The following is a 40,442-nucleotide window of genomic DNA, read 5'->3' as shown; positions in this document are numbered from 1 at the left end:
GTCCGCTTCCACGACGCCCTCCAGACCCTGAACACCGAAGGCGTCACCACCCTCCTCGAAATCGGACCCGACGGCGTACTCTCCGCAATGGCCGACGACACCCACGCCATCCCCACCCTCCGCAAAGACACCGAAGAACCCCGCGCCCTCCTCACCGCCCTCGCCACCCTCCACACCCACAACACCCCCATCAACTGGACCACCCACCTCAACCACACCCCAACACCCCACACCCCCCTCCCCACCTACGCCTTCCAACACGAGCGCTACTGGCTGGAAACGGCTACGGCCACCGGCGCCGACGCCGCCGGCCCGGGGCTGCTGCCGACCGGGCATCCGCTGCTCGGAGCGGCGGTCGCCGTCGCCGGGGCGGACGAGGCGCTGTTCACCGGCCGTCTGTCGCCGCGCACCCATCCCTGGCTCGCCGGGCACACCGCGCACGGCACCCCTGTGCTGCCCGTCGCGGCGCTCGTGGAGCTGGCGGTGCGGGCCGGGGACGAGTTCGGCGCGACCGTCCTCGACCGTCTGGTCCTCGACGCCCCCGTGGTGCTGCCGCCGGAGGGGGCGCTCCAGCTCCAGGTGGCCGTGGGCGTCCCGGACGCGGCGGGCAGGCGGCGGGTCGCCGTGCACAGCCGCCCCGACGGCGCGGACGCGCCGTGGACGGCGCACGCGCACGGCGAGCTGAGCGAGGCCACCGGGGCGCCCTTCCGGCCCGTGGCCTGGCCGCCGGGCGCCGACGCCACGCCCCTCGGCCTCGACGAGGCGTACGCGCGTCTGGAGGCGGCCGGGCTGGCGTACGGGCCACTCCTCCGCGGGCTCGTCGCGGCCTGGCGGCGGGGCGACGAACTCCTCGCGGAGGTACGGCTCCCGGACGGGGTGGCGGGTGACGGCTTCGGGCTGCATCCCGTCCTGCTCGACGCGGCCGTGCGGGCCGCGCTCCTGGACGGCGCCGACGGCGCGGGGACCGCCCCGGTCCCCGCCGAGTGGCGGGACGTCCGGCTGTGGGCCGTCGGAGCCACGGAACTCCGGGTCCGGATCGCCCCGGCGGACAGCGAAGGGGACGGCACGGAGGGCGATTCGGGGGTACGGGTCGAACTCGCCGACCCGGGCGGCCGGCCGGTCGCCGTCGTCGGGTCGCTCACCACCCGGCCGGTGCGAGCGGCCGAACTGGACCGCCGGGAGGCGGAGTTGCGGCACGAGGCGCTGTTCCACACCGTGTGGACTCCGCTCGTGCCGTCCGGCGCGGACGGGGAGCCGGAGGACGACTGGCCGGTGCTGGGCGAGGGCGACCCACGCCTGACCCCGGCCGAGGTCGCCGGGGTCATCGCGGCCGGACGGCGCGTGCCGTTCGCGGTGGTGCACGGGAACCCGGCCGGACCGGCCGGACCGGACGGCCCGGCCGCCGCCGGGACGCACGCCGCCACGGAACGGATCCTTGAACTCGTACGGGAATGGCTCGCGGACGAGCGTCTGGAGACCGTCCCGCTCGTCGTCCTCACCACCGGGGCGGTCGCCACCGCCGACGGCGAGGACGTCACCGACCTGCCCGGCGCCGCCGTCTGGGGCCTCATCCGGTCCGCCCAGTCCGAGAACCCGGACCGCGTCCTCCTCGTCGACGCCGAGGACGGCACGGACGTCACCGCACTCCTGCCCCGCGTCCTCGCCACCGGCGAACCCCAGACCGCGATCCGCGCCGGCCGCATCCTCGTCCCCCGCCTGGCCCGCCCGGCCGGCCCCGCCGCACCCGTCCGCTGGAACCCGGACGGCACGGTTCTCATCACCGGCGGAACCGGCAGCCTGGGTGCGCTGTTCGCCCGGCACCTCGTCACCGGCCACGGCGTGCGGCACCTGCTCCTCACCAGCCGCCGCGGCCTCGACGCGCCCGGCGCGGCGGCCCTGACGGCCGAACTGACGGCGCTGGGCGCGCGAGTGTCCGTCGTGGCCTGCGACGCCGCCGACGCCGACGCCCTCGCCGCGCTCCTCGCGTCGGTGCCGGCCGCGCACCGGCTGACCGGCGTGGTGCACACGGCGGGCGTCCTGGACGACGGGCTGGTCGGGACCCTCACCCCGGAACGGCTGCACGCGGTGCTGCGGCCCAAGGTCGACGCCGCCTGGAACCTGCACCGGCTCACCCGGCACCTGGAGCTGGACGTCTTCGTCCTGTTCTCCTCGATCGCCGCCGTGGTGGGCGGGCCCGGCCAGTCCAACTACGCCGCCGCCAACCAGTTCCTGGACGCGCTGGCGCAGCACCGGGCGGCCCTGGGGCTGCCCGCCGTCTCCCTCGCGTGGGGTCTGTGGGAGCAGAGCGGCGGCATGAGCGGGCACCTCGGCGAGGCCGACCTGCGCCGGATCGCGCGCAGTGGCTTCCGGCCGGTCGCCCAGGACCGGGGGCCGGCCCTGTTCGACCTGGGGCTCGGGCTCGGGCGGGCGGCGGTCGTCGCCTCGCCGGTGGACGTGTCCGCGCTGCGCGCCCAGGAGGGACGGGTGCCGGCGGTCCTCGGCGGGCTCGTGCGCCGGCCGTCGCGGCGGGTGGTCCCGGCCGCCGGGCAGACGCCGGACTCACTCGCCGGGCTGCTGGCCCGGCTCGACGGCGCGGAGCGGGAGCAGGCCGTCCTTGAGGCGGTGCTCGGGCAGATCGCGGCCGTCCTCGGGCACGCGGACACCTCGCGGATCGAGGCGGACCGGCCGCTGCCCGCGCTGGGCTTCGACTCGCTGACGTCCGTGGAGCTCCGCAACCGGCTCGGCGCGCTGACCGGCGTCCGGCTGCCCGCGACCGTGGTGTTCGACCACCCGACGGCCGCCGGTCTCGCCGCGTTCGTGTCGACGCGGGTGTCCGGCGGTCCGGCCCCGGACGGGGCCGCGGACCCGGCGCTGCCGGACTTCGCCGCCGACGTGCGGCTGGCCGACGACATCCGGCCCGCCCAGGAGGTCGTACGGGTCTGCGCGGACCCGCGGGAGATCCTGCTGACCGGGGCGACGGGGTTCCTCGGCGCCTTCCTTCTTCGGGACCTGCTGCGGACGACGCGGGCGCGGGTGCACTGCCTGGTGCGGGGCGCCGATCCCGAGGAGGCGCTGGCCCGGCTGCGGGCCAACCTGGAGTGGTACCGACTCCTGGACGGGATCGACGAAGAGCGGGTGTCGGTCGTGCTCGGCGACCTGGAGCAGGAGCGGCTGGGGCTGTCCGAGGAGAGGTTCGACGAGTTGGCCCGTACGGTCGACGTCGTCTACCACAACGGGGCGCGGGTGCACTGGCTCCAGCCGTACGCGGCGCTGAGGGCGGCGAACGTCGCCGGGACCGAGGAGGTCCTGCGGCTGGCGGCGCGTCACCGGACGGTGCCGGTGCACCACGTCTCCACGGTGGGCGTCTTCGACGGGGTGCGGGAGCCGGGGGTGCCGTTGAAGGTGACCGATCCGACCGGCCCCGCCGAGGCCCTGCCCAGCGGTTATCTGCAGAGCAAGTGGGTGGCCGAGCAGCTCGTGGGAGCCGCGCGGGAGCGGGGGCTTCCGGTGTCCGTGTACCGGGTGGACGTGATCTCCGGGGACACCGTGAACGGGGCATGCCAGACACGGGACTTCGTCTGGTTGACCCTCAAGGGCATCCTGCAGTCGGGGGCGGCCCCGACCGGGGTCGGCGGGCGGTTCCACCTGCTGCCGGTCGACTACGTCAGCGCCGCGATCACCCGTCTCTCGCGGAGCGACGCCGGGGGCGGGGCCGGCGGCGGGGCCGGGACAGGGACCGGGGGCACCTTCCACCTCTTCAACCGGAGCGCGCTGAGCCTGGACGAGTGCGTGCGGTTCCTGCGCGATCTCGGGTACGTGCTGGGTGAGCGGGACCCGGAGGAGTGGAGCGCGGGGGTGCGGGCGGACCGGGACAACGCACTGCGGCCGCTGCTGCACGCCTTCGAGATGATGACCTCCGACACGGACGCCTTCTATCCGCCGATCGACGTGTCGGGGACCGAGGAGGCGCTCGCGGGCAGCGGGATCGACTGCCCGCCGCTGACCGCCGAACTCTTCGCGCGGTACGTGGAGTTCTTCGTCGAAGCGAGGCACTTCCCGGCGGCTCCGCGCCGGGATCCGGTCACGGCCTGACCGGGCGGACGGGCGGCACCGGGGCCGGGGCGCGCGAGGCGCCCCGGCCCCGGTGGTCGTTCAGCCGGCGGCCCGGACGGCGGGTGCGGGGGTCCGACAGGGGAAGGCCCGGCGGTAGTCACTGGGTGAGACGCCGATGTGGATGTTGAAGTGCCTGCGCAGGTTGGTGGCGGTGCCGAGGCCGCTGAACTCGCTGATCTTCTCGATGGGCAGGTCGGTGGATTCGAGGAGGCTCTGGGCGCGGGCGAGCCGCTGGTTGAGGAGCCATTGCAGCGGGGTCGTGCCGGTGACCGACTGAAGGCGCCGGAAGAAGGTGCGGGGGCTCATGCCGGCGCGCCGTGCCAGCTCCTCGACGGACAGTGGCTGGTCGAGGTTCTGGGTGGCCCACTGGAGGACCGGGCTGAGGCTGTCGTTGTCGGAGACGGGCACGCTCAGGTCGATGAACTGGCTCTGGCCGCCCGGCCGGTGGGCGGGGACGACCATGCGGCGGGCCAGCTGGTTGGCAACGTGGGCGCCCAGGTCGCTGCGGACGATGTGCAGACACAGGTCGAGGCCGGCGCTGAGGCCGGCGCTGGTGAGGACGTCGCCGTCGTCGACGTAGAGGACGGTGTCGTCGACCTCGACCTCGGGGAAGCGCTTGGCGAGCGTCGCGGTGTGCATCCAATGGGCGGTGGCCCGGCGGCCGTTCAGGATTCCGGCCTCGGCGAGCGCGAAGGCGCCGTTGCACAGGGACACCATGCGGGCGCCGCGGTCGGCCGCGGTGCGCATGGCGTCGAGGAGGACGGGGGGCAGGGGGCTGCGCTCGTGGACGACGTCGTCCGGTACGGACGGGACGATCACGGTGTCCGCGTCGGCGAGGTCCGCCAGGCCGTGAGGCGTGGTGAGCGCGAAGCCGTACCCCTGTCCGGGCGTCCCGGGCCGGTCGGCGCACAGCCGCAGGTCGTACCAGTCGGTGGAGAGGTCTGGTTGGGGAGTCCCGAACACCGAACATGCGATGCCCAGTTCGTAGACATCCCCGACAGGGATGTTGGTGTTGTCGATCACTGCGATGGCAACCGTTCCCACACTCATGCGCCCAGCCTACGACAGCGGCAGGAATTTTTCGCCCGACGTCACTCCTGCCACTGTCGGCGGCAGGGGGCCGGTGGGACCGTGGAGATCAACCTGATGCGAACCACGTCTGCGGAGCACGTCTCCGCGCCGGTTACCCAAGGAGTAGGGACCCCTGATGGACAGCGGACAGGTCGACCACAACCCGTCGCCCGCCGAACGGACCGGCGACCCGGGGCCCGATCCCCGGAGATGGAAGGCCCTGGCCCTCCTGTGCGCGGCCTACTTCATGGTGATCGTCGATTCACAGATCGTGATCCTGGCACTGCCCGACATCGAGACCGAGCTCGGCTTCTCCGAGGGCGGCGTCCAGTGGGTGCTGAGCGCCTACCTCCTCAGCTTCGGCGGCCTGCTGCTCTTCGGCGGCCGGACCGCGGACCTGCTGGGCGGCCGGCGGATGTTCATGGTCGGCACCGTGCTCTTCCTGGTGACGTCCGTGGTCTGCGGCCTCGCCTGGAGCAGTGAGGTGCTGGTCGTCACCCGCATCGTCCAGGGCGTCGCCGCCGCCATCATGGCGCCGACGGCGATGGCCGTGCTGATGACGATGTTCGGCGAGGGCTCCGAGCGGAACCGGGCCCTGGGCATCTGGACCGGCATCGGCGCCTTCGGCGCCACCGCGGCCCTGCTGATCGGCGGCCCGATCACCGAGGGCCTCGGCTGGGAGTGGATCTTCTTCATCAACATCCCGATCGCCCTGGTGGTCCTGGCGCTCGGTCCGCGTCTGCTGCGCGAGACGCCGATCAGCCAGGGACGACGCTCCTTCGACCCGGCCGGCGCCGTGGCCGCCACCGCCGCCATCGCCCTGCTGATCTACGCGATCGTCGAGGCGCCCGCGGTCGGCTGGGGCTCCCCCCGGACCCTCGGCCTGCTCGTCGCGTCCCTCGTCCTCATCGGCATCTTCTGCGCCATCGAGCAGCGCGCCGCGAACCCGCTGGTGCCGCTGCGAGTCTTCCGCACCCCCGGCCTGGTGGGCGGCAACCTGATGATGCTGCTGGTCGCCATGGCCACCTACGGCGGCGCCTTGATCACCTCGCTGTACGCGCAGCGGGTGCTCGGCTACTCGGCGGTGTTCTTCGGCCTGAGCACGGCGATCTACTCCTTCATGTCGATCGTCGGTTCGAACATCAGCGGCCCGGTGGCGACCCGCTTCGGCTTCAAGCCGGTCGCCGTGGTCGGCACCGTCCTGCTCGGCACGGGCACCCTGCTGCTCTCCCGGGTCTCCGCCGACGGCGACTACTTCGGCGACCTCTTCTGGGGCCTGCTGATCTTCGGCTCCGGCATCGGCACGACGGTGGTGGCCTCCTCCATCGCGGCGCTCAGCGGCGCCCGGGAGGGCGAGTCCGGACTCGCCTCCGGCATCAACAACTCGGTCTTCCAGATCGGCGCGGCGCTCGGCATCGCGGTCTGCTCCAGCATCTCGCTGGCCTTCACCTCCGGCGGCACCGAGCGCGTCGCCCTGACCGAGGGCTACCAGGCGGCCTTCCTCTCCACCGCGGTGATGGCCGGCGCCTGCCTGCTGATCGCCCTGGCGCTGCTGCTGGTACGCAAGTCCCGGCCAAGCGATCAGCCGGAAACCGGACAGTCCGGCGCGGAACGTCCGACTCCGGCGGCCGTCCGGGATTGAATCCCCCTTGCGGGGTGAAAGATCACCCATGGTGCGGCTCCGGCGACGCCGGGGCCGCACCGCCATGGACCGGTCCCTGACGTGACGTCAAGACGGGCCGCGCCACTCGCACTTCCGCTCCCCGCCTGCCGGGGAGTCGCACCCACATACCGATCGGAAAGACAGCTATGACCAATTCGTGGCCCGAACTCGTGACCGCGGCAGCCGCCGAGACCACCGCCGTCCTGGAGAAGGGGGCGGACCAGAGCTGGCGAGTGAAGGCGGGCGACCTCGACTGGAGCTGCCGGGCGACCCTCGACCACATCGCGCTCGGTGTCGTCGGCTACGCGGGTCTCCTCATCGCCCAGCCCACGGACCGCTACATCACACTGTTCGCCTCGATCGACGAGGGGGCGCCGATCGTCAGCGGCCTGGAGGGCATCCGCATCTCCGGCGCCATCCTGGCCTCGGCGGTCCGCGAGGCGTCGCCCGAGGTCCGCGCCTGGCACCCGTACGGCCACTCCGACGGCCCCGGCTTCGCGGCCATGGGCGTGCTGGAACTGACCGTGCACGCCCGGGACATCTGCCGGGGACTCGGCTTCGACTGGGCGCCCTCGGACGAGATGGCGGCACCGGTGGTCGAGCGGCTCTTCCCCGACGCCCCGACCGGATTCGGCGCCTCCGACACGCTCCTGTGGTGTACCGGGCGCATGGAACTCCCGGGTCTGCCGCGCCGCAGCGGCTGGAAATGGAATGGCACCGTGCGCTGATTCCAGACCACCCGGAAAAACCGGCCGGCCGGTATAGTCGCCGAAATTCAGTACACACCCCCCGGAGCGCTCCCGTCAGGGCCCCGGGGGTGCTCGTGACGCCCCGGAAAATGTCTCGGGATGTGGCCGGTTAGCGATTCGTTACCGAATGAGGGGCCGCCCGTACTAGCCTTCTGGACGCCCCTTGGAGAGCCCATACAAATGACGTCCAGTATCCCACGGTGGAGGCTCGATGACCATTCACGTAACGCCCCCGAAACTTTTTGGGTCCGAGTACTATCAGGATCCCTACCCGATATTCTCCTGGCTCCGTGACAATTCCCCGGTGCACGAATTCAGGTTCCCCGTCGGAGACGTCCCGATGTGGATCGTGAGCCGCTTCGAGGACGTGCACGCCCTACTCGGCGACCAGCGCTTCAGCAACGACGCGGCGGCGTGGGCGGCCCAGGAGTTCAAGGACGCGGGACTCGTGTACGCGGAGGGCACGCCGGTCGAGCGGATCCTCACCGTCCTGGACCCGCCGGACCACACCCGGGTCCGCCGGCTCGCGATGAGCGCCTTCACCCCCCGGCGCACCGCCCAGTGGGAGGAGCCGACCACCCGCATCGTGGCGGCCGCGCTGGACCGGCTGGCGGTGCAGGACGAGCCGGACGTCATGACGTACGCGAGCGCGGTGCCCGCCGAGGTCATGGGCGAGATCATGGGCATCCCGCTCGCCCGCTTCCAGGAGATGCTGCACGCGATCGAGCGGGCCTTCTCCTCCGACCCGGACTTGCAGGACGACGCCACCCGCGCCTTCGAGGAGATCAGCGCCTACGGGCGGGCGCTCATCGAGGAGAAGCGGCGGAACCCCGGCGGGGACCTCACCTCCAGCCTGATCGCCGCCCGGGACGGCGACGACCGGCTCAACGAGGCGGAACTCGTCGCCATGGTGGCCCTCATGATCATGGTGGGCCTCGACACCACGCGGAACCTGATCGGCTCGGCCGTCCTCGCCCTGATCGACCACCCCGACCAGCGGAAGCTCCTGGCCGACCAGCCGGAGCTGATCGGCTCGGCGGTCGAGGAGTTCCTGCGCTTCGAGGGCGCCCTGACGATCGGCCTCTTCCGCTTCGCCAAGGAGGACGTCGAGATCGGCGGCGTACGACTGCCGGCCGGCGCCCCCGTGATCGCCGCCCTCCAGTCCGCCAACCGCGACCCGAGGCGCTTCGAGGACCCGGACCGGCTGGACATCACCCGGAGCGGCCCCCGCCACCTGGGCCTCGGCCACGGCCTGCACAACTGCCTCGGCGCCGCCCTGGCCCGTCTCGAGTCCGCCATCGCCATCCCCGCCCTCTTCGAGCGCTTCCCCGACCTGCGGCTCGCCGTGCCGCGCTCGGAGCTGGCCTACAACGAGACCTGGCTGCTCCGCAGCCTGACCTCCCTCCCCGTCGTCCTGCACGCCGATGGGCAGCGCTGAGACCGGCGGCGGAAGGAGGACCGGAATGACGAGGACGCTGAGCGTCGACCGCCGGGAGTGCGGCGGCTCCGGACTGTGCGCGGCCGTCGCGCCCGCGCTGTTCCGGCTGGACGACGAGGGCTTCGCCGAGGTGCTGAAGACCGGACTTTCCGATCCCGACGAAATAGCGGAAGCGGAGGGTGTCATTTCCTGCTGCCCGATGGAGGCGATCGGATTGACGGACGAGTAACCCTGCACCTGGCCCCGCTGCGCGTTGTGCCGCCGTCGGCACAACGCGCAGCTTTGCGTCACCTCGACGAATTCCACGCGAATGTGACGAACATCTCCGGCCGGTATGTGCAGCGCCCCTTTTCGGACCGTACACTGAGATTGTTGCGCCGACTCGACCAGTTGACATCGCATGCCGCCACTCGGGTGCGAGATCTTTTGTACGCATTTCCTCAAAGCAGCCATGTGGGATTCACGTAAAGGCGAGGGGTATGCAGTTTCGAGTTCTAGGTCCACTTGAAGTCATGGTCGGCGGCCAGTCCGTCGCACTCGGGGGAATGAGGCAGAGGGCCACACTCGGATTCCTACTCCTCCAGCCCAACCGGGTGGTGGCGACGAGCCAGCTCCTGGACGCGCTCTGGCCCGTCGACGAGGCGCCCGTGTCCGCACGGCAGATCCTCCAGAACGCCGTGTGGGGCCTGCGGAGCGTGCTCTCGTCCACCGCTCTGGTGACCCAGGCCCCCGGTTACGTCCTGCGGGTCGACCCCCAGGGGATCGACCTCTTCCGCTTCTACGCCCAACTGAAGTCCGGGCGGGCCCAGTTGGCCGCGGGATCGCCCCACGCCGCCGCGCAGACCCTGCGCGGCGCGCTGGACCTGTGGCGGGGCGTCCCGATGGCCGACCTCGTCGAGGCCGGCATCAGCTGGCCCGAACTCACCTCCCTCCAGGCCGTCCGTCTCGACGCCATGGAGGACTACTTCGAGGCGGAACTCGCCTCCGGCCGGCACCACGCCGTCATCGGCGAACTGAAGGCCATGGTCGAGTCGGAGGTCCTGCGGGAACGCTCCTGCGCCCAGCTGATGCTGGCCCTCTACCGCTGCGGCCGGCAGGCCGACGCGCTCAACGTCTACGCGCACGTGCGGTCGGCCCTCGTCGACGAACTCGGCCTGGAGCCCAGCCGCGAACTCCAGAACCTCCAGCGGGGCATCCTCGCCCACGACCCCGCGCTCGCCACCCCGGGGGTCTCCTCCCCCGGCGAGCCGTGGCAGACCCGGGGCCGGGAGGCCTCCCCCCGGAAACCCCCGGTGCTCTTACGCGGGGCGCCCGCCGCGCGAACAGAACTCGCGTCCACGGCGCCGACACCCTCCCCGCACCGCGCCCCCTCTCCCGTACCCCCGCTCTCCCCCGTACCCCCGCACTCTCCCGTACCCGCCCTCTCGCCCGCCCCCGCCCCCGCTCCCGTGTCCTCCGCCGCCCCGGTCCCGCCCGAACGGCACCTGAGACCCGGCGCCGGATCGGCGAGACGCACCCAGACCAGCGTCGTCCTCATCCGCACCCGCTTCAGCCCGGCCGCGATCAGCGCCGCCGGCGGCGACGCCGACGCACTGCTCGTCGACACCCTGGGCCGGGTCGAGCAGACGATCGAGTCCTTCGACGGTACCGTCGTCACCTCCATCGGATCGACCACGATGGCCCTCTTCGACTCCCGGGGCACCGCCCAGGACGACGCGGAACGGGCCGTGCAGGCCGCACTGTCGGTCAGGGACGGCCTCGCCGAACCCACCGCCGGCCCCGCCGGCCCCGGCCCCGAGGTCCGGGTGGCCATCTCCACCGGAGAGGCCCTGGTCCGCACCCGCCCCGGCGTCGTGGGCACCACCTCCGTCACCGGCACCCTGCTCGACCAGTGCCAGACCCTGCTGGAACACGCCCCCGACCGCGAGATCCTGGTCTGCGACCGGACCCGGCGGGCCGTCCGCGGCGGCTTCGTCTACCACCGGGGCGAGGCCCCCGAGTCCTGGTGCGTCCAAGGCTCCGGCGAACCTCTCGACAGCGCCGACCGCGAATGCGAACTCCAGCTGCTGCAGAGCGTGTTCTGGCGCTCCCAGCGCCGCAGCACCCCGCAGATGGTGACGATCCTCGGCGAGCAGGGCAGCGGGAAGAACCGTCTCGCCACCGAGTTCTCCGAGTGGATCCCCACCCAACTGGCCCGGGCCCGCTGTCTGGTCGGCTCCGTCCGCCCCGCCCTGCGCGGGGGACCGGGCGCCCTCCAGGCCGAGATGCTCTCCGCGTACTGCGGCATCCTGCCCGACGACCCGGCCGAGGTGATCCGGCGCCGTGTCGACATCGCCGTCGACGGCCTCCCGCTCTCCGCGGCACACGCCGACCGGATCCGGGCCGGACTGTGCGACCTGCTCCTGTACGGCTCCCAGGACTCCCCCGGCCCGGACGGCGCCGACGCCGAGGCGTCCTCCCGCAGCTGGGTCCAGTTCATGGAGGCGGTCGCCCGCGACCAGCCGCTGGCACTCGTCTTCGAGCAGGTGCACCGGGCCGACGACCGGCTGCTCGACTTCGTCGAGGGGCTCAGCGAGTGCTTCGGCCCGGTGTCCGTGCTGGTGATGGCGACCGCCAGGCCCAAACTGCTGCGGCGGCGGCCCGGATGGGGCGCCGGCCGGCTCCACACCACCACGATCACCCTCGAACAGGAGCCACCAGCGCTGTCCGCCCGGCGGTGCCGGTACGCGATCCCCGGTTTCGCCCGGGATCTGGCGAACGTGAGCCCCGGCGGCGGCCTCCACCCGGCCGGACAACGGGCCTGACACCCGGATCCGCGAACGCCGGAACCGCGAGCACCGGAACCGCGAACGCCGGGTGTCCTCGGGGGGCTCCCACTCCCCCCGAGGACACCCGGCGCGCGCTCAGGCCGACGGCAGCAACCGGGCCCCGTCCTGGTCGCGCAGGACCGCGCACACATCGAGCAGCGCCGCCTCAAGACGGCCGATCTCCTCGTCCGTGAGCAGCAGCGACGGCTCGAAGCGCAGGGTGTTCACCGCGCTCGCCGTGGGAAACGTCCGGATCCGGTGCTCCCGCAGCAGATAGCCGGCGACCGCGTAACCGAGGAATCCGGCGGCCGACAGGTCCCGGAGGACCGGCGACCCGGAATCCGCCTGGTCCGCGAACTCCAGGCCCAGCATGAGACCGCGGCCCCTGACCTCCCTGAGCACGGTGGGGAAGGCCCCGAGGACCGCTTCCAGTGCCCCGGCGAGCGCCCGGCCGCGCTCCGCCGCGACCCGGTACGCCCGCCCGTCCTCGGCCTCCAGCATGCCGAGGACGGTGAGCGCGATGTGGCAGGAGAAGCTGTCCTTGGCGAAGGTCGAGCTGTGCACGAGCTCGAACTCCTGGCGGTAGCGGGCCTTCCGTACGAGCATCACCGCCGCCTTGGCGACCCCGCCTCCGAGGCTCTTCGCCAGCGCGTAGTAGTCGCCCTTCAGACCGACGGCGGACCCGGCGAGGAAGGTGCCGGTCCGGCCCATGCCGCTCTGGATCTCGTCCACGACGACCGGGCAGTCGATCGCGGCGCACACCTCCTGGATCTCGCGCGCGAACTCCGGGGAGAGCACGTTGATGCCGCCCTCGCCCTGGATCGGCTCGACGAGGAAGGCGCAGAACACCGGGTGCTCGCGCTCCACGAGCTCCACGGTCCCGGCCGTGATCACCGGATCGAGCAGGACGGAGCGCTCGTTCTCGACCGTCTTGCGCAGGGCCTCGGGCCGGTCGAGAGGGACGAACCGGGCCTGGGCGGCGAGCGCGGTGAAGGGGGTGCGGTAGCCGGGGTTGTGGGTGAGCTGGACGCTGCCGACGAGCTTGCCGTGGAAGGACCCTTCGAGGGTCAGGAAGATCGGCGGCCGGGAGCGCTGGGTGTCGTTGTGCCGGGCGAGGGCGGTCAGGAGTCGTTCCCCATCGCGGCGGCCGTCGGCGGAGTCGTCGAGTCCGAGCCGGGCGAGGGCGTTCCCGGCGATCGTCGCGGTGCCGGCGGCGACCGCCGCGCGGACGGCGGCGGCGTGGACCTCGATCTCTTCGGCGAGGGCGGCGGCGCGCGCGCCCCGGTCCAGCTCGGCGTGTTTGACGGCCGCCTCGATCGCCTCCGCGCCGCTGTTGGCGAAGATCGTGAAGTACGGTTCCTCGTCGCCGAGTTCGCGGTGGATGATCCGGTTCAGTTCGGTGGCGACCCGGTTCGCGTAGGGGTGGCGGGAGAACTGGGCGTGGGTCGGGGTGCCCTGGTCCAGGAGTTCCTTGGCGCGGGCGGTGACGGTGGGGTGGTTGTGGCCGAACATCAGGGAGCCGTACCCGCCGGCGTAGTCGAGGACGCCGACCTCCCGGCCGTCGGCGTCGAGCCGGTAGAGCGTGTTGCCCTCGGCGCGCACGTACTCGACGTCGAGCCCCGCGGTGGCGAGCACCCCCCGCAGGTGCGGCTCCGCGAGTTCGAGTTCGGTGGAGTCGGAATTCATGACGCCCTCTTTTCCGGTTCGGTGGAGTCGGAGCGGACGCGCCGGTGGTCCCATCGGCGCACCGGAGAAGTGAATCCAATACCCGGTCATGCTCGGCTCATCACCGGATGCCCCGGGAAGATCGGAATCGGATTACCCCGTGATGAGAAGGCGCCGAAGCCGCTCGGCTACGTTGGAGGCGTTCCGCCTTTCCCTTTCCAGAAGGCCGGGCGTTCTTTCCATGATGGATTATCCGAGGGGGATCGTGTGAATTCCTTGCCCGTTCAGACAGAACCGGCCCCGGTCGGGCGAGAACCGCGTCCGGTGTCGCCCCAGGAGCTGCGCGGGACCATGTCCCGGTTCGCGACGGGCGTCGTTGTCCTCACCGTCGGGGGCGCCCGCCCCCACGGCATGACGGCCAACGCGTTCACCTCCGTGTCGCTCGATCCCCCGTCGGTGCTGTGCTGCGTCGCCCACAACGCGGTGATGCACGACGCCATCACGGGGGTCGGCGCCTTCGGGGTGTCGATCATGGACGCGGAACAGGAGGAGCTGGCGCGGTTCTTCGCTGACAAGAAGCGGCCCCTGGGTCCCGCCCAGTTCGAGGCCGTGGACTGGGCGCCGGGCCCCGTGACCGGCTCGCCGCTGCTCGCGGGGGCGCTCGCCTGGCTGGAGTGCGAGGTGACGGAGGGGTACGGCGTCGGGGACCACTCCGTGTTCCTCGGCGGTGTGGTGGGGGCGCGGCGTGGGGAGGGCGGCGACGGCCTGCTCTTCTTCGACGGCGGTTTCCACCGGCTGTCCCCCGGCGCCGCCCGCTGACGTCCCGCCCGTACGCGCCCGTACACCCCTGTACGCGCGTGTACGCGCGTGTACGCGCGTGTACGCGCCGTCCCGCAGCCGGTCCGGAGAGCACCCCGGCCCGTGCACCGCCCGGCAGGACCGGGGGTGCACGGGCCGTCTCCGTGCGGGGCGCGGTGGTTACGCGGCGTCGGGCAGCAGCGAGCCCGCCACCGGGCGGTCGACGGCCATCAGCCAGCGGCCGTCCTCCACCCGGCGCAGCACGTCGGTGCAGCGTCCCTCGAGGCGGACGGGCTCACCGTCGGGGCCCGTGCTGTCGATGCGGAACTCCACGCCGATCAGGGCCACGTCACCGGCCACGTACGAGTGCGTGACGCGGGCCTCAAGGGTGGGCTTGACGGACAGGAACTCCTGGAACCACTTCAGGCGCTCGGCGCCGGTGAGCGGGCTGCCGGAGAAGTTCGATATGGCGTCAGCGCGGTAGAGGCGGTCGAAGAGCGCCCCGTCACCGGAGTTGAAGACCTGGAGGAAGATGTCGTTCTGGGTCTCGGTGTCGGACGTCAGGTCCGGCTTGTCGGGGTCGATGTGGACGGTCATGGCGGATCGTTCTCCACTCTCACTCGGTCGACTGGTCGGAGGGGACGGACAGGAGGCGGGCGCGGGCCGGCCTAGAGGAAGTCGGTCTGCGGGTCCAGGCCCAGCAGGACCCGGCCCTGGAGCTCCAGGTTCGCGTTGATCTGCACGAGGGCGTGCAGGGAGAAGCCCTGGATGTCGCGGTGGAAGCGCTGGAAGGGCACGCTGCGCTGGATGACGCTGCCGCCGCTGGCGGTGAACAGCAGCTCCACCGCCTCCTTCGCGAGCTGGGCGGCGTAGTTGGCCTGGCCCCGGACGATCGCCTTCTCCTCCAGGGTCGGCTGCTCGCCCGCGTCGGCGCGCTCCTGGAGGAGGGTGAGCCACACCTGGGCCATGCTCTCGGCGGCGGTGATCTTGTTGGCGGCGGTGGCGACCTGGACCTGCGTCAGCGGGTGCTGGGTCTGGTCCTCCCACTGCGTGTAGGTGATGGGGCGTCCGGGCAGCCGCTCAAGGAACAGCTCGTACGCGCCCCGGGCGATGCCGGTGAAGACGGCGGCGCACTCGGCCATGACGAAGCTCAGCAGGCCGTAGTTCCGGCCGGTGGCGCCGGTGTTGGAGCGGTCGCCGGTGGAGCTGAACATCACCTCCTCGAAGGTGACGACGTGGTGGGCCGGGACGAACACGTCCTCGATGGTGGTGGTGCAGCTGCCGGTGGCCGCGCCGGCGGAGACGTGCCAGTCGTCGGCGATGGTCATCTCGGACATCGGGACGATGGCCATGACCTCTTCGCTGGTGCCGTCGGGGTGCTCCAGCATCGCGGCGGTGAAGTTCCAGTCCGCGCCCCGGCACCCCGTGTTGAAGCGCCAGCTGCCGCTGATGCGGTAGCCGCCCTCGACCGGGGTGACCTTGCCGGAGGGGGCGAAGGCGCTGGAGATGCGGACGTCGCCGTGGGCGAAGATCTCCTCCTGGGCGCGGTCGGGGTAGAGGGTGGCCGTCCAGGCGCTGGTCGTCCAGACCATGGTGACCCAGCCGGTGGAGGGGCAGCCCCGGGAGATCTCGGCGATGACCCTGGCCTGGTCGGCGAGGCCGAGGTCGAGGCCGCCGAACCGCTCGGGCACGGCGATGCGGAAGACGCCGGCCTTTTCGAGGAGGGCGAGGTTCTCGTCCACGATCCAGCGCTGTTCCTCGGACTTCTGGCCGTTCTCGCGAAGGGTCGGGATGATCGCCCGTACCGCTTCCAGGACGGATTCCACCTTGCTGTTCGTGGACATTTCCGGGTCCCTCTCTCTTTCACGATGACGATGAAACGGTGTGGACGAATTACGGGATGTGCGCCTGGCGAGCTAGAAGGAAAGCGCCTGTCCGGCGGCCCTGAGGCCGGATTCGATAGCGCCGTCGATGTATCCGCTCCAGCCGTCGGCGATGTCACTTCCCGCGAAGGCGATCCGGCCGTGCGGGCGCCCGAGCGAGGGGTGGAGCGTGGTGAGCTGGCCGGGCTTGAGGAAGGTCCAGCCGCCGCGCGCGTAGGGGTCGGTGCCCCAGTTCTGGACCCGGACGTCGATGATCTCCAGTTCCGGGCCGAGCAGGCGGACCGCCCGGCGCACGGCGGCCCGGTCGGTGGGGTCGAAGGACGGGTCGACGCTGAAGCCGACGAACAGCCGGCTGCCGTCGGGCAGGAGCTGGTCGGGTATCAGCAGGGAGATCGGGGAGCCCTCCGCGCCCTGGGCGTAGCAGTGTCCGGCCGGGGTGCGGGCGTGGATCCACAGCTTGGTGGCGTGGGAGACGGCCAGCCCCTGGGCGGAGGCGGTGGCGTGGGCCTCCGGGAGGCCGGGCCGGAAGGCGATGGTCCGCCACATGTTGGCGGGGACCGCCAACACCACGGCCGGGGCGTGGAAGACCTGGCCCGAGACTGTGGTGACCCGGACCGGTCCGGGGTACGTGCCGCCGTCCTGGTCGACGGCGGCGACGGGCGAGCCGAGCAGCAGCTCGGGGGCGCCGTCGTCGAGGATGGCCTTCAGGAGCCGGTGGGTGCCGTGTTCGACCCGCCGGGTGTCGGCGCGGCCCAGGCCCTCGTTGCTCCAGCCGGCGAGGGCCCAGCGGCGGGCCAGCGCGGTCAGGGCGCCCTCGGCGCTGGAGCCGCCGGAGAGGGTTCCCGTCTGTCCGGTGACGAGGAGTTCGTCGGCCGGGGTGAGCCGCAGCTCGTCGAGGCGGTCGCGGAGCGAGCGCTGGTCCAGGTCGCGCAGCAGGTCGGCGCGGTACAGCGGTTCGTAGGGGCGCTCGAAGTAGGTGCGCGAGCCGTCGAAGACCGGCTCGTAGGCCCGGCCCATCAGGCCGAAGCCCTCTTCGGTGGCGTACTCGCGGGGCCCGTCGGGGGTGGGGAAGAAGGTCCGCTCGGGCGGGGCGTCCTCTGTGAGCGGGATGCCGTAGCGGGCGAGTTCCCTGGCGATGTTCGGCTGGAGGGTCGGTTCGACCCAGGTGCCGCCGAATTCGACCGTCCGGCCGGCGAAGGTGCCGGTCCAGGTGCGGCCCCCGATGCGGTTCCTGGCCTCGAGGACCAGGGTTCTGGCGCCCGCGGCGGCCAGTTCGCGGGCGGCGGTGACCCCGGCGAAGCCCGCGCCGACAACGATGGCGTCGTACCGGAGGCAGGTGTCGTCGGGGGCGGTGCCCCGGCGCGGTGCGGCGGCGGCCCGGGGGGCCGTGCCGAGTACGGCGAGCGCGGCGGCGGCCGTGACGACGGTCCGTCGCGACGGCCCGCGTCCCCGCCCGTCGCCCGCCGTGTGGCCCGCCGTGTCGTCCGTGGTGTTCATCGTGGAGTGCCCCTCGCGGTCGTGAACGTTCGAAGAACGGCCCCGCCGCTGTGGTGCGGCAGGGCCACCGGTCCGGCGGCTCAGACGCTGTCGCCGTACGGGTCGTCCACGGCGTAGCGCCACACGCCCGCGTCGTCGCGGCGCAGCACGTCGACGCCGACGCCGGTGAGGAGCTCGGGCTCACCGTCGTCGGTGGTCGTGGCGATCGACCAGTCGACGATCAGGAGCGCGGTGTCGCCGGTCACGTAGGAGTGCCGGGTCTTCGTGTGGATCTTGGGCTTGCGGGCAAGGAACTCCTCCACGGAGGCGCGGCGCTCATCGCCGGCGAGGGGCTTTCCGGGCTCCCAGACCGCGACAGCCTCGTTCGTGTACATGGAGTTGACGGCGTCGGCGTCCCCGGAATTGAAGGCACGGACGTAGCGATCGGTGTGCTCTTCCACTTCACGGGCGAGTTCCCGCCTGTCTATTGCGGCCATCGGGATGCCGCTCCTTCCCATGGATGTACGGACCAATGGATGTACGGAATGGATGGGCTCGGTGCTGTGGCCAGAACGTATCCGGGGCGGGCTCATCCCCCGTTCATCCCGGGGAATTACCACTCCATGACTCCGCCTTGAGTCGCGGCGGCGACGCTACGGAGATGAACGGTGAATGGTTCAGGAGCTTCGCCCCGGCGGCCGGGGACGCGGCCCGGCTGATCTGCTTCCCGCACGCGGGCGGCGCGGCGAGCGCGTACTTCGCGCTGGCCCGGGCGCTCGCCCCGCACGTCGAGGTGGTGGCCGTGCAGTACCCGGGGCGGCACGACCGGCGGCGCGAACCGGCCGTCACGGATCTGCGGCTGCTGGCCGGCCTGGTCACGGAGGCGCTCGGCGTGCCGGACCGGCCGTACGCCCTGTTCGGGCACAGCATGGGGGCGATCGTGGCGCATGAGACTGCGCGGCTGCTCGCGGGGCGGCCCGGTCCGGGGCCGCTGCGGCTCTTCCTGTCGGGGCGCGGCGCCCCGTCGGCCGCCCTGCGCGAGACGGGGCCGCGCGACGACGCGGCCCTGCTCGCGGAGATCCGCCGACTGGGCGGCACGGACGGGGCCAGGCTCGACGATCCCGACCTGCTGGAGCTGGCGCTGCCGGTGTTACGGGCCGACTACGCGGCGCTCGGCGGCTACCGCTGGACCGGGGGGCCGCCGCTGGACACCCCGGTGAGCGTGCTGGTCGGCGCGGCCGATCCGCTGGTCCCCCCCGGGCGGGCGGAGGCGTGGCGGGAGCACACGACGGGACCGTTCGAACTGCGGGTGTTCCCGGGCGGCCACTTCTACCTGGGTGACGCGACGGAGGAGGTGGCCGGGCTGGTGACTGCGGCGCTCACGGCCGGGGTCGCCTGATCACCTCCACCAGGCTGGCGAAGCTGTCCTGGCCGTGTCCGGCGGCGATGGCGCGTTCGGTGAGTTCCTTGATGGTCCGGGGCAGAGCGCTGTCGATGCCGCCCTGTTCGCTGGCGTGGATGACGTGGTCCATGGTCGCGGTCTGGGTCAGCAGGGTGGCGTCGGCCGGGTAGCGGCCGGCGTCGATCTGGTCGGCGTAGGCGGTGAGGTAGCCGCTGACGGTGGACAGCCACCGGTTGCCGACCCGGGTGAAGACGGCCGCGTCGACGTTCTCGGTGCCGACGAGCGCGGTCGCGTGGACGAAGCCGCTCATGGTCGCCCACATGAGGCCGAGCAGGGCCACGTCGTAGACGGAGGCGAGGCCGGCGTCGGCGTCCAGGTAGGCGGTGCCGCCGCCGAGGGCGGCGAGGGTGTCCCGGTGGGTGTCGTAGGCGGCGCGTGCGCCGCTGTAGAGGAGGACGGTGCCGGGGTCACCGACGCCCTGGGGTACGGACATGACGGCGCCGTCGAGGTAGCCGATGCCGTGTTCCTCCGCCCAGCGGGCGCTTTCGCGGGCCTGTTCGGGGGTGCCCGAGGTGAGGTTGACCAGGGTGCGGCCCGCGAGCCGGCCGGTGAGCGGGGCGAGGACGGCGCGGACGGCGTCGTAGGTGGACAGGCAGACCAGGACGAGGGGGGAGGCGTCGACCGCCTCGTCGGGGGTGGCCGCCGCCGTCGCGCCGTCGGCGAGGAGGTCCCCGTCCTTGCCGGTCGAGCGGTTCCAGACCGTGGTGGCGTGGCCCTCCTTGAGGAGGGCGCGGGCGAGGGCCTGGCCCATCAGTCCGAGGCCGAGGACGGTGACCGGGGTGCGGGGGGCGTCATGTTCAGTGCTCATGTGCTCGTTCTCTCGTTGCTTGCGCCGTGTTGCGCTGCACGTCCGGTCGATGCTTCCGTCCGCCGCCGGAGAGGGGAAAGGGGAATTCTTGACGCGATGCACAAAATTACTGCCGCACGAAAAGTGAGCCTCGAATTTGGATCATATGATTACTCGAATATGAGTCCGGGGTGTGCCCTTGGTGGTTCGATTTCCAGCGCAGCGAAACACCGTCAAGGAGGCACCATGAAAAGTACCTCTCGCCCGGACCCCGGACCGGCCGTGACTTACCTGCTCTTCGGCCGGGATTTCACCGAAGCGCTCACCGAGGGACTCCGCCGCTCCGCCCCCCTCCACGGCACGCCGAGACGCCCCGCCCCCTGCCCCGTCCGCCGCCCGAACGCGGCGTCCGCCCTGCTCCGGGAGTACGCCGAGTCGATCCTCCACGAGTACGCGGCGGCCCTGCCGCTCTCCCTGGGCCCCACCGACCCGCACCTGTGCGCCGCCTTCCTCGGCCGGGCCCGCCACGCCCTCGCCACGGCGGCCGACCCCTTCGCCCCCGCGGCCGACCGGCCCCCGGCGACCGCCACCCCCCACCAGGAACTCACCGCCGCCACCCTCCTCATCGAATGCGCGGCCCGCCGCCTGCCCACCGGCCCGCCCGGCGACGAAGCGGCCCGCGCCCTGGGCCAGGCCGTCCGGAACCCCCCGGCCCGGTGACCGGCCGCGCCGGGCCCGGCGCGGTCCGGACGGCCGGGGGACCAATTCCCGCCCTTGTCGTCCGGAATCCGCATTCGTCCTCGGCGGCGGGTGGACTTCGGTTATGACGAGCGCGTCATGCCGACCTTCCGCACGCTCGACCGCCAGCGTTCGGCCCGGCGTCCGCCCGTGGGCGACGCCGTCGTCCGGGCGGTCGCGGCTGCCCCGGCCGGGACCGTACGCGCCGCCGGGCCGCACCCGCCGAATCGTGCGCAGCACCGACAACCGGAGCGGAGTCGGCGACCTCCTCCCCCTTCGAGGCGTCCATACGGGCCGCCCGGGCGCCGTCGGCATGTCCATCGGCGACTACCTCGACGACGTCATGAACGGCTCGCCCGGCGCCACCCGGTCCACCATCGACGCCCTGCGCGCACTCGGCGTCTACGCCGCCGCCCCGGACACGGTCCTTGAGATCGGCCCCCCGGCCGGTACCTGGAGAAGACGCTGAAGGAGTGCGCGCCGAGCCGTTACGAGATCTACGAGACGGCGGCGCCCTGGGCCGCGTACCTGGTGGACACCTTCGAGGTGGTCGCCGGCCGACCTCGGACAGCAGCCTCGCCCCCACGGCCGACGGCAGCATCGACCTGACCTGCGCGTTCAGCTTGGTCGGGCCTCTTGCCTCGCGCTTTCATGAAGCGGGCTGTCCGACGGATGGCCAGGTAAGCGAAAAGTGCCTCTGACCAGCAAGAATGAGGATTGTCGAGGTCCTTGTTCCTGCCACCGTCGGAGGCACTTCCCAGGTGAAGAAGCGTATCGGGTCCTCTCCCCGCGTCCGCGTTGAGGGCGGCGGCCATGCGGTGGTGTCCCAGGCCGGGGCTGTACTGCTGGTCGAGACCATCCGCAAGGCCAAGCTGGACCAGGCGATATCGGCTGCGCTGACGCCGTGGCGGCGTCCGAGGGCGGTGCGCGATCCGGGCAAGATCCTGCTGAACGTGGCCCTCGCGGTCGCGCTGGGCGGGGACTGCCTGGCGGATGTCGGGATGCTGCGGGCCGAGTCGGCCGTGTTCGGCCCGGTGGCCTCCGACCCGACCGTCTCCCGGCTCATCGACAGCCTCGCCGCCGCCGGCCCGAAGGCTCTGACAGCGATCCGGTCAGCACGGGCCAAGGTCCGCGAACACGTCTGGAAGCTGGCCGGGACCTCGTCGCCGGACACCACAGGACAGGTGATCGTGGACCTGGACGGAGTGCTGGTGCTGGCCCACTCCGACAAGCAGGACGTCGCCGCGACCTGGAAGAAGACCTACGGACACCACCCGCTGATGGGCTTCGTCGACCACGGACGCGGTGGCACCGGGGAGCCGGTGGCCGCCCTGCTGCGGCCCGGCAACGCGGGGAGCAACACCGCCGCCGACCACATCACCACCACCCAACTCGCCCTGGCCCAGATGCCGAAGAAGTACCGGCGTGGATGCCAGACGCTGATTCGTACCGACTCCGGCGGCGGGACGCATGAGTTCGTCGCCTGGCTCGCCCAGCGCGGGAGGTGGCTTTCGTACTCGGTCGGGATGACCATCACCGATGCAGTTCATCAGGCCGTGCTGAAGGTCCCCGCCCCGGCCTGGACGCCCGCCGTCGAGCCGGACGGCGAGATCCGCGACGGCGCCTGGGTCGCCGAACTCACCGGCGACGTCCTCAAGGGCTGGCCGCAAGGGATGCGGCTGATCGTCCGCAAGGAACGGCCCCACCCCGGCGCCCAGTTGCGCTTCACCGACGCCGACGGCCTGCGGCTCACCGCGTTCGCCACCAACACCACCGGCGTCCCGATCGCCGCACTCGAACTGCGGCACCGCCGGCGGGCCCGCGCCGAGGACCGCATCCGGGCCGCCCGCGCCACCGGCCTGCGCAACCTCCCCTGCACGACACCGCCCAGAACCAGATCTGGCTGGAGATCGTCCAGCTCGCCCTCGACCTGCTGGCATGGATGCCCATGATCGCCCTGACCAGCGAAACCCGCAGGTGGGAGCCCCGCCGCCTGAGGCTCCGCCTCTTCTCCGCCGCCGCCCAGATCGTCACGACCGCCCGGCGCCGGCACCTGAGATTCGCCCGCCACTGGCCCTGGACCGACGTGATCACCGCCGCCCTGGCACGACTCCACGCTCTTCCCATCCCCGGCCGACCAGCACGTTCCCGTCCCTGCAAAGCAGCACCACCCGACCGGAGCCGTGGAACCCGGCGCCCACCCGACGCGACAGCCGGGCCACCCGCCTGACCACCACCAGCCCGAACAACCGGAACGGCCCACCGAAGAAACTGACAGACCGTCACGAAAGATCGAGGCTGGAACCAGGCTAGAACTCCCGAATTGCGTCGAACCCAGGCAGCGACGTCGCAAAGAAACCGCGCAGACAGGCCCGCCAGGGAATCCGACTCCCTTCGAGGCCGAACCCTCGGTCCATCGGCAGCACCCCAGCACGAACCCAGCACGGTAGGGGTGAGCAGGGGTGACGACAGGTGATGAGGGGTCAGCCATCCCAGCACCATCCCAGCACGGGAAAACGCAAAGGGCCCGACTCCGAAGGGCCGGACCCCTTTCGACCTGCACGTTTGCTATATCACCGACGTGGCGATACAGACCCCGCTACACATTGAAGCGGAACTCCACGACGTCGCCGTCCTGCATCACGTATTCCTTGCCCTCCATGCGGGCCTTGCCCTTGGCGCGGGCCTCGGCGACCGAGCCGCATTCGACCAGGTCGGCGAAGGAGATGATCTCCGCCTTGATGAAGCCGCGCTGGAAGTCGGTGTGGATGACGCCGGCCGCCTCGGGGGCGGTGGCGCCCTTCTTGATCGTCCAGGCGCGGGTTTCCTTCGGGCCTGCCGTCAGGTAGGTCTGGAGGCCCAGGGTGGCGAAGCCGACGCGGCCCAGGGTGGCCATGCCCGGCTCCTCCTGGCCGACGGACTGGAGGAGCTCGAGGGCCTCGTCGTCCTCCAGCTCGATGAGCTCCTGCTCCAGCTTCGCGTTCAGGAAGATGGCCTCGGCGGGGGCGACCAGCGCGCGCTGCTCCGCCTTGAAGGCGTCGTCCGTCAGCTCGTCCTCGTCGACGTTGAAGACGTAGAGGAAGGGCTTCGTGGTGAGGAGGTGCAGCTCGTGGAGGAGGTCGCCCTGCTCCGTGCCCTTGGCGATGCCCTTCGAGAAGAGCGTGTCGCCCGCTTCGAGGATCTTCTTCGCCTCCAGGACGGCCGCGAGGACCGCGACCTTCTCCTTCTGGAGGCGGGACTCCTTCGTCAGGCGCGGCTCCGCCTTCTCGATCGACTGGAGGTCGGCGAGGATCAGCTCGGTGTTGATCGTCTCGATGTCGTCCTTGGGCGAGACCTTGCCGTCGACGTGGACGACGTTCTCGTCCTTGAAGGCGCGGATGACCTGGCAGATCGCGTCCGACTCGCGGATGTTCGCGAGGAACTTGTTGCCGAGGCCCTCGCCCTCCGACGCGCCGCGCACGATGCCGGCGATGTCGACGAAGTCCACCGTCGCGGGAAGGATCTTCTGCGAGCCGAAGATGCCCGCGAGGACGGCCAGGCGGGCGTCGGGGACACCGACGACTCCGACGTTGGGCTCGATCGTGGCGAACGGGTAGTTGGCCGCCAGCACGTCGTTCTTGGTCAGGGCGTTGAACAGGGTCGACTTGCCGACATTCGGCAGACCGACGATTCCGATCGTGAGCGACACGGTGGCGACTTCCTGAAGTGTGGACGGGGGGCCGATCCCCCAGTTTACGGGCGGGGCGAACCGGCCAGTGACGCCGACCTTCGGTCGATCTCGGGGGCAAGGTCACCCAAAGGGCGTGTCCCGGACCTGGTTCCCGCCCCCTCCCGACCTACGTTGGTCGTGTGGAGCAGCACAGGACAAGTCAGCCGCACGGTCGCCGACGGCCGCAGAACCCCGTCACGCCGCCGCCCGTGGCACCGCCCGGCGCGCTCGTGGAGGGCGCTGCCGTGTACCGCGTGACCGGCAGGGCCGGGCGGCGCGCCGGTGGCGCCCGCGTGGAGCGGGCCGGGGCCGCCGGAACGGCTGCGGCCGCCGTTCCCGGGCGCGGTTCCGGGCGTCCGCCGGGCACCAGGCCGGTGCCGCCCGTCGTCCTCGCCCTGCGCCGACTCCCCTCGCCCCGGCTCACCGGGCTCGGCGCCGGGCTGTTCGCCGCCGCCGTCATGCTGGTGATCGGTCTGCTCGACCGGCTGCTCCTCGACGGCTCCCCGCTCGTCTTCGGACTGCTGTTCCTGCCGGTCAGCGCCCTGACCGCGCTGTGGGTCCGTACCGCCGACCTCGTCACCGCCCCGATCAGCGTCCCCATCGCCTTCGCCGTCGGCGTCGTTCCCATCGCGGGCGGTACGGGTGGGCTCGGCGGCCAGGCCATGGCCGTCGTGACCGCGCTCGCCGTGCACGCTGGGTGGCTCTACGGCGGCACGCTCGTCGCCGGGCTCATCACGAGCTTCCGGAAGGTGCGGGACATGGGGCGCCGCCAGCAGCGCGCCGCCTCTGCCGCCTCTGCCGCCGCCCCGGCGGGTGGTAGTGCCGGTGGCCGTGGCGGTGCGGGTGGCGGTGGCGGTCGGGTGGTTTCCGGTGCGGGTGAGAAGCCGGGCGGACATCCCTCCGCGCCGGGGCGCCGACCCGTCGCGTAACGCCATCGCCTCGTGACGTAAAGCCGTCGCCCCGTCGCGTGACGCCGTCGCACGCCGCCGCCCCGTGGCGTGACCCGTCACGTCGCCCCGCCGCCCGCGTACAGGCCGGTGGACCGGCGGCCTCCGGGGGCGTCGCGTCCGCCCTCCGCCCCGGCTTCAGGCCTCGGTCGCCGCCATCGCCGCGCCCACGATGCCCGCGTTGTTCTGGAGCTCAGCCGGGACGATCTCCGCGCGGATGCCCTCGACGAGCGGGAGGAACTTGTCCGCCTTGCGGCTCACTCCCCCGCCGATGATGAACAGCTCCGGCGAGAACAGCATCTCCACGTGCGCGAGGTACTTCGTCAGCCGGCGCTTCGCCCAGTGCTCCCAGGTGAGGTCCTCGTCCTCCTTGGCCTTCGTCGAGGCCCGCGTCTCCGCGTCGTGGCCCTTCAGCTCCAGGTGGCCCAGCTCCGTGTTGGGGACGAGCCGGCCGTCGACGAAGAGGGCCGAGCCGATGCCCGTGCCGAGCGTCAGCAGGATCACCGTGCCCTTGCGGCCCCGGCCCGCGCCGAAGGTCATCTCCGCGACGCCGGCCGCGTCCGCGTCGTTCAGGACGGTCACCGGGAGGCCGCCGAGCCGCTCGCTCAGCAGCGTGCCCGCGTCGACACCGATCCAGGACTTGTCGACATTGGCGGCGGTGCGGATCGTGGAGCCCGTCACCACGCCGGGGAAGGTCACCCCCACGGGACCGGTCCAGCCGAAGTGCTCCACGACCTCCGCGACGCAGTCCGCCACACCGTCGGGTGTGGCGGGCTGCGGGGTCAGTACCTTGTGGCGCTCCTCGGCGAGCGCTCCGAGCGCCAGGTCCACAGGGGCGCCCTTGATGCCCGAGCCGCCGATGTCCACTCCGAAGACGTTCATGGACCCACGGTAAGGGCTGGGGCGGGGACTTACTCCTTGTGGCTTTGTGGCCGTGCGACCTTGTGAGTTACTCCGTGCCCGCGGTGGCCGGCTCGGCCTTGCCGAGCTGCTCCGCCACCGCCCGGAGGTCCTTGTTCCGGAGCTCCTTGGGCAGCGAGAAGGTCAGGGACTCGTCCGCCGTCTTGACGATCTCGACGTCCGCGTAGCCGCGCTCGCCGAGCCACGCCAGGACCTCCTGGACCAGGATGTCCGGGACGGAGGCGCCGGAGGAGAGGCCGACGCTGGTCACGCCCTCCAGCCAGGCCTCGTCGATCTCGCTCGCGAAGTCGACGAGGTACGCGGCGGGGACGCCGGCCTGCTTGGCGACCTCGACCATGCGGATCGAGTTCGAGGAGTTCTTCGAGCCGACGACGATCACGAGCTCGGCCTGGCCGGCGAGCTCCTTGATGGCGATCTGGCGGTTCTGCGTGGCGTAGCAGATGTCGTCGGACGGCGGGGAGATCAGCTGAGGGAACTTCTCCTTCAGCGCGTCGACCGTCTCCATCGTCTCGTCGACCGAGAGCGTGGTCTGGGAGAGCCAGACGACGCGGGACGGGTCGCGGACCTCGATCTTGGCGACGTCCCCGGGGCCGTCGACCAGCTGGATGTGGTCGGGGGCCTCGCCGGAGGTGCCGACGACCTCCTCGTGGCCCTCGTGGCCGATGAGGAGGATGTCGAAGTCGTCGTTGGCGAAGCGGACGGCTTCCTTGTGGACCTTGGTGACGAGCGGGCAGGTCGCGTCGATCGTCGCGAGCCGGCCCTGGCGGGCCTCCTCGTGGACGGTCGGGGCGACGCCGTGCGCGGAGAACATCACGATGTTGCCCGGCGGCACCTCGGTCGCCTGGTCGACGAAGATCGCGCCCTTCCGCTCCAGCGTCTGGACCACGTACTTGTTGTGCACGATCTCGTGGCGGACGTAGATCGGCGCCCCGTACTGCTCCAGGGCCTTCTCCACCGCGATCACGGCACGGTCCACGCCCGCGCAGTAGCCGCGGGGGGCGGCGAGCAGGACACGCTTCGGGCGGTTCGTCGCGGGGTCGGACTCGGGCGTCGACGCGGGCGTTGCAGTCATGCGTCCCATCGTAAGGCCGCGTCGGTCAGCGGTTTGATCGGTGCCGTGGCCGAGACTGACCGCATGGCCGAGGAATCGCAGGTGGCTGCGCGCGCGGGACATACGGATCTCCGTCGGAGCCTCGGCTTCCGCGACCTGGTCGTCTACGGGCTCCTCTTCATCGCGCCCATGGCGCCGGTCGGCGTCTTCGGCACGCTCGACGCGAAGTCCCACGGGGCCGTCGCGCTGGTGTACGTCGTGGCCACCGTCGCCATGGCGTTCACGGCGTTCAGTTACGCCCAGATGGTGCGGGTCGCGCCGCAGGCCGGGTCCGTCTTCACGTACGCCCGCAAGGGGCTCGGCGAAGGGCCGGGCTTCATCGCCGGGTGGATGGCGCTGCTCGACTACCTGCTGATCCCGGCCGTCGCGTACCTCTTCGCGGGCATCGCGATGGAGGCGCTCGTCCCTGAGGTGGACCGGTGGTTGTGGACCGGGATCGCCGTCGTCATCACCACCCTGCTCAACCTGTGGGGCGTCCGGGCCGCGGCCCGGGTCGGCTTCGCCGTGCTCGCGATGGAGATCGTCGTCCTGCTGGTCTTCGTCGTGTCGGCGGTGGTGGTGCTCGTACAGGACGGGCCGCGGCGCGACTGGTGGTCGCCGCTCACCGGCGACGTCTCCTTCTCGGCCGCCGCGGTCCTCGGCGCGGTGTCGGTGGCCGTGCTGTCCTATCTGGGCTTCGACGCGATCGCCTCCTTCGCGGAGGAGGTCACGGGCGGGTCGGCGAAGGTCGCGCGGGCGGTGCTTTTCTGTCTGGCGCTGGCGGGCGTGCTGTTCGTGGCGCAGACCTGGCTCGTGGCCCTCCTCGAACCGCTCTCCTCGGCCGAGCTCACCGCCGATCCCGCCAAGCAGGGCTCCGCCTTCTACGACGCCGTGGAGGTGTCGGTCGGCAGCTGGCTGCACGACCTGGTCGCGGTCTCGAAGGCGATCGGCGCGGCCTTCGCCGCCCTCGCCGGGCAGGCGGCGGGCGGCCGGCTGCTCTTCGCCATGGGCCGCGACCGGCGGCTGCCGCACGTACTCGCCCGGACGGACGCGGGCGTGCCGCGGGTGGCGCTGCTCGTGGCGGCGACGGTGACGATGATCGCCGCGCTGTGGGCGGCCCGGCGGGACGACGGCCTCGACCACCTGGTGTCGGTGGTCGACGTCGGCGCGCTGACCGCCTTCGTCCTGCTGCACGCGAGCGTGGTGGGGTGGTTCGTGGTACGGCGGGCGGAGGGTCCGCCGCACTGGCTGAAGCACGTCGTCATGCCGGTCACCGGAGCGGCGATCCTCGTCGCGGTGATCGTGGAGGCCTCGGTGGCCGCGCAGGTGGTGGGCGTGGTGTGGCTGGGAGTCGGGTTCGTCGTCCTGGCCCTCCAGGGCTCGACTCGGACGCCTGCGGGGTCCTGACGTTCGGTATGGCCGCGGGGTCCTGACCTCGTCATCCACCTCCAGGTGGATGTACGCCTCCCGTGGTTGTGCGGTCCCTCGGGGTTGTGCGCCTCCACGTCGTTGTCCGCGTCCACCTCGTACACGTTGTCGTACCGCGCGGTTACGCTCGGTCCATGGCTCTGACTACGTCCGCCGAAGCACCGCTTCCCGTCGGTGAGGTCTCCCGCCTGATCGGGGGCTGGATCGACCGGCTCGGAGCGATCTGGGTCGAGGGGCAGATCACGCAGCTGTCGCGGCGCCCGGGCGCCGGGGTCGTCTTCCTCACGCTGCGGGACCCCTCGCACGACATCTCGATCGGCGTCACCTGCTACCGCCAGGTTTTCGACTCGGTCGCGGACCTGGTGTCCGAGGGCGCCCGCGTCGTCGTGCACGCCAAGCCCGAGTGGTACGCGCCGCGCGGGCAGCTGTCGCTGCGGGCCGTGGAGATCAAGCCGGTGGGGATCGGCGAGCTGCTCGCCCGTCTTGAGCAGCTGAAGCGGAGCCTGGCCGCCGAGGGGCTCTTCGCGCTCGACCGGAAGAAGCCGCTGCCGTTCCTGCCGCACCTGATCGGGCTCGTCTGCGGACGCGCCTCGGCGGCGGAGCGGGACGTCCTGGAGAACGCCCGTCGCCGCTGGCCCGCCGTGCGCTTCGAGGTGCGGAACGTCCCGGTGCAGGGCGTGAAGGCGGTCCCACAGGTCGTCCAGGCGGTGAAGGAGCTCGACGCCCACGAGGACGTGGACGTGATCATCGTCGCCCGGGGCGGCGGCAGCGTCGAGGACCTGCTGCCGTTCTCCGACGAGCAGCTCGTCCGGGCCGTCGCCGACTGCCGTACGCCGGTGGTCTCCGCGATCGGGCACGAGCCGGACTCGCCCCTGCTCGACCTGGTGGCCGACCTGCGGGCCTCGACGCCCACGGACGCGGCGAAGAAGGTCGTACCGGACGTCGGGGAGGAGCTCGACCGGGTCCGCGGGCTGCGGGACCGGGCGCTGCGGACCGTGCGGGGGCTCCTGGAGCGGGAGGAGCGCGGTCTCGCGCACGCGCTCGCGCGGCCCGTCATGGAGCATCCGCAGCGGATGGTCGAGGTCCGCGAGGACGAGATCGACGCGCTGCTCGCGCGGAGCCGGCGGGTCCTGGGGCACCTCCTGGACCGGGCCGACTCAGAGCTGTCGCACACGCGGGCGCGGGTCCGGGCGCTGTCGCCCGCCGCGACGATGGAGCGGGGCTACGCGGTGCTCCAGCGGGCGGACGGGGCGGTCGTCCGGTCGCCCGAGGAGGTCGCGGAGGGCGAGGAGCTGCGGGCGCGGGTCGCCGAGGGCGAGTTCGCGGTGCGGCGCGTGGGCGGGGCCGTGGCCGACCCGGCCTGAGCGGGGCCGGTGAGGACCTGCGCGGGACCCGGATCCGTAGATCATCGAAAGATCAGCAGCGACAACGGCAACAGCGGCACGGAGGGTGAAGCACATGGCAGCCGGTACGGAAGAGGCGGCGCTCGGCTACGAGCAGGCACGGGACGAGCTCATCGAGGTCGTCCGACGGCTGGAGGCGGGCGGGACGACCCTGGAGGAGTCCCTCGCGCTCTGGGAGCGCGGCGAGGAGCTGGCGAAGATCTGCCGGCGACGCCTTGAGGGCGCGCGGGCCCGGCTGGACGCCTCCCTGGCGGCGGAGCGCGCGGCCGAGGCGGAGGCGGCGGACGGGGAGGAGTAGCCCGGCGGGACCCTGTCGGCACACGCGCTGCTGGGGTATGCCGGGAGCTCTGCGAGGGTCCGCCGGGGAGCCCTGCTCGGGTGCGCCGGAAGCCGTCCTCGTGGTCACCGGGGAGCCCCTCGGGGCCGCCGGGAGCCGCACCGCATCCCGCCTGGCCCCACCGGCGCCCGCCTCCGCCCGCCTCCGCCCGCCCCGCCCCTGGCGTAGCCCCGGGAGTGAAGCGGATCACTATCCGGATGGATTGGTTGAAGTTTCACCAATCATGCGCGTACTGTCGAGGACATCGCTTGATCCGCAGTCCGGAAGGTACGCAGCATGTCTCTCGCCCTTGACCCCGCCGCCCAGGACCTCCTCTTCCGTGAGGCCCGCACCGCCAACACGTTCACCGACGAGCCGGTGACCGACGAGCAGGTTCAGGCGATCTACGACCTGGTGCAGTACGGTCCGACCGCCTTCAACCAGACCCCGCTGCGCATCACCCTGGTCCGCTCCCCCGAGGCCCGCGAGCGCCTGGTCAAGCACATGGCCGAGGGCAACCAGCCGAAGACCGCCGCCGCCCCGCTGGTCGCGATCCTCTCCGCCGACAACGAGTTCCACGAGGAGCTCCCGGCCCTGCTGCCGCACTTCCCGCAGGCCAAGGACATGTTCTTCTCGGAGCGCCCGGTCCGCGAGCAGTCCGCCGTGCTGAACGCCGCCCTCCAGGCCGCGTACTTCATCGTCGGCGTCCGCGCCGCCGGCCTCGCCGCCGGCCCGATGACCGGTCTGGACTTCGCCGGCGTCCAGAAGGAGTTCCTGGACGCCGACCACACCCCGCTGATGGTCGTCAACATCGGCAAGCCGGGCGAGGACGCCTGGTTCCCGCGCTCCCCGCGCCTGGCCTACGACGACGTCGTCACCACCGTCTGAGCCTGACCGCGGACAGCACAGCCTGACTGCATGCGAGAAGGGCCCCGCACTCATGGAGCGCGGGGCCCTTCTCGTCCGTCCGTCCGCCGCTCAGGCCTTCTGCGCCCGGAGCGAGCCCGCCATCTCGGCCAGCCGCTCGAAGGACGCCGTGCCGGTCACGACGGTCGTCGCGCCGCCCTCCGTACGGACGAGCGCGTCGTACTTCGGCCCCTCCCAGCGGTGCCAGACCTGCCCGGCCACCGTCTGGGTCTTCCCGGTGTCCTTCGCCTCGTGCGTGACCTCGGGCACGTACTTGCCCGGCGCCGCCGTCGACTGGTGGATCGCCACGTACTGGGTGTCCGGGGAGAGGAACCCGAGCTGCCAGGCGTCGCTCTTCTCGCGCTTGTACGAGACGACCGTCGCCTTCCAGTCCGCCCCGAGGCCCTCGGGGGACAGCACCGGATACGGTGCCGCCCGCTGGGCCGTCAGAAGCTCGACGCGGTAGTCCTTCGCCTTGACCGGCGCCGCGCTCTCGTCGTGCGGGATGAAGAGATACATCACTCCCGCAGCAACCATGATCACCCCGAGGGACTGGAACATCCCTCGTACCGTCTGCCTACCTCGCATACCTGCCACGCCCACATGGTCGCATCATGGTGTCGCGCTCAAACGTGGGCCCCTCTGCTCATTTTGTCGACGTACCGATAGAGTCGCAGCACCCTCGTTTTCTCCGGCCGTCGCCGTTCCCGGCCGTCGCCGTACAGAAAGGTGACTCCGATGACCGAGCACCATCACCTGCCCCCCGAGCTTGTCGTCTCCCCCGAGGCCCCCGACCGCAACCTCGCCCTTGAGCTGGTCCGCGTCACCGAGGCGGCCGCCATGGCCGCCGGCCGCTGGGTCGGCCGCGGCGACAAGATCGGCGCGGACGGCGCGGCGGTCAACGCCATGCGGACCCTGATCTCCACCGTCTCGATGAACGGCGTCGTCGTCATCGGCGAGGGCGAGAAGGACGAAGCCCCGATGCTGTTCAACGGCGAGCGCGTCGGCGACGGCACCGGTGCCGAGGTCGACATCGCCGTCGACCCGATCGACGGCACCACGCTCAACGCCAAGGGCATGCCGAACGCGATCGCCGTCCTGGCCGCCGCCGACCGCGGCACGATGTTCGACCCGTCCGCGGTCTTCTACATGGACAAGCTGGTCACCGGCCCCGAGGCCGCCGACTTCGTCGACATCAACGCCCCCGTCTCGGTCAACATCCGCCGGGTCGCCAAGGCGAAGAACTCCTCGCCCGAGGACATCACGGTCATGATCCTGGACCGCCCCCGTCACGAGGGCATCGTCAAGGAGATCCGCGAGACCGGGGCCCGGATCAAGTTCATCTCGGACGGTGACGTCGCCGGTTCGATCATGGCCGTCCGCGAGGGCACCGGCGTCGACATGCTCATGGGCGTCGGCGGCACTCCCGAGGGCATCATCTCCGCCTGCGCGATCAAGTGCCTCGGCGGTGTGATCCAGGGCAAGCTGTGGCCGAAGGACGAGGCCGAGCGGCAGAAGGCGCTCGACGCGGGCCACGACCTGGACCGGGTGCTCTCCACGAACGACCTGGTCAGCGGCGACAACGTGTTCTTCGTCGCGACCGGCATCACCGACGGCGAGCTGCTGCGCGGCGTGCGCTACCGCGCCGAGACGGCGACCACGCAGTCGCTGGTCATGCGCTCGAAGTCCGGCACGATCCGCCAGATCGACTCCACGCACCGGCTCTCGAAGCTGCGCGCGTACAGCAAGATCGACTTCGACCGCGCCAAGTAATCCCTGGCCGAGTCGGCGAGCGGCTGAGCGGCTGAGCGGCTGAGCGGCTGAGCGGCTGAGCGGCTGAGCGGCTGAGCGGCTGAGCGGAACGCTACGAAGAGGGGCGCCCCCATGTGCGGTGGGGGCGCCCCTTCCCGTACGGGCCGCGACGGCGTCCGCTCCCCCGTCCTGCCGTCAGCCCGCCTGGGCGATCCGTCCGTCGGTCGCGGACGCCTTCCTCAGCTCCACCTCGCGCCGCCGGCGTCTGGCCAGCACCACGCGGCGCTCCGCCGCGGTGAGTCCGCCCCAGACCCCGTACGGCTCGGGCTGGAGCAGCGCGTGCTCCCGGCACTCGACCATCACGGGACAGCGGGCGCAGACCCGCTTGGCCGCCTCCTCCCGCGCGAGCCGCGCGGCGGTCGGCTCCTTGGAGGGGGCGAAGAACAGCCCGGCCTCGTCCCGGCGGCACACCGCCTCCGCGTGCCAGGGGCCGCCCTCGTCCCCCCGGGCAGGTGTGCGCTGAGGGGGAACGGCGGCGACCTGGAGGGGCTGATGCGGCAGTGGCAGCACGGTCTACTCCTGACGACGGCTTCGCGAGCGAGCGGCGATGCAGCAGCCCTACCCGCTGTGCGCGCGCCTATGCACTGCGTGCCGTCCCGTTCCGCACTTCGGATACCTCAGGGCGAATTCCGGTCACCGCCCGGCCGCGGAGATCGCCCCGGCGTCCGCCGGTTCGTCCGGCGGTTCGCCCCGCGGTTCGTCCGGCGGTTCGTCCGGCGGTTCGCCCGGCGGTTCGCCCGGCGGTTCGTCCGCCGGTTCGTCCGGCGGTTCGTCCGGCGGTTCGTCCGGCGCTCCCCACTGCGGTCCGTCGCGCACCGCGCCCGACACCGCGGCGCCCCGGGTCAGTGGCCCAGGTGCTTCTTGCGCAGTTTGCCCTGGAGGTCCGTGATCCACTTCCCGCGCTTGGGCCTCGCCTCGACGTTGCCGAAGACCGAGTAGCCGTTGACGACGACGACCGGGGCCTGTGGGTCGACGCCTTCCAGGGTCACGACCTCGAAGTTGCCGAAGACTCCGCTGCCGTTGCCCCGCAGGCTGATGTTCTCCGGGACCCGCACCTCGACGTTCCCGAAGATCGACGTGGCGTTGATGGTGGTCAGACGCTGAGCGAAGATCGCCTCGGTCAGATCGATCTCGATGCTGCCGAAGAGCGCGAAGGCGTTCGTCCTGCGGCCCACCCGCCACCGGCCCTTGCGGGTGGTGCTGGAGAAGATCGCGACGAGGCTGTCCGCGGCGCCCTCGGGGTCGCCCGGGTCGTAGTCGTACGCCGGTTCCGGATCCCGGCGGGTCCGGGGACTCGGCAGGTCGCCGACGATCGGCTCCAGCTCCCCGACGGTCTTGGCGCGGTAGACCGCGTCGATCCGGTCCGAGTGCTCCTCGGGATCGATCCGGCCCTCGGCCAGGGCGTCCCGGAGGATGTCCGCGATCCGGTCCCTGTCCGCGTCGGACGCGCGCAACGAGCCTCGCGGATCGGCGAACGCGGTCTCGGCCGGGACCGGCTCCGCGGGAGCGGCCGACCGCTGCGGCTGCGGCTGCTTTTCGGGTTCGGGCTTCTTTTCGAGGTCCACGGCGCCAGCCTAGCGAAACGCGATAGATCGCGACCAGGGGGCGGGGCCGAGCCTGTGGACGACGAAGCGAACAGGTCGGTGGAAATGGTGGGTTGAGGCCACAGCCGGAAACCGCCTCCCGCCGAACACCCGGCGCGCCGGACCTTCTGTCAGGGGTGGCCACAGCGCGTGATCACGGCCGGGGGAGGCGGGAGAGACGCGGCGCGAGCGAACGTTTCGGCGGGAGCGCGGGCCAGGACGCCGGCGCGCGAGGAGGGTTCGGGGCCGACGGCGCGCGGGAGGGGCCCCCGCACTCGCGGAGCCCGGCCTCGGCGCGTGCACGAACCCCGGCCTCGGCGCGTACACGGACCCCGGCCTCGGCGCGTGCCTGGAAGTCCCGTCGGGCGGGCCCGCCGAGGAAGGCGCTGGTCCTGCGTCACCTCGACCACATGCGGAGACCCTGGCCGCCGACCACGAGGAACACGCCCTAGTGAGCCTTACCTCACAGGATCGGGACCGCGCCCGCGCTCTACGCTGGAAGCAGCGCCGCCAATGGAGGCGGCGCTGCTGTCTGCCGAGTGAGGAATGGCTGCCGTCATGCCAGAGTTTTCGTACTCCGATCTGCTCCCCCTGGGAGAGGACACCACGCCCTATCGCCTGGTGACCTCCGAAGGTGTCTCCACCTTCGAGGCCGACGGCCGTACGTTCCTCAAGGTCGAGCCCGAGGCGCTGCGCACGCTCGCCGCCGAGGCGATCCACGACATCCAGCACTTCCTGCGCCCGGCCCACCTGGCCCAGCTGCGCCGGATCATCGACGACCCCGAGGCGTCGGGCAACGACAAGTTCGTCGCGCTCGACCTCCTCAAGAACGCGAACATCGCCGCCGCCGGCGTCCTCCCCATGTGCCAGGACACCGGCACCGCGATCGTCATGGGCAAGCGCGGCCAGAACGTGCTGACCCCGGGCCGCGACGAGGAGGCCCTGTCCAAGGGCATCTACGACGCGTACACCAAGCTCAACCTGCGGTACTCGCAGATGGCCCCCGTCACCATGTGGGAGGAGAAGAACACCGGCTCGAACCTGCCCGCGCAGATCGAGCTGTACGCGACCGACGGCGGCGCGTACAAGTTCCTCTTCATGGCCAAGGGCGGCGGCTCCGCCAACAAGTCCTTCCTCTACCAGGAGACGAAGGCCGTCCTCAACGAGGCGAGCATGATGACGTTCCTGGAGGAGAAGATCCGCTCCCTCGGCACGGCCGCCTGCCCGCCGTACCACCTGGCGATCGTCGTCGGCGGCACGTCCGCCGAGTTCGCGCTCAAGACCGCGAAGTACGCCTCCGCCCACTACCTGGACGAGCTGCCCACCGAGGGCTCGGCCGAGACCGGCCACGGCTTCCGCGACAAGGAGCTGGAGGGGAAGGTCTTCGAGCTGACGCAGAAGATCGGCATCGGCGCGCAGTTCGGCGGCAAGTACTTCTGCCACGACGTCCGCGTCGTCCGCCTCCCCCGCCACGGCGCCTCGCTGCCCGTCGCGATCGCCGTCTCCTGCTCGGCCGACCGCCAGGCCGTCGCGAAGATCACCGCCGAGGGCGTCTTCCTGGAGCAGCTGGAGACGGACCCTGCGCGCTTCCTGCCCGACACCACGGACGAGCACCTCTCCGAGTCCCAGGACAGCGACGTCGTCACCATCGACCTCAACCAGCCGATGGACGACATCCTCGCCGAGCTGACCAAGTACCCGGTCAAGACCCGTCTGTCCCTCAACGGCCCGCTGGTCGTGGCGCGCGACATCGCGCACGCCAAGATCAAGGAGCGCCTGGACGCGGGCGAGGAGATGCCGCAGTACCTGAAGGACCACCCGGTCTACTACGCGGGCCCGGCGAAGACCCCCGAGGGGTACGCCTCCGGCTCCTTCGGCCCGACGACGGCCGGCCGCATGGACTCGTACGTGGAGCAGTTCCAGGCGGCGGGCGGCTCGAAGGTGATGCTGGCCAAGGGCAACCGTTCCGGTCAGGTCACCGCCGCGTGCGACGCGCACGGCGGCTTCTACCTCGGCTCGATCGGCGGCCCGGCGGCCCGGCTCGCGCAGGACTGCATCAAGAAGGTCGAGGTCGTCGAGTACGAGGAGCTCGGCATGGAGGCGGTCTGGAAGATCGAGGTCGAGGACTTCCCGGCGTTCATCGTCGTGGACGACAAGGGCAACGACTTCTTCACTTCGCAGGAACCTGCTCAGCCGACGTTCACCACCATCCCGGTTCGCGGTCCCGGTCTCGCCTGAGACGCCCCCTGATCCCTCCAGAGCCCCCGGCCAGCGCCGGGGGCTCTCCCCTTGCCACGGAGGGCGGAGGACGCCCGCGAGACACTCGACGCACCCCCGCCGACGGCCCGGTGATCGGCGGCCGTGACCTCGTTCTACCCGACTACGCGAATATTCGCGTGATCGCGTAGACCCATGGAGCGCACGTCCGTACCGTCGTCCCCGAGGGCCCAACAGGGGCCAGACACAAGGGGGTTTCAGCATGGCGCGCGAGGAACTGACCCGACTCACCGGAAACGGCAACTGCGGGAAGGACGACTGCCCGAACGTCTACCGGACCGCATCCGGTTCGATCGTGGTCCAGGGCGACGTATCCAACGCCTTCACGCCGCCGAACGGCGAAGGGCTCGTTGAGATTCCCGAGCACATCCTGAGGGAGGCCATTCGTGCTCTTGGCTGGTGAATCGTGGGCGGCGCGATTTGAAGGCTTCCAGCGGGAAGCATGGCGTCTCGAAACTCTTCCTCAATACCTCATGCCGCAAGAGGTCGAGGAAATTGAGGCGTGGCGAAATGGCGCCCGCGTAAACCCTCACGCGGTGGCGAACGAATACACCGAACGGCTTCGCCGGCAGGTCACCGAGGGACGCTCACAGGGGCGCGTGCACGTCGTCACACGGCCGCTCTCCGAGTATCTCCGATTCGAGTTCCACCAGTACTATGCGGCACATTCCCTGGCAGGGGAGCAAATCAGAATCCTTGACGTGACCGAGCGGACGAACCCGCTGGAAGGCGTTCAAGACTACTGGATGTTCGACCACGCCGAAGTGGTACTCATGAACTACCACCCAGACGGAAGGCAGATCAGCCGCGAGGTATACGAGGGAGACGCTTCGCCGTTCATCGAGTATCAGCGAATCGCCCTCGCCGAGTCGGTGCCCTTCGAGGAGTACGTGAAGGGCCTTGACGCTTGAGCCCGAGAGGCTAGGTCAGTCCAGATCAGACCTAGCGGAAGCACTTCGCAGTGCGCGGAAGCGAGCCGGGAAAACGCAAACCTGGCTCGCCCGCCGCTGCAACATGTCCCAAACCAAGATCAGCAACATCGAGGGCGGGAAGCTCACGCCCGCCGTGGTCGATATAGAGCTGATCCTAGAAGCACTTGAAGCTACGGGCCCCGAAGCCGAAAAGCTCCTAGCTTTGGCCCGTACGGCAAACACCGAGTGGCAAGACCACTGGTCATCTCGCCGTAGGGGCTTGGACAAGAAACAGAATGAGCTAGCAAGGCTCGAAGCAGTTTCCACGGAATTCCGCTTCTTCTTGCTCTCGATGATTACCGGGCTCCTGGCCACACCTGAATATGTGCGTGCAAGCATTGCCGATGTCCCCGGAGATCAGTCGAAGACCATCGCGAGAAAGCTAGAACGGCAACAGGTTCTCTGCGACGCCACGAAGTCATTTACCTTCGTCCTTACCGAGCAGGCGGCACGATGGCCACTGCTTCCTCCCATGGCGATGTCTATGCAGCTTGACCGACTTGTATCCGTCTCTCGCCTACCCAATGTTCGCCTGGGTGTAATCCCACTGAGTGGGTACGTGCCAGAGAGACCATTGAATACGTTTACGGTCTATGACAGGCGGCTCGCCACGGTCGAGACTGGGAACGGGTTCATTGATCCTTCGAGACCACCGCGATGTAACCGCGTACCGGGAAGACTTCGACCGATACGAGGGATGCGCGCTTTTCGGTGACGAGTGCCGAACGCTCCTCTCCGAGTGGTCAGCCGCATTTACCCGACCACGCCAATAATCCTCGCCCTTCAGCCCACGATCAAGTCGCGCCCGATCCTCTCGCGCGTCAGTGGCGCGAGTCTCCATGTACTTCAGAGTCTCGGCGATAGCCCGGCGGGTCTCCGGCGAATCGGAGCCGTCCGCGCTGTTCACCGCAGCCAGAATCTCAGTGCGCGCCATGCGCTCCTCGGCCGGAATAGAGTTGATGACGGCTGCAATCTCGCGGGCCGAAAGGCCCCGGTCCTCGGACTCGGCAGACTCAAAAATCTTGCGAAGCTCAGTCTTCAAGAATGATTCCTTCCGGTTCGGGCCGAGTGCGGCCATGAAGAAAGCCGCCCGAGCCCAAAAGGGCGGGACGGCTTGAAATAGGGCGGTGCTATTCGCCTTCGGCCATGAGGGATCGAAGGTCTTTGATGTGCCTTAGCTAGAGAGGACATGAAAATGCCCCCACTGCTCCTTTCAGCAGTGGGGGCATTCCTTCGTCCGACCCAAGTTCTACTTTCGCGTGTACCCAATCCGCGCCGGGAAGGTGTACTCAGAGATGGGCTCCGTCCACACATACCCTTCAGGGACGTGGAGCCCCGTTTCCTCGGCGATCTCCGCAAGCTCGGGCATTTTGCAAGTAACTCGGCGGCTTTCGTCCTCAGCAATCCCGACAGTGACCGTCAGCCCATGCCGTTGCAGAAATACACGCTTCTGCTCATCATCCTTAGCAGCCCATTCCTCGGCGTAGGATCGCCCGGTTTCCTTCCAGGCGGGGGCAGCCTCGGCAGTCTTGATTTCCCCCCTCAAGCGTTCCACCTTGGCCGACTGAAATTCGTGCTGGCTCCAGTACCGTTCGATCTGAACATCACTCTTGAATCGCCCGGCCAGGTAATCCGCCTCCAGCCTGTCTAGCGTGGCCTCGGATTCGGCAAGCTCGGTCTTGGCCTGACTGATTGAATTGCCCACCCGTTCCATGACAGGCAACGGACCGAGAGTCACGTTCACGAACTGATTAACGGCCATGTCCAGAAGATCCCGCCGAATGCGGCTGGGGTAGGGACACGTACCCATGTTCACGTTGTTACAGCTGTAGTAATGATGCACCCGTCCGCTGGTCTTGATCTTCTTGTTCGACGACATGCGGCCACCGCAGTTATTACAGATGGCTACACCTCCCAGCATGGACCGCGACGGCGTGGCCCGTCGTACGGGGCGGTCGCTCTTCAGAGCGGCCACGAATTCCGACCACTCCGCGAATCCCATCAGGGGGCGGTCGGTGATCTGGACGTGCTCGCCGTTCTCGTCGACGACGTTCTCACCCTTGTGCGTGTAGATGCCGGCGACCGTGGGATTCATGATGATGGCTCGAATAGCATTGGCGGTCCAAGCAACTCCCCTCGGCTCTTCTCCCTTCACGATCCGAAGGTGATCCCGCCATGTCGGAACTCCGCGCTTATTGAGATCAATCGCGATCTTGTAGGCCGTCCAATCGCCCTTCAGGCGCTCGATGATTTCCCGGAGGAGTTCCGCATAGGTATCGTCCTGAACGAGCTTCTTGCCGCCGTTTTCCTGCCGCTCGAAGTGGTAGCCGTACGCAGGGGCATTGCGTAGTCGAGGTTGGTCGGGTTCGCCGGGTTCGTGCGTGACGTGACGTCATGTCCGGTGTGCGGTAAGGGAACTCGGACAGCAG

General features: G+C 70.8%; 34 protein-coding genes and 3 pseudogenes. 21 read left to right on the top strand and 16 right to left on the bottom strand.

Annotated features, from left to right (window positions below; translation table 11 throughout):
- Positions 1-4,092, top strand: a 4,092-nt coding sequence (locus ACWFR1_RS33280; RefSeq protein WP_453557841.1) for a thioester reductase domain-containing protein, incomplete at its 5' end; no start/stop codon positions are given.
- A 60-nt stretch (positions 4,093-4,152) separates the two neighbouring features.
- Here the strand turns inward: ACWFR1_RS33280 and ACWFR1_RS33275 are convergent.
- Positions 4,153-5,163: a GlxA family transcriptional regulator gene (locus tag ACWFR1_RS33275; protein ID WP_384562756.1), complete on the bottom strand. Its 1,011-nt coding sequence runs from the start codon at positions 5,161-5,163 to the stop codon at positions 4,153-4,155.
- Between the two features lie 157 nt (positions 5,164-5,320).
- Between ACWFR1_RS33275 and ACWFR1_RS33270 the strand changes: the two genes are divergently transcribed.
- The 5 genes from ACWFR1_RS33270 (at position 5,321) to ACWFR1_RS33250 (ending at position 11,838) form a co-directional block, all read left to right on the top strand.
- A complete protein-coding gene (locus ACWFR1_RS33270) occupies positions 5,321-6,826 on the top strand; it encodes an MFS transporter (protein ID WP_384562759.1) in 1,506 nt (501 codons plus the stop codon).
- 167 nt (positions 6,827-6,993) lie between these two features.
- Positions 6,994-7,575 carry a DinB family protein gene (locus ACWFR1_RS33265; RefSeq protein ID WP_384562761.1) on the top strand — a complete coding sequence of 194 codons (582 nt, stop codon included), beginning with the start codon at positions 6,994-6,996 and terminating at the stop codon, positions 7,573-7,575.
- A gap of 325 nt (positions 7,576-7,900) precedes the next feature.
- Entirely contained in the window at positions 7,901-9,034 is a 1,134-nt protein-coding gene (locus ACWFR1_RS33260; protein WP_384562764.1) for a cytochrome P450 family protein, read from the top strand.
- A gap of 25 nt (positions 9,035-9,059) precedes the next feature.
- Positions 9,060-9,263, top strand: coding sequence for a ferredoxin (locus ACWFR1_RS33255; RefSeq protein ID WP_384562767.1), 204 nt, complete (start codon positions 9,060-9,062; stop codon positions 9,261-9,263).
- Between the two features lie 316 nt (positions 9,264-9,579).
- The gene (locus ACWFR1_RS33250) at positions 9,580-11,838 is read left to right on the top strand and encodes a BTAD domain-containing putative transcriptional regulator (RefSeq protein WP_453557837.1); all 2,259 of its coding nucleotides are present in this window, start codon (positions 9,580-9,582) and stop codon (positions 11,836-11,838) included.
- 99 nt (positions 11,839-11,937) lie between these two features.
- On the opposite strand, the gene ACWFR1_RS33245 is transcribed toward ACWFR1_RS33250, so the two are convergent.
- Positions 11,938-13,527 carry an aspartate aminotransferase family protein gene (locus ACWFR1_RS33245; RefSeq protein WP_453557835.1) on the bottom strand — a complete coding sequence of 530 codons (1,590 nt, stop codon included), beginning with the start codon at positions 13,525-13,527 and terminating at the stop codon, positions 11,938-11,940.
- Between the two features lie 330 nt (positions 13,528-13,857).
- Here ACWFR1_RS33245 and ACWFR1_RS33240 point away from each other — a divergent pair, with 330 nt between their 5' ends.
- Entirely contained in the window at positions 13,858-14,325 is a 468-nt protein-coding gene (locus ACWFR1_RS33240; protein WP_453557833.1) for a flavin reductase family protein, read from the top strand.
- 159 nt (positions 14,326-14,484) lie between these two features.
- Here ACWFR1_RS33240 and ACWFR1_RS33235 read toward each other — a convergent pair whose 3' ends face one another.
- The 4 genes from ACWFR1_RS33235 to ACWFR1_RS33220 form a co-directional block, all read right to left on the bottom strand.
- Positions 14,485-14,901: a YybH family protein gene (locus tag ACWFR1_RS33235; RefSeq protein WP_384562778.1), complete on the bottom strand. Its 417-nt coding sequence runs from the start codon at positions 14,899-14,901 to the stop codon at positions 14,485-14,487.
- A 71-nt stretch (positions 14,902-14,972) separates the two neighbouring features.
- Positions 14,973-16,148, bottom strand: coding sequence for an acyl-CoA dehydrogenase family protein (locus tag ACWFR1_RS33230; RefSeq protein WP_384562781.1), 1,176 nt, complete (start codon positions 16,146-16,148; stop codon positions 14,973-14,975).
- 72 nt (positions 16,149-16,220) lie between these two features.
- Entirely contained in the window at positions 16,221-17,684 is a 1,464-nt protein-coding gene (locus tag ACWFR1_RS33225; RefSeq protein WP_453557830.1) for a flavin monoamine oxidase family protein, read from the bottom strand.
- Between the two features lie 80 nt (positions 17,685-17,764).
- Complete coding sequence (locus tag ACWFR1_RS33220; RefSeq protein WP_384562787.1) at positions 17,765-18,160, bottom strand: YybH family protein; 396 nt, start codon at positions 18,158-18,160, stop codon at positions 17,765-17,767.
- A gap of 164 nt (positions 18,161-18,324) precedes the next feature.
- On the opposite strand from ACWFR1_RS33220, the gene ACWFR1_RS33215 reads away from it, so the two are divergent.
- A complete protein-coding gene (locus tag ACWFR1_RS33215) occupies positions 18,325-19,062 on the top strand; it encodes a thioesterase II family protein (RefSeq protein ID WP_384562790.1) in 738 nt (245 codons plus the stop codon).
- Here the strand turns inward: ACWFR1_RS33215 and ACWFR1_RS33210 are convergent.
- Positions 19,043-19,933 (bottom strand): NAD(P)-dependent oxidoreductase, encoded by an 891-nt coding sequence (locus tag ACWFR1_RS33210; RefSeq protein ID WP_384562793.1) that lies wholly within the window; start codon positions 19,931-19,933, stop codon positions 19,043-19,045. The genes ACWFR1_RS33215 and ACWFR1_RS33210 overlap by 20 nt on opposite strands.
- A gap of 225 nt (positions 19,934-20,158) precedes the next feature.
- Between ACWFR1_RS33210 and ACWFR1_RS33205 the strand changes: the two genes are divergently transcribed.
- The 3 genes and pseudogenes from ACWFR1_RS33205 to ACWFR1_RS33195 all read left to right on the top strand — a co-directional run.
- Positions 20,159-20,632: a hypothetical protein gene (locus tag ACWFR1_RS33205; protein ID WP_453557827.1), complete on the top strand. Its 474-nt coding sequence runs from the start codon at positions 20,159-20,161 to the stop codon at positions 20,630-20,632.
- 247 nt (positions 20,633-20,879) lie between these two features.
- The gene (locus tag ACWFR1_RS33200) at positions 20,880-21,119 is read left to right on the top strand and encodes a hypothetical protein (protein ID WP_453557825.1); all 240 of its coding nucleotides are present in this window, start codon (positions 20,880-20,882) and stop codon (positions 21,117-21,119) included.
- Positions 21,120-21,411: 292 nt separating this feature from the next.
- Positions 21,412-22,784: pseudogene (locus tag ACWFR1_RS33195) on the top strand (IS1380 family transposase); the annotation flags it as partial.
- Between the two features lie 465 nt (positions 22,785-23,249).
- On the opposite strand, the gene ychF reads toward ACWFR1_RS33195, so the two are convergent.
- A complete protein-coding gene (ychF, locus tag ACWFR1_RS33190; RefSeq protein ID WP_453557823.1) occupies positions 23,250-24,338 on the bottom strand; it encodes a redox-regulated ATPase YchF in 1,089 nt (362 codons plus the stop codon).
- A gap of 395 nt (positions 24,339-24,733) precedes the next feature.
- Between ychF and ACWFR1_RS33185 the strand changes: the two genes are divergently transcribed.
- Positions 24,734-25,288 (top strand): DUF6542 domain-containing protein, encoded by a 555-nt coding sequence (locus ACWFR1_RS33185; protein WP_453557849.1) that lies wholly within the window; start codon positions 24,734-24,736, stop codon positions 25,286-25,288.
- A 156-nt stretch (positions 25,289-25,444) separates the two neighbouring features.
- Here the strand turns inward: ACWFR1_RS33185 and ppgK are convergent, their stop codons facing one another.
- Complete coding sequence (gene ppgK, locus ACWFR1_RS33180) at positions 25,445-26,188, bottom strand: polyphosphate--glucose phosphotransferase (RefSeq protein ID WP_453557821.1); 744 nt, start codon at positions 26,186-26,188, stop codon at positions 25,445-25,447.
- A 67-nt stretch (positions 26,189-26,255) separates the two neighbouring features.
- On the bottom strand, positions 26,256-27,308 hold the full coding sequence (locus ACWFR1_RS33175) for a 4-hydroxy-3-methylbut-2-enyl diphosphate reductase (RefSeq protein WP_453557819.1): 1,053 nt from the start codon (positions 27,306-27,308) through the stop codon (positions 26,256-26,258).
- Positions 27,309-27,362: 54 nt separating this feature from the next.
- Between ACWFR1_RS33175 and ACWFR1_RS33170 the strand changes: the two genes are divergently transcribed.
- From ACWFR1_RS33170 to ACWFR1_RS33155, 4 genes are all read left to right on the top strand, one after another.
- On the top strand, positions 27,363-28,724 hold the full coding sequence (locus tag ACWFR1_RS33170) for an APC family permease (protein WP_453557847.1): 1,362 nt from the start codon (positions 27,363-27,365) through the stop codon (positions 28,722-28,724).
- A 155-nt stretch (positions 28,725-28,879) separates the two neighbouring features.
- Positions 28,880-30,109, top strand: coding sequence for an exodeoxyribonuclease VII large subunit (xseA, locus tag ACWFR1_RS33165; protein ID WP_453557817.1), 1,230 nt, complete (start codon positions 28,880-28,882; stop codon positions 30,107-30,109).
- 94 nt (positions 30,110-30,203) lie between these two features.
- The gene (locus tag ACWFR1_RS33160) at positions 30,204-30,446 is read left to right on the top strand and encodes an exodeoxyribonuclease VII small subunit (RefSeq protein ID WP_453557815.1); all 243 of its coding nucleotides are present in this window, start codon (positions 30,204-30,206) and stop codon (positions 30,444-30,446) included.
- Between the two features lie 315 nt (positions 30,447-30,761).
- Positions 30,762-31,352 (top strand): malonic semialdehyde reductase, encoded by a 591-nt coding sequence (locus ACWFR1_RS33155; protein ID WP_453557813.1) that lies wholly within the window; start codon positions 30,762-30,764, stop codon positions 31,350-31,352.
- 90 nt (positions 31,353-31,442) lie between these two features.
- On the opposite strand, the gene ACWFR1_RS33150 is transcribed toward ACWFR1_RS33155, so the two are convergent.
- Positions 31,443-31,958 (bottom strand): DUF4245 domain-containing protein, encoded by a 516-nt coding sequence (locus tag ACWFR1_RS33150; RefSeq protein ID WP_453557845.1) that lies wholly within the window; start codon positions 31,956-31,958, stop codon positions 31,443-31,445.
- A 150-nt stretch (positions 31,959-32,108) separates the two neighbouring features.
- Between ACWFR1_RS33150 and glpX the strand changes: the two genes are divergently transcribed.
- Positions 32,109-33,143 (top strand): class II fructose-bisphosphatase, encoded by a 1,035-nt coding sequence (gene glpX / locus ACWFR1_RS33145; RefSeq protein ID WP_399223230.1) that lies wholly within the window; start codon positions 32,109-32,111, stop codon positions 33,141-33,143.
- A 174-nt stretch (positions 33,144-33,317) separates the two neighbouring features.
- On the opposite strand, the gene ACWFR1_RS33140 is transcribed toward glpX, so the two are convergent.
- The 3 genes from ACWFR1_RS33140 to ACWFR1_RS33130 form a co-directional block, all read right to left on the bottom strand.
- Positions 33,318-33,692 carry a WhiB family transcriptional regulator gene (locus tag ACWFR1_RS33140; RefSeq protein ID WP_453557810.1) on the bottom strand — a complete coding sequence of 125 codons (375 nt, stop codon included), beginning with the start codon at positions 33,690-33,692 and terminating at the stop codon, positions 33,318-33,320.
- Positions 33,693-33,815: 123 nt separating this feature from the next.
- Complete coding sequence (locus ACWFR1_RS33135; RefSeq protein WP_453557808.1) at positions 33,816-33,998, bottom strand: hypothetical protein; 183 nt, start codon at positions 33,996-33,998, stop codon at positions 33,816-33,818.
- A 26-nt stretch (positions 33,999-34,024) separates the two neighbouring features.
- Positions 34,025-34,747: a DUF1707 SHOCT-like domain-containing protein gene (locus tag ACWFR1_RS33130; protein ID WP_453557806.1), complete on the bottom strand. Its 723-nt coding sequence runs from the start codon at positions 34,745-34,747 to the stop codon at positions 34,025-34,027.
- A gap of 576 nt (positions 34,748-35,323) precedes the next feature.
- On the opposite strand from ACWFR1_RS33130, the gene ACWFR1_RS33125 reads away from it, so the two are divergent.
- From ACWFR1_RS33125 to ACWFR1_RS33110, 4 genes and pseudogenes are all read left to right on the top strand, one after another.
- Positions 35,324-37,003 (top strand): fumarate hydratase, encoded by a 1,680-nt coding sequence (locus tag ACWFR1_RS33125; protein ID WP_453557804.1) that lies wholly within the window; start codon positions 35,324-35,326, stop codon positions 37,001-37,003.
- Between the two features lie 241 nt (positions 37,004-37,244).
- A complete protein-coding gene (locus ACWFR1_RS33120; RefSeq protein WP_453557802.1) occupies positions 37,245-37,445 on the top strand; it encodes a hypothetical protein in 201 nt (66 codons plus the stop codon).
- A complete protein-coding gene (locus tag ACWFR1_RS33115) occupies positions 37,429-37,953 on the top strand; it encodes a DUF6879 family protein (protein WP_453557800.1) in 525 nt (174 codons plus the stop codon). The genes ACWFR1_RS33120 and ACWFR1_RS33115 overlap by 17 nt, the downstream gene beginning before the upstream one ends.
- Positions 37,943-38,786, top strand: a pseudogene (locus ACWFR1_RS33110) (helix-turn-helix domain-containing protein). Before ACWFR1_RS33115 ends, ACWFR1_RS33110 begins: the two are co-directional and overlap by 11 nt.
- A gap of 476 nt (positions 38,787-39,262) precedes the next feature.
- Here the strand turns inward: ACWFR1_RS33110 and ACWFR1_RS33105 are convergent.
- Positions 39,263-39,934: a zinc ribbon domain-containing protein gene (locus ACWFR1_RS33105; RefSeq protein ID WP_453557843.1), complete on the bottom strand. Its 672-nt coding sequence runs from the start codon at positions 39,932-39,934 to the stop codon at positions 39,263-39,265.
- Positions 39,935-40,051: 117 nt separating this feature from the next.
- Positions 40,052-40,273, bottom strand: a pseudogene (locus ACWFR1_RS33100) (recombinase family protein); the annotation flags it as partial.
- Positions 40,274-40,442: the final 169 nt, after the last annotated feature.

This window comes from Streptomyces sp. NPDC055103 (assembly GCF_053607625.1).
Note: the sequence above shows the minus strand (reverse complement) of the source record. Positions and strands in the feature narration are given on the sequence as shown.

Excerpts from the sequence above, each read along its gene's own strand:
- ACWFR1_RS33275 (WP_384562756.1), bottom strand. The coding sequence starts at position 5,163 with ATGAGTGTGGGAACGGTTGCCATCGCAGTGATCGACAACACCAACATC.
- ACWFR1_RS33270 (WP_384562759.1), top strand. The coding sequence starts at position 5,321 with ATGGACAGCGGACAGGTCGACCACAACCCGTCGCCCGCCGAACGGACC.
- ACWFR1_RS33265 (WP_384562761.1), top strand. The coding sequence starts at position 6,994 with ATGACCAATTCGTGGCCCGAACTCGTGACCGCGGCAGCCGCCGAGACC.
- ACWFR1_RS33255 (WP_384562767.1), top strand. The coding sequence starts at position 9,060 with ATGACGAGGACGCTGAGCGTCGACCGCCGGGAGTGCGGCGGCTCCGGA.
- ACWFR1_RS33250 (WP_453557837.1), top strand. The coding sequence starts at position 9,580 with ATGAGGCAGAGGGCCACACTCGGATTCCTACTCCTCCAGCCCAACCGG.
- ACWFR1_RS33245 (WP_453557835.1), bottom strand. The coding sequence starts at position 13,527 with ATGAATTCCGACTCCACCGAACTCGAACTCGCGGAGCCGCACCTGCGG.
- ACWFR1_RS33240 (WP_453557833.1), top strand. The coding sequence starts at position 13,858 with ATGTCCCGGTTCGCGACGGGCGTCGTTGTCCTCACCGTCGGGGGCGCC.
- ACWFR1_RS33235 (WP_384562778.1), bottom strand. The coding sequence starts at position 14,901 with ATGACCGTCCACATCGACCCCGACAAGCCGGACCTGACGTCCGACACC.
- ACWFR1_RS33230 (WP_384562781.1), bottom strand. The coding sequence starts at position 16,148 with ATGTCCACGAACAGCAAGGTGGAATCCGTCCTGGAAGCGGTACGGGCG.
- ACWFR1_RS33225 (WP_453557830.1), bottom strand. The coding sequence starts at position 17,684 with ATGAACACCACGGACGACACGGCGGGCCACACGGCGGGCGACGGGCGG.
- ACWFR1_RS33220 (WP_384562787.1), bottom strand. The coding sequence starts at position 18,160 with ATGGCCGCAATAGACAGGCGGGAACTCGCCCGTGAAGTGGAAGAGCAC.
- ACWFR1_RS33215 (WP_384562790.1), top strand. The coding sequence starts at position 18,325 with ATGAACGGTGAATGGTTCAGGAGCTTCGCCCCGGCGGCCGGGGACGCG.
- ACWFR1_RS33210 (WP_384562793.1), bottom strand. The coding sequence starts at position 19,933 with ATGAGCACTGAACATGACGCCCCCCGCACCCCGGTCACCGTCCTCGGC.
- ACWFR1_RS33205 (WP_453557827.1), top strand. The coding sequence starts at position 20,159 with ATGAAAAGTACCTCTCGCCCGGACCCCGGACCGGCCGTGACTTACCTG.
- ppgK (WP_453557821.1), bottom strand. The coding sequence starts at position 26,188 with ATGAACGTCTTCGGAGTGGACATCGGCGGCTCGGGCATCAAGGGCGCC.
- ACWFR1_RS33175 (WP_453557819.1), bottom strand. The coding sequence starts at position 27,308 with ATGGGACGCATGACTGCAACGCCCGCGTCGACGCCCGAGTCCGACCCC.
- ACWFR1_RS33170 (WP_453557847.1), top strand. The coding sequence starts at position 27,363 with ATGGCCGAGGAATCGCAGGTGGCTGCGCGCGCGGGACATACGGATCTC.
- xseA (WP_453557817.1), top strand. The coding sequence starts at position 28,880 with ATGGCTCTGACTACGTCCGCCGAAGCACCGCTTCCCGTCGGTGAGGTC.
- ACWFR1_RS33160 (WP_453557815.1), top strand. The coding sequence starts at position 30,204 with ATGGCAGCCGGTACGGAAGAGGCGGCGCTCGGCTACGAGCAGGCACGG.
- ACWFR1_RS33155 (WP_453557813.1), top strand. The coding sequence starts at position 30,762 with ATGTCTCTCGCCCTTGACCCCGCCGCCCAGGACCTCCTCTTCCGTGAG.
- ACWFR1_RS33150 (WP_453557845.1), bottom strand. The coding sequence starts at position 31,958 with ATGCGAGGTAGGCAGACGGTACGAGGGATGTTCCAGTCCCTCGGGGTG.
- glpX (WP_399223230.1), top strand. The coding sequence starts at position 32,109 with ATGACCGAGCACCATCACCTGCCCCCCGAGCTTGTCGTCTCCCCCGAG.
- ACWFR1_RS33125 (WP_453557804.1), top strand. The coding sequence starts at position 35,324 with ATGCCAGAGTTTTCGTACTCCGATCTGCTCCCCCTGGGAGAGGACACC.
- ACWFR1_RS33120 (WP_453557802.1), top strand. The coding sequence starts at position 37,245 with ATGGCGCGCGAGGAACTGACCCGACTCACCGGAAACGGCAACTGCGGG.
- ACWFR1_RS33105 (WP_453557843.1), bottom strand. The coding sequence starts at position 39,934 with ATGCTGGGAGGTGTAGCCATCTGTAATAACTGCGGTGGCCGCATGTCG.